This window comes from Anoxybacteroides voinovskiense, from assembly GCF_014196205.1.
Classification (GTDB): domain Bacteria; phylum Bacillota; class Bacilli; order Bacillales; family Anoxybacillaceae; genus Anoxybacteroides; species Anoxybacteroides voinovskiense.
The window spans coordinates 1-54,453 of sequence record NZ_JACIDE010000020.1; the positions used below are offsets into that span (position 1 = coordinate 1).

General features: G+C 42.7%; 69 protein-coding genes, 1 pseudogene and 1 riboswitch (1 of these 71 only partly in view). Of the genes and pseudogenes, 57 read left to right on the plus strand and 13 right to left on the minus strand.

Annotation, left to right across the window (positions count from 1 at the left end; all coding sequences use genetic code 11):
- The 5 genes from GGR02_RS12445 to GGR02_RS12465 all read left to right on the plus strand — a co-directional run.
- The coding region (locus GGR02_RS12445) for an RNA-guided endonuclease InsQ/TnpB family protein (protein WP_183185344.1) at positions 1 to 851 on the plus strand (851 nt) is incomplete at its 5' end.
- 177 nt (positions 852 to 1,028) lie between these two features.
- A complete protein-coding gene (locus tag GGR02_RS12450) occupies positions 1,029 to 2,141 on the plus strand; it encodes a GAF domain-containing sensor histidine kinase (RefSeq protein ID WP_183185346.1) in 1,113 nt (370 codons plus the stop codon).
- Complete coding sequence (locus GGR02_RS12455) at positions 2,138 to 2,773, plus strand: response regulator (RefSeq protein ID WP_306415782.1); 636 nt, start codon at positions 2,138 to 2,140, stop codon at positions 2,771 to 2,773. Before GGR02_RS12450 ends, GGR02_RS12455 begins: the two co-directional genes overlap by 4 nt.
- Before the next feature lie 108 nt (positions 2,774 to 2,881).
- Entirely contained in the window at positions 2,882 to 3,412 is a 531-nt protein-coding gene (locus GGR02_RS12460) for an NADPH-dependent FMN reductase (RefSeq protein ID WP_183185348.1), read from the plus strand.
- Positions 3,405 to 4,622, plus strand: a complete 1,218-nt coding sequence (locus tag GGR02_RS12465) for an MFS transporter (RefSeq protein WP_183185350.1) — start codon at positions 3,405 to 3,407, stop codon at positions 4,620 to 4,622. Before GGR02_RS12460 ends, GGR02_RS12465 begins: the two co-directional genes overlap by 8 nt.
- A gap of 26 nt (positions 4,623 to 4,648) precedes the next feature.
- Here GGR02_RS12465 and GGR02_RS12470 read toward each other — a convergent pair whose 3' ends face one another.
- The gene (locus tag GGR02_RS12470) at positions 4,649 to 4,900 is read right to left on the minus strand and encodes a YhdB family protein (protein ID WP_183185352.1); all 252 of its coding nucleotides are present in this window, start codon (positions 4,898 to 4,900) and stop codon (positions 4,649 to 4,651) included.
- A 183-nt stretch (positions 4,901 to 5,083) separates the two neighbouring features.
- On the opposite strand from GGR02_RS12470, the gene GGR02_RS12475 reads away from it, so the two are divergent.
- A complete protein-coding gene (locus GGR02_RS12475; protein ID WP_373286632.1) occupies positions 5,084 to 5,317 on the plus strand; it encodes an MFS transporter in 234 nt (77 codons plus the stop codon).
- 33 nt (positions 5,318 to 5,350) lie between these two features.
- Here the strand turns inward: GGR02_RS12475 and GGR02_RS12480 are convergent, their stop codons facing one another.
- Both GGR02_RS12480 and GGR02_RS17310 read right to left on the minus strand, forming a co-directional pair.
- Positions 5,351 to 5,956, minus strand: coding sequence for a DedA family protein (locus GGR02_RS12480; protein ID WP_183185356.1), 606 nt, complete (start codon positions 5,954 to 5,956; stop codon positions 5,351 to 5,353).
- Between the two features lie 113 nt (positions 5,957 to 6,069).
- Positions 6,070 to 6,183, minus strand: a complete 114-nt coding sequence (locus GGR02_RS17310) for a DUF6254 family protein (protein ID WP_221210846.1) — start codon at positions 6,181 to 6,183, stop codon at positions 6,070 to 6,072.
- A gap of 111 nt (positions 6,184 to 6,294) precedes the next feature.
- Between GGR02_RS17310 and GGR02_RS12485 the strand changes: the two genes are divergently transcribed.
- Both GGR02_RS12485 and GGR02_RS12490 read left to right on the plus strand, forming a co-directional pair.
- Entirely contained in the window at positions 6,295 to 6,474 is a 180-nt protein-coding gene (locus GGR02_RS12485) for a small acid-soluble spore protein H (RefSeq protein WP_183185422.1), read from the plus strand.
- A gap of 78 nt (positions 6,475 to 6,552) precedes the next feature.
- Entirely contained in the window at positions 6,553 to 7,971 is a 1,419-nt protein-coding gene (locus tag GGR02_RS12490) for a SpoVR family protein (protein ID WP_183185359.1), read from the plus strand.
- A 26-nt stretch (positions 7,972 to 7,997) separates the two neighbouring features.
- On the opposite strand, the gene GGR02_RS12495 is transcribed toward GGR02_RS12490, so the two are convergent.
- A complete protein-coding gene (locus GGR02_RS12495) occupies positions 7,998 to 9,299 on the minus strand; it encodes an ammonium transporter (protein WP_183185361.1) in 1,302 nt (433 codons plus the stop codon).
- The gene (locus tag GGR02_RS12500; RefSeq protein WP_183185363.1) at positions 9,296 to 9,664 is read right to left on the minus strand and encodes a P-II family nitrogen regulator; all 369 of its coding nucleotides are present in this window, start codon (positions 9,662 to 9,664) and stop codon (positions 9,296 to 9,298) included. Before GGR02_RS12500 ends, GGR02_RS12495 begins: the two co-directional genes overlap by 4 nt.
- Before the next feature lie 147 nt (positions 9,665 to 9,811).
- Here GGR02_RS12500 and GGR02_RS12505 point away from each other — a divergent pair, with 147 nt between their 5' ends.
- The 25 genes from GGR02_RS12505 (at position 9,812) to GGR02_RS12620 (ending at position 28,072) form a co-directional block, all read left to right on the plus strand.
- A complete protein-coding gene (locus GGR02_RS12505; protein ID WP_183185364.1) occupies positions 9,812 to 10,180 on the plus strand; it encodes a YidH family protein in 369 nt (122 codons plus the stop codon).
- Between the two features lie 115 nt (positions 10,181 to 10,295).
- Positions 10,296 to 11,492 (plus strand): NAD(P)/FAD-dependent oxidoreductase, encoded by a 1,197-nt coding sequence (locus tag GGR02_RS12510; protein ID WP_183185365.1) that lies wholly within the window; start codon positions 10,296 to 10,298, stop codon positions 11,490 to 11,492.
- Positions 11,493 to 11,507: 15 nt separating this feature from the next.
- A complete protein-coding gene (locus GGR02_RS12515) occupies positions 11,508 to 12,074 on the plus strand; it encodes a hypothetical protein (RefSeq protein ID WP_229706214.1) in 567 nt (188 codons plus the stop codon).
- 3 nt (positions 12,075 to 12,077) lie between these two features.
- Complete coding sequence (locus GGR02_RS12520; protein ID WP_183185366.1) at positions 12,078 to 13,481, plus strand: MBL fold metallo-hydrolase; 1,404 nt, start codon at positions 12,078 to 12,080, stop codon at positions 13,479 to 13,481.
- A gap of 105 nt (positions 13,482 to 13,586) precedes the next feature.
- Complete coding sequence (locus GGR02_RS12525; protein WP_183185367.1) at positions 13,587 to 14,627, plus strand: PAS domain-containing sensor histidine kinase; 1,041 nt, start codon at positions 13,587 to 13,589, stop codon at positions 14,625 to 14,627.
- Complete coding sequence (locus GGR02_RS12530) at positions 14,605 to 15,234, plus strand: response regulator (RefSeq protein WP_183185368.1); 630 nt, start codon at positions 14,605 to 14,607, stop codon at positions 15,232 to 15,234. Before GGR02_RS12525 ends, GGR02_RS12530 begins: the two co-directional genes overlap by 23 nt.
- Before the next feature lie 369 nt (positions 15,235 to 15,603).
- Positions 15,604 to 16,947 (plus strand): cytochrome ubiquinol oxidase subunit I, encoded by a 1,344-nt coding sequence (locus GGR02_RS12535; RefSeq protein WP_183185369.1) that lies wholly within the window; start codon positions 15,604 to 15,606, stop codon positions 16,945 to 16,947.
- Complete coding sequence (locus GGR02_RS12540) at positions 16,944 to 17,957, plus strand: cytochrome d ubiquinol oxidase subunit II (protein ID WP_183185370.1); 1,014 nt, start codon at positions 16,944 to 16,946, stop codon at positions 17,955 to 17,957. Before GGR02_RS12535 ends, GGR02_RS12540 begins: the two co-directional genes overlap by 4 nt.
- A gap of 13 nt (positions 17,958 to 17,970) precedes the next feature.
- Positions 17,971 to 18,069 (plus strand): cytochrome bd oxidase small subunit CydS, encoded by a 99-nt coding sequence (gene cydS / locus GGR02_RS17860; protein ID WP_373286633.1) that lies wholly within the window; start codon positions 17,971 to 17,973, stop codon positions 18,067 to 18,069.
- Positions 18,070 to 18,224: 155 nt separating this feature from the next.
- Positions 18,225 to 18,794: a class I SAM-dependent methyltransferase gene (locus GGR02_RS12545; RefSeq protein WP_183185371.1), complete on the plus strand. Its 570-nt coding sequence runs from the start codon at positions 18,225 to 18,227 to the stop codon at positions 18,792 to 18,794.
- Between the two features lie 28 nt (positions 18,795 to 18,822).
- Positions 18,823 to 20,058: an MFS transporter gene (locus GGR02_RS12550; protein WP_183185372.1), complete on the plus strand. Its 1,236-nt coding sequence runs from the start codon at positions 18,823 to 18,825 to the stop codon at positions 20,056 to 20,058.
- Positions 20,059 to 20,311: 253 nt separating this feature from the next.
- Positions 20,312 to 20,701 carry a DsrE/DsrF/DrsH-like family protein gene (locus GGR02_RS12555; protein ID WP_183185373.1) on the plus strand — a complete coding sequence of 130 codons (390 nt, stop codon included), beginning with the start codon at positions 20,312 to 20,314 and terminating at the stop codon, positions 20,699 to 20,701.
- Positions 20,702 to 20,713: 12 nt separating this feature from the next.
- Entirely contained in the window at positions 20,714 to 20,944 is a 231-nt protein-coding gene (locus GGR02_RS12560; RefSeq protein ID WP_183185374.1) for a glutaredoxin family protein, read from the plus strand.
- Positions 20,945 to 21,104: 160 nt separating this feature from the next.
- Positions 21,105 to 21,365, plus strand: a complete 261-nt coding sequence (locus GGR02_RS12565; RefSeq protein ID WP_066323130.1) for a metal-sensitive transcriptional regulator — start codon at positions 21,105 to 21,107, stop codon at positions 21,363 to 21,365.
- Positions 21,366 to 21,472: 107 nt separating this feature from the next.
- Entirely contained in the window at positions 21,473 to 21,700 is a 228-nt protein-coding gene (locus GGR02_RS12570) for a sulfurtransferase TusA family protein (RefSeq protein WP_183185375.1), read from the plus strand.
- 51 nt (positions 21,701 to 21,751) lie between these two features.
- A complete protein-coding gene (locus tag GGR02_RS12575) occupies positions 21,752 to 22,231 on the plus strand; it encodes a DsrE/DsrF/DrsH-like family protein (RefSeq protein WP_183185376.1) in 480 nt (159 codons plus the stop codon).
- A gap of 10 nt (positions 22,232 to 22,241) precedes the next feature.
- Positions 22,242 to 22,607, plus strand: coding sequence for a rhodanese-like domain-containing protein (locus GGR02_RS12580; RefSeq protein ID WP_183185377.1), 366 nt, complete (start codon positions 22,242 to 22,244; stop codon positions 22,605 to 22,607).
- An 11-nt stretch (positions 22,608 to 22,618) separates the two neighbouring features.
- Entirely contained in the window at positions 22,619 to 22,915 is a 297-nt protein-coding gene (locus GGR02_RS12585) for a rhodanese-like domain-containing protein (RefSeq protein ID WP_183185378.1), read from the plus strand.
- 19 nt (positions 22,916 to 22,934) lie between these two features.
- Positions 22,935 to 23,507 carry a sulfurtransferase TusA family protein gene (locus GGR02_RS12590; protein ID WP_183185379.1) on the plus strand — a complete coding sequence of 191 codons (573 nt, stop codon included), beginning with the start codon at positions 22,935 to 22,937 and terminating at the stop codon, positions 23,505 to 23,507.
- A gap of 46 nt (positions 23,508 to 23,553) precedes the next feature.
- Entirely contained in the window at positions 23,554 to 24,684 is a 1,131-nt protein-coding gene (locus GGR02_RS12595) for an MBL fold metallo-hydrolase (RefSeq protein ID WP_183185380.1), read from the plus strand.
- Positions 24,685 to 24,735: 51 nt separating this feature from the next.
- Positions 24,736 to 25,518, plus strand: a complete 783-nt coding sequence (locus tag GGR02_RS12600) for a sulfite exporter TauE/SafE family protein (RefSeq protein ID WP_183185381.1) — start codon at positions 24,736 to 24,738, stop codon at positions 25,516 to 25,518.
- A 71-nt stretch (positions 25,519 to 25,589) separates the two neighbouring features.
- The gene (locus GGR02_RS12605; RefSeq protein ID WP_183185382.1) at positions 25,590 to 25,952 is read left to right on the plus strand and encodes a VOC family protein; all 363 of its coding nucleotides are present in this window, start codon (positions 25,590 to 25,592) and stop codon (positions 25,950 to 25,952) included.
- Positions 25,953 to 26,042: 90 nt separating this feature from the next.
- Complete coding sequence (locus GGR02_RS12610) at positions 26,043 to 26,483, plus strand: Rrf2 family transcriptional regulator (protein ID WP_183185383.1); 441 nt, start codon at positions 26,043 to 26,045, stop codon at positions 26,481 to 26,483.
- 82 nt (positions 26,484 to 26,565) lie between these two features.
- Complete coding sequence (locus GGR02_RS12615) at positions 26,566 to 27,201, plus strand: NAD(P)-dependent oxidoreductase (protein WP_183185384.1); 636 nt, start codon at positions 26,566 to 26,568, stop codon at positions 27,199 to 27,201.
- A gap of 13 nt (positions 27,202 to 27,214) precedes the next feature.
- Positions 27,215 to 28,072 carry a VOC family protein gene (locus tag GGR02_RS12620; RefSeq protein WP_373286634.1) on the plus strand — a complete coding sequence of 286 codons (858 nt, stop codon included), beginning with the start codon at positions 27,215 to 27,217 and terminating at the stop codon, positions 28,070 to 28,072.
- A 48-nt stretch (positions 28,073 to 28,120) separates the two neighbouring features.
- On the opposite strand, the gene GGR02_RS12625 is transcribed toward GGR02_RS12620, so the two are convergent.
- Complete coding sequence (locus GGR02_RS12625; RefSeq protein ID WP_183185386.1) at positions 28,121 to 28,429, minus strand: antibiotic biosynthesis monooxygenase family protein; 309 nt, start codon at positions 28,427 to 28,429, stop codon at positions 28,121 to 28,123.
- A 137-nt stretch (positions 28,430 to 28,566) separates the two neighbouring features.
- On the opposite strand from GGR02_RS12625, the gene GGR02_RS12630 reads away from it, so the two are divergent.
- Together GGR02_RS12630 and GGR02_RS12635 are read left to right on the plus strand one after the other, a co-directional pair.
- On the plus strand, positions 28,567 to 29,022 hold the full coding sequence (locus GGR02_RS12630; protein ID WP_183185387.1) for a flavodoxin: 456 nt from the start codon (positions 28,567 to 28,569) through the stop codon (positions 29,020 to 29,022).
- A 244-nt stretch (positions 29,023 to 29,266) separates the two neighbouring features.
- Positions 29,267 to 29,941, plus strand: coding sequence for a TerC family protein (locus GGR02_RS12635; RefSeq protein WP_183185388.1), 675 nt, complete (start codon positions 29,267 to 29,269; stop codon positions 29,939 to 29,941).
- A 12-nt stretch (positions 29,942 to 29,953) separates the two neighbouring features.
- Here GGR02_RS12635 and GGR02_RS12640 read toward each other — a convergent pair whose 3' ends face one another.
- Positions 29,954 to 30,400: a hypothetical protein gene (locus GGR02_RS12640; RefSeq protein WP_183185389.1), complete on the minus strand. Its 447-nt coding sequence runs from the start codon at positions 30,398 to 30,400 to the stop codon at positions 29,954 to 29,956.
- Between the two features lie 286 nt (positions 30,401 to 30,686).
- Here GGR02_RS12640 and GGR02_RS12645 point away from each other — a divergent pair, with 286 nt between their 5' ends.
- The 4 genes from GGR02_RS12645 to GGR02_RS12660 all read left to right on the plus strand — a co-directional run bounded on the left by GGR02_RS12645 (position 30,687) and on the right by GGR02_RS12660 (position 35,825).
- On the plus strand, positions 30,687 to 32,765 hold the full coding sequence (locus tag GGR02_RS12645) for a carbon starvation CstA family protein (RefSeq protein WP_183185390.1): 2,079 nt from the start codon (positions 30,687 to 30,689) through the stop codon (positions 32,763 to 32,765).
- The gene (locus GGR02_RS12650) at positions 32,758 to 32,961 is read left to right on the plus strand and encodes a YbdD/YjiX family protein (protein WP_183185391.1); all 204 of its coding nucleotides are present in this window, start codon (positions 32,758 to 32,760) and stop codon (positions 32,959 to 32,961) included. Before GGR02_RS12645 ends, GGR02_RS12650 begins: the two co-directional genes overlap by 8 nt.
- Before the next feature lie 155 nt (positions 32,962 to 33,116).
- A complete protein-coding gene (locus tag GGR02_RS12655) occupies positions 33,117 to 34,031 on the plus strand; it encodes a ketopantoate reductase family protein (protein ID WP_183185392.1) in 915 nt (304 codons plus the stop codon).
- Between the two features lie 126 nt (positions 34,032 to 34,157).
- The gene (locus GGR02_RS12660; protein ID WP_183185393.1) at positions 34,158 to 35,825 is read left to right on the plus strand and encodes a glycoside hydrolase family 13 protein; all 1,668 of its coding nucleotides are present in this window, start codon (positions 34,158 to 34,160) and stop codon (positions 35,823 to 35,825) included.
- Positions 35,826 to 35,864: 39 nt separating this feature from the next.
- Here GGR02_RS12660 and GGR02_RS12665 read toward each other — a convergent pair whose 3' ends face one another.
- Entirely contained in the window at positions 35,865 to 37,049 is a 1,185-nt protein-coding gene (locus GGR02_RS12665) for a class I SAM-dependent rRNA methyltransferase (protein WP_183185394.1), read from the minus strand.
- Positions 37,050 to 37,233: 184 nt separating this feature from the next.
- Positions 37,234 to 37,341, plus strand: a riboswitch (TPP riboswitch).
- Positions 37,342 to 37,470: 129 nt separating this feature from the next.
- Between GGR02_RS12665 and GGR02_RS12670 the strand changes: the two genes are divergently transcribed.
- From GGR02_RS12670 to GGR02_RS12715, 10 genes and pseudogenes are all read left to right on the plus strand, one after another.
- On the plus strand, positions 37,471 to 38,052 hold the full coding sequence (locus tag GGR02_RS12670; protein WP_183185395.1) for an ECF transporter S component: 582 nt from the start codon (positions 37,471 to 37,473) through the stop codon (positions 38,050 to 38,052).
- Positions 38,053 to 38,068: 16 nt separating this feature from the next.
- Positions 38,069 to 39,517, plus strand: a complete 1,449-nt coding sequence (locus GGR02_RS12675) for an ABC transporter ATP-binding protein (RefSeq protein WP_183185396.1) — start codon at positions 38,069 to 38,071, stop codon at positions 39,515 to 39,517.
- Complete coding sequence (locus GGR02_RS12680; protein WP_229706216.1) at positions 39,468 to 40,283, plus strand: energy-coupling factor transporter transmembrane component T family protein; 816 nt, start codon at positions 39,468 to 39,470, stop codon at positions 40,281 to 40,283. The genes GGR02_RS12675 and GGR02_RS12680 overlap by 50 nt, the downstream gene beginning before the upstream one ends.
- Positions 40,284 to 40,296: 13 nt before the next feature.
- Entirely contained in the window at positions 40,297 to 40,890 is a 594-nt protein-coding gene (gene tenI, locus GGR02_RS12685) for a thiazole tautomerase TenI (RefSeq protein ID WP_183185398.1), read from the plus strand.
- Between the two features lie 20 nt (positions 40,891 to 40,910).
- Entirely contained in the window at positions 40,911 to 42,095 is a 1,185-nt protein-coding gene (gene thiO, locus GGR02_RS12690; RefSeq protein WP_183185399.1) for a glycine oxidase ThiO, read from the plus strand.
- A gap of 13 nt (positions 42,096 to 42,108) precedes the next feature.
- Positions 42,109 to 42,312 carry a sulfur carrier protein ThiS gene (gene thiS / locus GGR02_RS12695; RefSeq protein WP_183185400.1) on the plus strand — a complete coding sequence of 68 codons (204 nt, stop codon included), beginning with the start codon at positions 42,109 to 42,111 and terminating at the stop codon, positions 42,310 to 42,312.
- Positions 42,313 to 42,314: 2 nt separating this feature from the next.
- Entirely contained in the window at positions 42,315 to 43,082 is a 768-nt protein-coding gene (locus GGR02_RS12700) for a thiazole synthase (protein WP_183185401.1), read from the plus strand.
- The gene (locus tag GGR02_RS12705; protein WP_183185402.1) at positions 43,079 to 44,104 is read left to right on the plus strand and encodes a thiazole biosynthesis adenylyltransferase ThiF; all 1,026 of its coding nucleotides are present in this window, start codon (positions 43,079 to 43,081) and stop codon (positions 44,102 to 44,104) included. Before GGR02_RS12700 ends, GGR02_RS12705 begins: the two co-directional genes overlap by 4 nt.
- A gap of 295 nt (positions 44,105 to 44,399) precedes the next feature.
- Positions 44,400 to 45,662, plus strand: a complete 1,263-nt coding sequence (locus GGR02_RS12710) for a hemolysin family protein (RefSeq protein ID WP_183185403.1) — start codon at positions 44,400 to 44,402, stop codon at positions 45,660 to 45,662.
- A gap of 18 nt (positions 45,663 to 45,680) precedes the next feature.
- Positions 45,681 to 45,911 (plus strand): annotated as a pseudogene (locus tag GGR02_RS12715) (ectoine/hydroxyectoine ABC transporter ATP-binding protein EhuA); the annotation flags it as partial.
- A 48-nt stretch (positions 45,912 to 45,959) separates the two neighbouring features.
- Here the strand turns inward: GGR02_RS12715 and GGR02_RS12720 are convergent.
- Positions 45,960 to 46,166: an alpha/beta-type small acid-soluble spore protein gene (locus GGR02_RS12720; RefSeq protein WP_066323157.1), complete on the minus strand. Its 207-nt coding sequence runs from the start codon at positions 46,164 to 46,166 to the stop codon at positions 45,960 to 45,962.
- A 246-nt stretch (positions 46,167 to 46,412) separates the two neighbouring features.
- Here GGR02_RS12720 and GGR02_RS12725 point away from each other — a divergent pair, with 246 nt between their 5' ends.
- On the plus strand, positions 46,413 to 46,655 hold the full coding sequence (locus GGR02_RS12725) for a hypothetical protein (RefSeq protein ID WP_183185404.1): 243 nt from the start codon (positions 46,413 to 46,415) through the stop codon (positions 46,653 to 46,655).
- A gap of 44 nt (positions 46,656 to 46,699) precedes the next feature.
- On the opposite strand, the gene GGR02_RS12730 is transcribed toward GGR02_RS12725, so the two are convergent.
- From GGR02_RS12730 to GGR02_RS12740, 3 genes are all read right to left on the minus strand, one after another.
- Positions 46,700 to 47,812 carry an ABC transporter ATP-binding protein gene (locus GGR02_RS12730; protein ID WP_183185405.1) on the minus strand — a complete coding sequence of 371 codons (1,113 nt, stop codon included), beginning with the start codon at positions 47,810 to 47,812 and terminating at the stop codon, positions 46,700 to 46,702.
- Between the two features lie 114 nt (positions 47,813 to 47,926).
- The gene (locus tag GGR02_RS12735) at positions 47,927 to 48,835 is read right to left on the minus strand and encodes a PucR family transcriptional regulator (protein WP_183185406.1); all 909 of its coding nucleotides are present in this window, start codon (positions 48,833 to 48,835) and stop codon (positions 47,927 to 47,929) included.
- A gap of 78 nt (positions 48,836 to 48,913) precedes the next feature.
- Positions 48,914 to 49,096 (minus strand): hypothetical protein, encoded by a 183-nt coding sequence (locus GGR02_RS12740; RefSeq protein WP_183185407.1) that lies wholly within the window; start codon positions 49,094 to 49,096, stop codon positions 48,914 to 48,916.
- An 80-nt stretch (positions 49,097 to 49,176) separates the two neighbouring features.
- Here GGR02_RS12740 and GGR02_RS12745 point away from each other — a divergent pair, with 80 nt between their 5' ends.
- From GGR02_RS12745 to GGR02_RS12765, 6 genes are all read left to right on the plus strand, one after another.
- Positions 49,177 to 49,548, plus strand: a complete 372-nt coding sequence (locus GGR02_RS12745; protein WP_183185408.1) for a hypothetical protein — start codon at positions 49,177 to 49,179, stop codon at positions 49,546 to 49,548.
- 85 nt (positions 49,549 to 49,633) lie between these two features.
- Positions 49,634 to 50,767, plus strand: a complete 1,134-nt coding sequence (locus GGR02_RS12750) for a DUF445 domain-containing protein (protein ID WP_183185409.1) — start codon at positions 49,634 to 49,636, stop codon at positions 50,765 to 50,767.
- Between the two features lie 74 nt (positions 50,768 to 50,841).
- Positions 50,842 to 51,192 (plus strand): YlbF family regulator, encoded by a 351-nt coding sequence (locus tag GGR02_RS12755; RefSeq protein ID WP_183185410.1) that lies wholly within the window; start codon positions 50,842 to 50,844, stop codon positions 51,190 to 51,192.
- An 81-nt stretch (positions 51,193 to 51,273) separates the two neighbouring features.
- Entirely contained in the window at positions 51,274 to 52,140 is an 867-nt protein-coding gene (locus GGR02_RS12760) for a Cof-type HAD-IIB family hydrolase (RefSeq protein ID WP_183185411.1), read from the plus strand.
- A 118-nt stretch (positions 52,141 to 52,258) separates the two neighbouring features.
- Positions 52,259 to 52,393 (plus strand): hypothetical protein, encoded by a 135-nt coding sequence (locus tag GGR02_RS17625; RefSeq protein WP_260175108.1) that lies wholly within the window; start codon positions 52,259 to 52,261, stop codon positions 52,391 to 52,393.
- A gap of 107 nt (positions 52,394 to 52,500) precedes the next feature.
- Entirely contained in the window at positions 52,501 to 54,000 is a 1,500-nt protein-coding gene (locus GGR02_RS12765) for a coproporphyrinogen III oxidase (RefSeq protein WP_183185412.1), read from the plus strand.
- 40 nt (positions 54,001 to 54,040) lie between these two features.
- Here GGR02_RS12765 and GGR02_RS12770 read toward each other — a convergent pair whose 3' ends face one another.
- Positions 54,041 to 54,226, minus strand: coding sequence for a YhzD family protein (locus tag GGR02_RS12770; RefSeq protein WP_183185413.1), 186 nt, complete (start codon positions 54,224 to 54,226; stop codon positions 54,041 to 54,043).
- A gap of 151 nt (positions 54,227 to 54,377) precedes the next feature.
- Here GGR02_RS12770 and GGR02_RS12775 point away from each other — a divergent pair, with 151 nt between their 5' ends.
- Positions 54,378 to 54,453 carry the 5' portion of an ABC transporter ATP-binding protein gene (locus GGR02_RS12775; protein ID WP_183185414.1) on the plus strand. It continues 824 nt past the right edge of the window, so the window shows 76 of its 900 coding nt (coding positions 1-76); it begins with the start codon at positions 54,378 to 54,380; the stop codon falls past the right edge of the window.

The following is a 54,453-nucleotide window of genomic DNA, read 5'->3' on the forward strand; positions in this document are numbered from 1 at the left end:
ATCAAGATACCACAAAAATCAAAATCACACATACCCATGTGAAACTAGAAAAACTGACGATATCCAGAAAGAAAAACAAACAAAAGCTGAATTGGATTCGTCTCGCAGAACGAGGAAAAATTCCTTATGGAAAGCATGTGAAATATACGAACCCAAGAGTCGTATTTGACGGACTCCATTGGTTTTTAACGATCGGTGTAGAAGAAGGAGAAGGGAAGCATGAAGCCTACACTGAAGGCATGGGTGTCGATTTAGGCATAAAAAACTTAGCAACGGTAAGCAATGGAAGGACGTTCAAAAACATCAACCAAACGCCCAAAGTGAAAAAGTTGGAAAAAAGCATCAAGCAACTGCAAAGAAAGCTGTCGCGAAAGTATGAAATGAATAAAATCCAAACCAAAGGAGGGGAATACCGTTACAGAAAAACAAAAAACATCAAGAAGCTAGAACTCCTTGTTCTGAAAAAGCGAAGAAGGCTGAAAAATATACGATTAAATTATACCCACCAAATCACGGCAACATTGGTGAAAGCCAAACCAGCGTATGTTGTGATGGAACATTTAAATACAAGTGGAATGCTTAAAAACAATAAGCTATCGAAAGCGATTCAAGAACAAACATTCCATGAGTTCAAAAGACAAATGACGTACAAATGTGCATGGCGTGGAATCAAGTTTGTTGTTGCCGATCGTTTCTATCCTTCAAGCAAAATGTGTAGCAATTGCGGTCATGTGAAGGAGAAGCTGCCTTTATCTGAACGAACATATCGCTGCGAAGCATGTGGAATGGAAATGGATCGCGACTTGAACGCAAGCATCAACTTGAAAAACTACGCTAAGTCCATGGTTTAGCACGACACGCGATCATGGATATGTACCCATCCGTTAGTGGGGAGTTTAAGCCTTCGGAGCGCCGCAAGAAACGAGAGTAGCTTCGGCGAAATCGGGTGCGATGAACAAGGAAGGAAACGTAGATCTTTATAAGTTTCTTATAAAGTCTTATAAGTTTTCTGTAACGGGAATGGGCAGATGGAAGAGCTACAAACATTAAAAACGATAGCGGAAACGCTAAATGAAGCAAATGATTTACAAACAATGCTTCATACGGTATTAAAGCAACTAGTGAACTTGACCAAATTGCAATGCGGCTGGATTTTTTTCGTCGAAAACGGGCGCTATTCGCTTATTGCTGACTATGAACTTCCGCCTGCTTTGCTAAAAGATGAGAAAAGAGTGATGTGTGAAGGAGATTGTTGGTGTTTAAGCCGCTATAATGATGGGAGATTAAAACGCGCGGTGAATATTATCGAATGTAAGCGGTTAGAAGAGGCGATTGCAGGGAATTGGGGGGAAACGAACGGAATTACCCATCATGCGACAGTGCCGCTTCGAGCAGGTGAAGAAACGTTCGGGTTATTAAACGTCGCTTCGCCACATAAACATACATTTTCGGATAAAGAATTAGCGCTGTTAGAATCGGTAGCTTATCAAATTGGTACTGCGATTAAGCGAATAAAACTAGCAGAAAACGAGAAAAAGCACGCTTTGTTGGCCGAGCGCAACCGACTTGCCCGTGATTTACACGATTCGGTCAGTCAATTGCTTTTTTCCTTATCGCTCACTGCCCGTGGGGCAAAAGAAATAGCTGTGGATGAGGCGTTACAAGTAGCATTAAATGACATCCAGCAACTAGCACAAGAAGCGCTCCAGCAAATGCGAGCGCTCATTTGGCAACTACGTCCGCAAGGATTGGAAAATGGGGTGGCAAGCGCTCTCATTAATTATGGCAAAATGTTAGGGCTTTGTGTAAATGTCCAACTTCATGGGGTGCTTCATTTACCAAGCGAAATAGAGGAATGTTTATGGCGCATTGGACAAGAAGCGTTAAATAATTGCAAAAAACATGCCGGTGTTTCCGACGTTTTGATTTTGCTTTTCGTCGAGCGAGAGCAAGTACGTATGGAAATGATTGATAAAGGTTGTGGGTTTCATTATACAGGGGAAGAAACGCTCTCCTTTGGGTTAAAAAGTATGAAGGAGCGAGCAGAAGCAGTAAACGGTACGTTTTTGCTACAAAGTGAAATCGGGAAAGGAACGAGAATAACGATACGTATCCCATTGGAAAAGGGGAGAAATGAGTGATTAAAGTGTTAATTGTTGATGATCATCATATCGTGCGTCGGGGACTATTGTTTTTTTTAAAAACGCAAAAAGACATTATCGTTGTCGGGGAAGCAGCAAATGGAGAAGAAGCTGTCCGGCTTGTAGCAGAACATTGTCCGGACGTAGTGATGATGGATCTTGTCATGCCGGGGATGGATGGAATAGAGGCAACGAGAAAAATTAAAGAACTATCGCCGCAGACGAAAGTACTTATTTTAACGAGTTTTTCCGATGAAGATTATGTCATCCCAGCGATTCGTGCTGGCGCATCCGGCTACCAGCTTAAGGATATTGAGCCAGATCAACTCGTAGAAGTGCTCCGCTCTATCTATCAAGGCGAACACCGTCTTCATCCGAAAGCGACTGCGCATATGATTACGCACGTATCGCACGTGGAGCAAAAAGAAGGGCGACTTGTTGAAGAACTAACGAAACGAGAAAAAGAAGTATTGGCAGAGATTGCGAAAGGAAAAAGCAATAAAGAAATTGCAGCAACGTTAATGATTACAGAAAAAACGGTGAAAACGCACGTGTCGAATATTTTAGCAAAGCTGAACGTGACAGACCGAACACAAGCTGCATTATATGCGGTTAAGCATCTCGGACTTTAGTCGTACGTTTTGTTGCGACGATCGATGGAGCGGAAAATCCGTTTTCTTGCCGATGAATTTGACGTTTGCGCGGGTTACATTGTTAGTAGAAACGGAGGAGAGCAAACGATGAATTTAGTTGTTGTAAACGGAAGTCCGCGCAAATATGGACGAACAAGGATTGTTGCGAAGTATATTGCAGAACGATATGGGGCAGTGTTATTTGACATCAGTGAAGACATCTTACCGCTTTATAACGGAGAAGAAGGACAAATGGAGTTGCCGCTTGTCAAAAAGATATGTCAGCTAATGAAGGAGGCAGACGGGATCATCCTTTGTTCCCCAGAGTATCATAACGCGATGAGTGGAGCGTTAAAAAATGCACTCGATTTTTTAGGAAGCGACGAGTGTGCTGATAAACCAGTGGCGTTAATCGCGGTAGCAGGGGGAGGAAAAGGTGGGATCAATGCTTTAAATAATATGCGCACCGTGATGCGTGGATTGTATGCCAATGCCATTCCGCGTCAGCTCGTGTTAGATCCATCCGCTTTTCAGGAAGGGAGATTAACAATGGCAGCAGCTGAACAAGTAGCTGTTCTTCTTTTCGAGTTACGCCGGTACATGAAGGCCACGCGATATTTGGAGTTGGCAGATGAATAGTCTGTTTCGTGATCGTCGCTTACATTATTTACTGGCGGCGAATACGTTATCGTCTATCGGAACAGGCATGACGATGATTGCCATTCCTTGGTTATTCGTGCAAAAACATGGCGGAGAAACGACGTTTGGCATAATTACAACGACATTGACCGTCATTATGTTTTTGCTTACACCAACTGTCGGAATGTGGATTGATCGGGTGTCGCGCAAAACGCTACTGCTTGTTGGTGAAGCATCGGGGGGCATCATTGTCAGTTTGTTTGCACTCATTGGAACGAGCGGAAACGAATACTACCCGTGGCAGTTGGCAGTATTATTTGCGAGTGGTTCTTTGTATTATTTTCTTTTTTATCCGACGATGTTTGCCTTTACACAAGAAATATTTGAACGAGAGCAATACGAAGCGGTGAACGGCATGACGGAAATCCAAGGACAATTAGCCACTGTTGTTTCTGGTGGCTTGGCTAGTGTGATGATAGGAAAGGTGCCGTTTCATTGGCTACTATGGCTAGATGCCTCCACATATTTAGTGGCGTTTTTCTGTTTATCGCTCATCTCGTATCGTCGTACGCGGCAAGTGACGACAACCGCTTCCTTTTGGAACAAATTAACGGAAGGATATCGCTACATGCAAAAACATCCGGCATTATTTTGGTTTTTTCTCGCTTCGTTTATGCCCTTCATTGGGGTGATGATGACGAATTATTTGCATCCAATTTATATTGCCGATATATTGCAAAAAGATAGCTCGGTTTACGGAATCCAAAGTATGGTATACGGAATCGGAGCAGCCTTAGCAGGGGCAATTGTACCGTTTTTCGTAAAGCGAATGGGAGCAACGGCTACCATTGTGCTGAATGTTGGAATTTATGCGTTTGGGGTAACGATGTTTTTGGTGTTGGATGAACCGTTTCTCTTTTATATGTTTGTCATCTTTACCGCCTTTGGAAACGCTGGGGCGAGAGTTGCGCGTAGTTCGCTTATGATGGCGGTTGTTCCAAACGATAAAATAGGAAGAGTGGACAGCTTGTTTCGTGCAATAGGGTTTATGATTCGCTTTTTATTACTAAGTGCATTTACGGGTTTGGTGTCGACAGGACATATTCTTATTCCGTATTCGATATTGAGCGGGTTGTTATTTTTGGCGTTATGGATCGTATTAAAACTTGCCGCCGTTGTAAACAAGTCAAACATATCCGAAGCATCGTAAAAGGAAGGGAGCTCCCTTCCTTTTTGTTAATAATAGGCATATTGTGTTGTTGCTTCGTTTTGTTCGTTTGTTTCTAATGCATGGTCGATGTAGCGCAAAAGTGCGGTCAGACGTTTTTGAATGACAGAATAGTCGTGTTCAAAGTTATAGGCGTGCAGAAAATGTTCGATTTTTTTCGAAAGCAAATCATCTTTCGTGCGCACCATTAAAATGAGCAGATTGTCCCATTCTGAGCGGTGCGTGTAATATAATGCTTTATCATAATCGATTGTATTCATGTGCTTGCCTCCTTCGTTGAGGAGCTACTGTTAGTGTGTGACGAGAACTTTATTTTTTTGCCCTGTAAATGTTTCGTAATGAGCCAAAAAATAAATTATAACTGAAAATAAAGAAAATGTGCGGATGAAAATATTGCAATTTTGTGACAAAAATATTATCTTTAAAGAAAGGGGATGATAACGATGAGAAATGATGGAAAAGAAATTACACAAATGTGTAAAATGATTGCCTCTGTTGGATTGATTGTCGGGTTTTCGTTATTTTTGTTAAGTTTTATCGCAAGCGCTTACAATCGGGACTTTTTCTTAACGATTGTTAGCTTAGGAATTATGGGGGCTTCTATGGTTATGTTCGGTTTTGGTACGTTTATGGGCATTTTGACGGAAACGTATCAAAAAACAGAACTGCCTTCTTAAATAAATAAGCACCGTTTTTCATAAAAACGGTGCTTATTTATTAGGAAGGGCTTTTTTATTTTTTAAATAAAAAAAGAAACTGATGATAGCGACGACGACAAGTAATGGGATTAGGTAACTGCTGTAATGCTCTGCGTATTGTTTCACCATTTTCCAATCTCTCCCTAATGTCCTTCCTAATGTGATGAACGTAAAAACCCAAAAAAAGGCGCCGGTGTAGGCAAATATAGCAAATTTTTTAAAGCGGTATTCGTTAATTCCCGCAAGAAAAGCGGAGACGTGGCGGATACCTGGAATAAAGTAGCCAATAAATAAGACAAACGGTCCCATTTTTGTAAAAAGCACTTTTGCTTGTTCGATTCGTTTTTCGGTAATATGCAGTTTTGGGCCGAATTTATGCAAAAAAGGTGAGCCTAGCCGGATACCTAAATAGTAGCTAATCGTAATGCCTAGTAACGCTCCCGCGAAACTACATGTTAAGGTGAGGGGGTAGGACATCATGCCAGTTGACACATTATATCCAACATATGTTAATAGCACTTCATCGGGCACCGGGAGGCCGATAATTCCTCCAGCTAAAGCAATCATAATACCGATATAGCCAAAGTGTTCAATAAAATGATGCAAATGTTGTTCCATTCAATCACCGCACTTTATTGTTCATCGTTATTTATTATAAACGACGGAGCGAAGTAAAGGAAGCGGTGCTGTAAAAAACCCGCTCCGACGAACGGTAAGCGGGATAATAACAGTTATTTTTCTTCTTTGCCTAGCTGTTCAAATGACTTTGCTTTTTCGTGCGGTGGGTTTTGTGCCTGTTTGCGTACTGTCCATTGCCGTTCTTTTTGCCGTTTTGATTGTGTCAAAATATCACCTCCCTTTTTAGGATGGCATGTTCATTGATTCGCCATGCGTATATTTTAGTGAAGCATGACAAATATTATGAACGTCATCATCAAAAAAAGGCAGGTGTACTCATGAACACTCAACGAGCACAAGAAATTGCTGCTTCTCCGATTATGGCAAATGTGACGTACAACGGGGAGCGCATTTATATTGAACAAGTAGATGAACAAAGCGGCACTGCTTTAATTCATCCGTTACACGCACCAAATAACAAACAACGAGTAGCGGTTTCGAGCTTGCAAGAACATTAAGCACCACATTTTTGTGGTGTTTTTTTTCGTATCAATTCCCCATCTTGTTCATACATTGAGGTAAAGGGGGGAATGCGAATGAAACAGGAGGAGTTGAAGGCGTTAGAGCGGGCGATTGCAGAAATTACGGAAATTGCGGAAGGGTTTGGGCTAGATTTTTATCCGATGCGTTATGAAATTTGTCCGGCCGATATTATTTATACATTTGGAGCGTACGGAATGCCGACGCGCTTTTCTCATTGGAGTTTCGGCAAACAGTTTTATAAAATGAAGCTTCATTACGATTTAGGACTAAGCAAAATTTATGAACTAGTGATTAACTCCGACCCGTGCTATGCCTTTTTGTTAGACTCCAATTCGCTTATTCAAAATAAATTAATTGTCGCTCACGTATTGGCGCATAGTGATTTTTTCAAAAACAACGTTCGCTTCAGTAATACAAAGCGCGATATGGTCGAAAGTATGGCAGCGACAGCGGAACGGATTAAGCAGTACGAGCATCAATACGGAAAATTGGAAGTGGAAAAATTTTTAGATGCCGTTTTAGCGATTCAAGAACATATTGACCCGTCGCTTTTACGACCGAAGCTATCGTGGACGCTTGAGGATACGGAAGTGTATGAGGAAGAAGAACAAGCGAAACCAAGTCCGTATGACGATTTATGGTTACTGGATAAAAAGAACAAACAGCAAAAGCAACAGCGCAAAAAACGCAGGAAGTTTCCGCCGCAGCCGGAAAAAGATGTTCTTTTGTTTATTGAGGAATATAGCCGTGAACTCGATGATTGGCAGCGGGATATTATGACGATGATGCGCGAAGAAATGCTGTATTTTTGGCCGCAGCTTGAAACAAAAATTATGAACGAAGGCTGGGCGTCGTATTGGCATCAGCGCATTTTGCGAGAGATGGATTTAACGAGCGATGAGGCGATTGAGTTCGCCAAATTGAATGCAGGGGTTGTGCAGCCGTCACGAACGAGCATTAATCCATATTATCTAGGGCTAAAAATTTTTGAAGACATTGAAGAACGGTGGAACAATCCGACAGAAGAGATGAAACGAAGAGGAGTGAAGCCTGGATCGGGAAGAGAAAAAATTTTTGAAGTGCGTGAATTAGATTCGGATATTTCTTTCCTTCGCAATTATTTAACGAAAGAGCTTGTGATGCGCGAAGATATGTATTTGTTTCAAAAGCAAGGAAAAGACTATAAAATTGTCGATAAAAATTGGGAAAATGTGCGCGATCAGCTAGTAAGCATGCGTGTCAACGGTGGATTCCCATATATTACAGTAAACGACGGCGATTATATGCGAAACGGGGAGCTTTATTTAAAACATTGGTATGAAGGGATTGAACTCGACATTAAATATTTAGAAAAAGTGCTTCCGTATATTTATCAGCTATGGGGGCGTACGGTGCATATGGAAACAATGATGGAAAATAAACCGGTGTTGTTTACGTATGACGGAAAAACGGTGCACCGGAAGTATATATAAAGGGGCCTTTTAAATGGCCCCTTCTTTTAGCCGAGCGCTTTTTTATTTCCTGCCGGAGCGACGACGATACCAGTCGTTTCTTCAAAGTCATATAAGCCGGTAGGAAGATCGGTAAAACGCTCTAGTTCATTGTAGGCTGGAATCCCATGATAAGCCATGTCCAACCCTTCTTCTTCCTCGCGTTCTGTTGCTCGCAATCCAACTGTTTTTTCGCAAACTTTCGCCATCAATGTCCCCCCGAGCACTCCCCAAACGATGACAACCGCTGCTCCTAATAACTGAACAAGGAAGAGCGAAACATGGCCGGTGGTCAAAAGGCCTTCCGTTGTATCAAATAATCCGACTGCAATTGTACCAAATATGCCATTAAACCCATGCACGGCTACCGCCCCAACCGGATCGTCCACCTTGACCGAATCAACGAGTAGCGTCGCGTAAATGACGATGATTCCGCTCATCGCTCCAATGACAATAGCGCTCCATTGCGAAACGAACGCGCAGCCCGCTGTAATGGCGACGAGCCCTGACAACACACCGTTAATCGTCATACTTGGGTCGGCTTTGCCGAATTTTTTCATCGTTAAAAAGAGTGCGGTTGTTCCCCCGCTTGCTCCAGCTAACATTGTATTAAGTGCAATGGAAGCAAGCGACGTATTTGCGGCGTCTAACGTACTCCCAGCGTTAAAGGCGAACCAGCCGAACCATAAAATAAATGCCCCGGCAGATGCAAGCGGAATGTTGCTTGGCGCAAAGACGTTGACACTGCCGTCAGAATTGAACCGACCTTTGCGGGGACCTAGCAACTTAGCCATCGCGAAAGCAGCGAAGCCACCGACCGCGTGAATGGCTGCAGAGCCAGCAAAATCTTTCATGCCTAATTTCGCTAACCATCCATCGCTATTCCAAATCCAGTGGCCGGACAACGGATAGACGATGGTGCAGATGAGCGCAGCGGTCACGATATATGCTTTAAAACTCATGCGTTCTGCCACAGCGCCAGAAATAATCGAAATGCAGGCGACCGCAAATCCGATTTGGAATAAAACAAAAGCAGCGCTCGGCAATTTGAGGGAAAGAGAAATATGTTCTGGCGCCCCAAACAAATTAGTGCCGATAAAGCCAAAGGCATCTTTTCCGAACATCATACCAAAACCGATGAGCCAAAATGCAAGGGCTCCAATCGTTAAGTCAACAAAAATTTTCATCGTCACGTTTACCGCATTTTTTGTCCGAACGAGCCCTGCTTCCAATAAGCTAAACCCGCCTTCCATAAATAACACCATCGCTGCTGCGAGAACAACCCAGATTGTGTTGACATATGTGATCATGAACGTCCCTCCTGTTGATTGGCTAAATCGTCAATATCGTAATCAAGTGTTCCGGTGCGAATGTTGTAAGCTTCTAAGATCGGATAAACAAAAATTTTCCCATCGCCTTCTTCACCTGTTTGCGCGGCAATGACAATCGTTTGAATCGTTCGCTCTACCATGTAATCCGAAAGGATGATTTCGAGCTTGACTTTTGGATGCAAGGTGACTTTATAGTTTTTGCCGCGATACACTCCTTGCGTATCTTTTTGTTTTCCTCTACCGACGACTTGCGAAACGGTAAAACCAGTGACGCCAATTTGCTTTAGTCCTTTAATCGTCTCCGTTAATTTCTCTGGCCGGATAATCGCCTCGATTTTTTTCATTTTTCCTTCACCCGCTCGTTTGTTAGATTTTCTAACATTATATGTTAAACATTATAACAATCAAAAATATTCTGTCAATAGGAAGTGATAAATTTTTACGCTTTGAAAAGGAAAAGTGATATGATGTTGATGGAAGGAGGAAGTGTAATGGAGAAGCAAAAGCAGGTGACGGAAGACTCGAAATATATTCAGCAACATCTCGCAAACGAGCGGACGTATTTGGCGTGGATTCGGACAGCGATTGCGATTACAGGTATTGGTTTTTTAATCATTAATTTACATATCAAATCATCGGTTCATTCTTTGTCTAATGCTACGGTAAGAGAGATTGGAGCGCTTTCCGTCCTAGCGGGGATAAGCACGATTGTATTTTCCACCATAGGCTATTTTCAAAAAGCAAAACAAATTAACGAACAAACATTTCGCACTTCTCGACCGCTTATTTTATTTCTATCCGCTCTTATGCTAGTTGTCCTTTGTATGTTTGGCGTTTACTTTTTCGCTGTCCTTTTATAGGGCAGTTTTTTTAATATAAGGGGATTCCCCTATAGGTATGTTATTAATGATTGAAATATAATAAAGATAAGCTTTCGACTTAAAAATGTAAGCGAATACAAAAGGGGGTATTTCGATGTTTAGTGATAAAACAACCGTAGCGATTGTCGGGGCTGGATCAGCAGGCCTTTCTATTGCGGCTCGATTAGTTCGAAAAGCACCTTTTTTGAAAAATAATGTCGTCATTATCGATCCATCCGATAAACACTACTATCAGCCGCTATGGACATTAGTAGGTGGTGGCGCTGCTGAGGTAGAAGATTCCGTTAGAGAGCAGAAATCGTTAATCCCAGAAGGAGTACGATGGCTGAAAGAAGCGGTTCAAACGTTCGTTCCGGAAGAAAATAAGCTGTTGACAAAAGAAGGGACGGAAATTCAATACGATTATTTAGTCGTAGCAACAGGTGTCCAAATTTACTGGGATAAAATCAAAGGACTAAAAGAAACAATCGGCAAAAACGGGGTGTGTAGCAACTATTCGTATGATTATGTGCAAAGTACGTGGGAGAACATCCGAAAATTTAATGGCGGGACGGCTATTTTTACACAGCCAAGTACACCAGTGAAGTGTGGGGGAGCGCCGCAAAAAATTATGTATTTAGCAGATGACTATTTTAGACAATCAGGCGTTCGCGACAAAACGAACATCATTTTTGCATCTGGTCTTCCGAATATTTTTGCCGTAAAACGGTATGCGGATACATTAGAAAAAGTCATTGAGCGAAAAGGAATTGAAACGAAATATCGTGTAGAATTAATCGGGATTGATGGAGAGCGTAAACAGGCGATATTCCAACATTTAGATACGAATGAAACGTTTCCCCTTCACTATGATATGATTCACGTGACCCCACCAATGGGACCGCATGAATTTGTAGCAAAAAGCCCAATTGCAGACCAAGATGGGTGGGTAGATGTAGATAAATATACGTTAAGACATAAAAAATACGGTAATATTTTTGGCGCGGGAGATTGCACGAATTTACCAACCTCAAAAACAGGAGCGGCAATTCGCAAACAGGCACCAGTAGTAGCAGAAAACTTGCTTTCCTTAATGAATGGAAAAGAAATGAAAGCGAAATATGATGGATATACATCATGTCCATTAGTGACAGGGTATAACAAACTTGTGCTTGCGGAATTTGACTACGACAAAAATCCGAAAGAATCTTTCCCGATTGATCAATCTAAAGAAAGAACGAGCATGTACATTATGAAAAAGCATTTGTTGCCTATTATGTATTGGAATGGGATGTTAAAAGGTCTTATGTAGGAAGGAGGGAGAGGGATGGCTTCACTCAAAAATTCACGAATAGAAATGGTATTAGAACAGCTCGAACAACAAGAACAGCTGGAGTCACTTCACTATCTTGTGCAAAGATTACCGGAACTTGTGGCTGTCATTCAGTCGCTGGAAAATCAAATGGCGTTTGTGGCAAGTGTTGCTCAAGATCGTGAATCTTTACAGCGCATGGTAAATGAAGCAGAAAGAAAATTAGAACAACTATCTATCACGAAGGAGCATATAGAATCATTAATAACTATAGTACAAATGTTGCCGACTATTACTCGGTTGTTACAAAAAATAGAAGATGTTGTTATGTTTATTGAGAATGTAGTGACAGATAGTGATTCGATAGCATATACGTGGAAAGGAATTAACGATCTTCTCCCAATTGAGAAAGGAATAACTATTTTAAAAGAAACAAACGAGCGCTTTCAACAAGGAAAACAAGATAGCCATTTTTCGTTATTACGGATGTATCGGCTGTTGAAAAACCCACTTGTTCAACAAGGGATTAAGTATATAGAAACATTATTAGAAGTAGCTAATAAAAAAATGAAAGGAGAATGAATGATGTTATTTCGTTCTTTCTTTGATGAGCAACTTGCTCATATGTCTTATTTAGTTGGTTGCCAACGTACAGGTGAAGCAATTGTGATTGACCCGGCTAGAGATATCGAACCGTATATTCGTACAGCAGAAAAGGAAGGATTGACAATTACTGCCGCAACCGAAACACACATTCATGCTGATTTCGTTTCTGGGGCGAAAGAATTAGCAAAACGATGTGGGGCAACTCTTTATTTATCAGATGAAGGGGACGAAAATTGGAAATATCAATATTTAGATGAAGTAAACTACGTCCTTGTAAAAGAAGGTAGCGTCTTTTCGGTTGGAAATGTCGAATTTAAGGTTATTCATACACCTGGTCATACTCCAGAGAGTATATCGTTCATTTTAACGGATAAAGGAGGAGGGGCGACAAAGCCAATGGGCATTTTTACAGGGGACTTTGTATTTGTTGGGGATATCGGTCGCCCAGATTTATTGGAAAAAGCCGCAGGGGTTGTAGGAACAGCAGATAGTGGCGCCAGACAAATGTTTCAATCATTGAAAAAATTCAAAGAACTTCCAGATTATTTACAAGTATGGCCTGCTCACGGGGCAGGAAGCGCATGCGGGAAAGCACTTGGAGCCGTTCCGGTTTCCACGATTGGGTATGAAAAAATGACAAACTGGGCGTTACAAATAGAAAATGAAGAGGAGTTTGTCAGTGCGTTACTTGCTGGTCAGCCTGAACCACCAAAATATTTTGCGATGATGAAAAAAATAAATAAAATTGGCCCTGCGTATGTAAATAATGAGCCGGTTCCAGTGTTAGCGAGTGTCAGGACGTTAGAGCAGTACAAAGGAGCCGTATTATTGGATGTGCGTCCGTCTGCGCAATTTGCAAAAGGCCATTATAAAGGCTCGATTAACATACCGTTTAACAAGTCGTTTACTACATGGGCAGGCTGGCTTCTCCGTTATGACCAAGATATTGTTCTTATTGCAGAAGAAAAAGAAATAGAAAGTATTCGTAAATCGTTAGCATCCATTGGATTTGATCGTGTGGTTGCGGTGATTGAGCCATCCGTTCTGTTGGCAGGTGAAGCAATGGACGAGCGATACGAAGAAATCGATGTTCACCAACTGAAACAACTACTAAGCGAGGACGACTACTACCTTATTGATGTGCGCAATCAAGCAGAATGGGAAGAAGGAAGAATCGAATCAGCTCATCATATCATGCTAGGGACGTTATTAGACCGACTTCATGAACTTCCAAAAGGGAAAACATATGTTGTGCAATGTCGTTCAGGAGCTCGCTCTGCTATAGCTGCTAGCTTGCTACAAGCGAACGGGTACACGGAGGTTCTAAACGTTAAAGGTGGATATTTAGCTTGGACAAAAGAAAAGCTACCTGTAGTGAAATAATGATTTTCATTTCGATGAATCGGCTGAACAACAGCCGATTTATTTTTGTATAAATCACACTTTTTTAGTTATAATATACCTATACAGGTATAGAAGAGGTGGAATATGAAAAAAAGTAAACAAGAGTTTTTAGATAAAATTTTTCATTATATACAAGATGGCATTATTGTGATGAATCAAAGAAGAGAGATTATTGAAATGAATCCTGCGGCGCGTAGGCTAACAGGATGGAATATTGGTGGAAAAGTACCTTATTGCTCTTTTTGTGAACAACGAGAAGTAAAAGAGGGGGAGGAACGGTGCTACTTAATCGCAACAGAAGAAGTACCTTATTTTTTATCGGAAATGCCGACGTATCATGGAACGATGATTGATGTAGAGATGAGCACAGCACTTATTTTAGAAGATGAAGTGACACAAGAAAAATATTATTTGCTCGTGCTGCGTGACCAAACGATTAAAAAGAAAGAGGAAGAGGCAAGAATTTCAAAATTAATGGTAAAACAACTAACAGAAGCAAAGGAGATGGAGCATAAACGGCTTGCTCAAGAGCTTCATGACGGTGTAGGACAATCTTTATATAGTATTGCGATTGCATTGGATAACATTATTCAACGAGTTCATGACCAAAAACTACATGAATATATTAATGAAGTTCGAAAAGAATTAGGGAAAGTAATGGAGGATGTGAAATCTTATTCACAGCAGCTTCGTCCCAAAAGTATAGATGAATTAGGACTTGTGCCGACAATTGAATCGCTTGTGCAGTCGGTTCAAACGAAAATGCCAACTACGACTTTTGTGTTTTCTGCAAACTTCGAAATGCGTCTATCACCCACGTTAGAAATTAATTTATACCGTGTTGTACAAGAAGCGTTGCACAACATAATGAAATATTCGAAGGCGACACATGTCGTTATTCGAGTCGAAAAACGCACGCAATGGCTATATATTTATATCGCAGATAACGGAGTTGGTTTTTCTGTAGAGGAGAAGAAGGAAGGGTTAGGCCTAAAACATATACGAGAGCGGATTTCGCAACTAAACGGCATGATTAATATTCAGTCGACGATTGGGGAAGGAACGATTATTGAAATTCACGTGCCGATAGAGGAGGAGGAAGATGAACGTTATCATCGTGGATGACCATGTTCTTATTCGAAAAGGAATACGGTTGTTGTTGGAAGAATTTCCGGAAGTTAATGTTGTTGCTGAGGCGAGTGATGGGGCGGAAGCTATTACGTTAGCGATTAAACACATTCCTGACATTATTTTGATGGATTTATCGATGCCGGATGGATTAGACGGATTTACAGCTTCGAAAACAATTTTGGAAGAAGTGAAACAAACGAAAATTATTTTGCTTACTATGCACGACGAAGAAATATATGTAAAAAGAGCGTGGGAATGTGGAATACATGGATACTTATTAAAAAATAGTCAGGCGAACGAATTGTATGAAACGATGAAGCGTGTTGCTAAAGGTGAACGAGTATATCAAACGAAAATACCGATGGAACAATTAAAACGAGTTTCAAAAGAACGAGGGGCTTCTATTTTAACAAAAAGGGAGCAAGAAATTGTACGACTCACATCGCTAGGATACACAAATATGCAAATTGCTCAACAATTAAAAATTAGCCCGAAAACGGTTGAAAATCATAAAGCAAATATTATGCAAAAACTTGCTTTACGAGATAAACACGATTTGGTGACGTATGCTATTAAAAATGGATTGATTGGCTTGTTGTAAAAGTGGCGATTTAGCCACTTTTGTCATAAAACCGACAAAAAAACGTCACGGTTTTGTCATTGTGTCGCGCTACGGTTTTCGGTATGTTTAAGAAGTATAATAATTGAATGTGAAGTTTATCACAATCGGAGTTTCGTCACAAAAAGTTCAACGTTTCTCGGGATATAGGGGAGATTCCTTATATAATGCTAGCTGCAGTATTTTTACAATATAAATACAGGGATAATAATAATAACGTGCGCGATGGAGAAGGGAGAAGTGTCATGTGGAAAACGCACGAAAAACGATTAGTTGTGCTTAGTTTTGTCGTTGCCTCAATTATGTTGTTATCAATAATAGGAAGATTGTTTTCGTGAAGGAGGAAGTTATATGTATAATCCGGTGTTATTTAGCCGAATATTGACAGAGTTGACGCTGACGTTTCACATTATTTACGCAACGATCGGCGTTGGCGTTCCGCTTATGATTGCGATTGCGCAATGGGTAGGAATTCGTAAAAACGACGAGCATTACATTTTATTAGCGCGACGGTGGACACGCGGATTCGTCATTACGGTAGCGGTCGGAGTAGTGACCGGGACAGCCATTGGATTGCAGTTATCGTTATTGTGGCCGAATTTTATGAATTTAGCTGGGCAAGTCATTAGCCTTCCATTATTTATGGAAACGTTCGCGTTCTTTTTCGAGGCGATTTTTTTAGGGATTTACTTATATACGTGGGATCGGTTTAACGATCAGAAGAAGCACTTTTTATTGTTGATTCCGGTAGCGATCGGTTCATCCGCTTCTGCACTCTTTATTACCATCGTCAACGCATTTATGAATACACCGCAAGGGTTTGAATGGAAAAATGGCGTGATTACGAATATTCAGCCGCTTGTCGCGATGTTTACACCAGCGATGCCGACAAAAGTGGCGCACGTCTTAACGACAGCATACATGACTTCAGCGTTTGTATTGGCGTCGATTGCTGCTTTTCATTTATTGAAAGGAAATCGCCATCCATACCATAAAAAGGCGCTTCATTTGACAGTAAAAGCAGCGCTTATTTTCTCGCTTGCGACGATTGTTGTCGGAGATTTATCGGGGAAATTTTTAGCGAAATATCAACCAGAAAAACTAGCTGCTGCCGAATGGCATTTTGAAACGAGCACACATGCCCCTCTTGTCTTGTTCGGGACATTAGACGAAAAAAAGGAAGTAAAAAACGCGATTAAAATACCGTCTGCCCTTAGTATTTTGGCGCATAATCTACCAAGCGCCGAAGTCACAGGGTTAAATGATATTCCGAAAGAGGAGCAGCCGCCATTATATATTCACTATTTGTTTGACTTAATGGTACTTATCGGTGTTTGGTTGACAGTAATGGCTACTTTATATTGGGCAGGAATGAAAAAGGGGCTCGCATTTCCGCTGAAAAAACCATTTTTGTGGCAACTAGTGTTGTCGGGTCCGCTAGCAATGCTTGCGATTGAAATTGGTTGGTATTTTACAGAAGTAGGAAGACAGCCGTGGATTTTGCGCGGATATATGAAAACGGCGGAAGCGGCAACGAAATCAGCCCATGTCGATACGTTGCTCGTTATATTCTCGCTCCTTTATCTCGTGTTGGGGGTTGCTAGCGTCGTTGTATTAACGAAAATGTTCCGCAACAATCCAGTGGAGCGAGAACTAGAAGAACGTGCGCTCAATCAAGGAGGGGTTTCCTCATGACATTAGAAATAGTAGGGATTTCGGTACTATGGCTATTTTTATTCGGCTACATTATCGTTGCGTCGATTGATTTTGGTGCGGGATTTTTTAGTGCTTATAGTGAACTTGCGAACAAAAAACATGTCATTCATCAAATTATTCAGCGATATTTGTCGCCGGTATGGGAAGTGACGAACGTCTTTCTCGTCTTCTTTTTCGTCGGCATGGTCGGGTTTTTCCCGAAAACGGCGTATTATTATGGAACGATTTTGTTAGTTCCAGCGAGCATTTCGATTATTTTATTGGCCATTCGCGGTTCGTATTATGCATTTAGTACGTATGGGATAAAGGATAATAAATGGTACATGTTTTTATACGGAATGACAGGGGTGTTCATTCCAGCATCGCTTTCGATTGTTTTCACGATTTCAGAAGGTGGATTTGTACGGATAAACGATGGAGAGCCGACGCTATTATATAAGCAGCTATTCGTCAGCCCGTTCACATGGAGCGTTGTGCTGCTTAGCTTGACGAGCGTGTTATATATTTCGGCGAACTTTTTAACGTATTATGCCAATGCTGCTGGGGATGAACGTGCGCGTGAGTTGCTGCGAAAATATGCGCTCGTTTGGAGTGGGCCGACCATTTTATCAGCATTAGTTATTACTTATCAATTAAACCATCATAATGTGGAACATTATACGAAAATGATGGATGTATCATGGATGTTTGTTGTTTCGTTTTTCTTTTTCCTTGTTTCGCTTTACTTGCTTGTCAAAAAGCGTTATTTCGGGTGGTCGTTTATTAGCTTAGTGTTGCAATATGCATTTGCGTTTTATGCATACGGTATTTCACATTATCCGTATTTGTTGTACCCGTATTTAACGATTTATGACAGCTTTACAAATAAAACGATGGCAACTGCATTAGTCATTGCGTTTATTGCTGGATTGTTCTTACTTATTCCATCGCTTGTTTTGCTGTTGAAATTGTTTTTATTTGATAAAAAATATGTCAAAGGACAAATATAAGGAGGATTTCGCCATGCAAACATTTTTAATCATGTATGCCCCGCTTCTTGTTGTTGCTTTATCAGTCGTAGCCGCTTTTTGGGCAGGATTAAAAGACGAGCAAGTAGAATAAAGTTATTCTCTCACCGCCTGTATATTGGGCGGTGAATTTTTTTGCATAAGCTGTGATGTATGTAGTAAAATACATACACAGGTATATAAAGATGATGTGAAGTAGTCGTAAAAACAGCTCACGTTAGAAATAGATGAAGAAAGGTGAGGATAGAAATGGCAGGACATCGATTTAATCCAGAAAAAGCAGGAAGGCTGTTAGATCCAAAAAGGAAAGAACTAATTTCCCCTCAGCAAGTTCTTTCTTTATTGCAAATGGACGAGCGTGATATTGTTGCAGATTTAGGTGCAGGTAATGGTTACTTCACTGTACCATTAGCCAAAACGACGAAGGAAATTGTCTATGCAATCGACGTGCAACCTGAAATGCTTGAACTGTTGAAGGGGCATGCGGAAAAAGAAAAAGTTGCAAACATTGAATATATCGTTAGTGATGTGACGGCAACCCCTCTACCTCCTCATTTCATTGATAAAGGAATAATGGCGTTTGTTTTTCACGAAATTGCCGAGTGGGACGCAGCATTTGATGAAATAAAGCGAATCATGAAGCCAAATGGAAAATTTCTTTTGATTGACTGGGAAGCTGCCGAAAGCGAGATGGGACCACCGCTCCATGAACGTATTCCATCTGAGGAGTTGCTTGCGTATGCGAACACAAAACGTATAGACACGCAGCTTATTCATTTTCATCCCGCGGTGTATGGCTTATTGCTGACGCATTTATAAATGTGGATAAGGAGGGTTATGGATAACGATGGTTTTTTTAAAACTTGGGATAAAAGAGAACTGGTTGCAATTTTTGTTATTAGCCGTTATTAATGTGTTTGTTGGCTCGATGGTGGGGATTGAACGAACCGTTTTGCCGTTATTGGGAGAAAAACAATTTGGGCTCACTTCTATGAGTGCAGCTCTTTCTTTTATTATTAGTTTCGGGTTTTCGAAAGCAATTGTGAACTATTTTGCTGGGCAAATTGCTGATTATATTGGTCGAAAACGAGTGTTATTATTAGGCTGGATCATTGGTGTATTCGTTCCGCTTCTTATTATTGTTGCACACAAATGGTGGGTCGTTGTATTAGCAAACGTTTTATTAGGAATGAATCAAGGATTGACATGGTCAATGACGGTCAACATGAAAATTGATATCTCGAAACAAAATGAAAGGGGAATGGCAGTAGGGTTAAACGAATTTGCAGGCTATTCTGGTGTTGCCGTTATGGCAGCTGTATCAGGGTATATTGCTTCTTCGTATTCATTTAGGCCGGAACCGTTTTATTTAGGAATTGCGGTTGCTCTTGTGGGCATTGTTTTATCTACAGTTGTTCGGGATACTCGCCAACACTTGCAATTGCAAATGGGTGATGCCCAGAAAGGAAAACGTGTGGAGCAGCAGTTATCAGCAAAAGAAGTGTTTCAGCTAGTAACTTGGAAACATAAAACACTTTCTAGCCTTAGCTTTGCAGGACTAGCCACCAACTTAAAAGATGGAATGGCATGGGGACTTTTCCCTTTATATTTTACTGTTTCTGGATTAAGTGTTCGTCAAATCGGAGTGATTGTCGCCATATATCCAGCGGCGTGGGGGCTTTTTCAACTAGTTACAGGTGCTTTAAGTGATAAAATCGGGCGAAAATGGATGATCACATATGGAATGTTGTTGCAATCATTCGCCATTTGGTTCATTCTCGTTGTTAACCATTTTTTTTTCTGGGTTGTTGGTGCGGTCTTTTTAGGACTTGGAACAGCTATGGTGTATCCGACATTACAAGCAGCTACTAGTGATGTTGCTGCCCCATGCTGGCGCGCTTCTGCCATGGGAGTATATCGGTTTTGGCGAGATAGTGGGTACGCATTAGGGGCGCTTATAGCAGGGATGGTTGCAGATGTACTAGGGGTCACATGGGCAATGGGGTTAGTTGCTCTGCTACCGTTTAGTGCGGGAGTGTTGGTGTACGCTCGAATGGATGAAACGATCGAGGAAACAGTCTAAACATATAAACGAATGTTGGCGATGCTATATTCTTCCGCATACTTCATCATTTTCTTAGCTAATTCCTCGTTACGCCAATTCGCGTAGCGTGCTAAAAACTTTTAACAGAAGCGTGATGTTTTTAGTGGAGGTAAAAAAGTAAGGCTATTGGGAAAAAATAATCCAGAACGTTGACATTTAGTAAAATCTATTTTAATATATACCTATAGGGGTAATATACCTATATATGTATTTTGGTGAGGAGGAATGAAAAATGAAAGTAGCGATTATTGCAGCAAACGGCGGATTGTTTGATGCGTATAAAGTATTTAACATTGCAACGGCAGCAGCGGCAACAGAAGGTGAGGTAGCGATTTTCTTTACGTTTGAGGGATTGAACCTCATTCATAAAGAAGCGTATAAGCAGTTGCCAATGCCAGCGGGAAAAGAACACTTCCAAGAAGGATTTGAAAAAGCGAACGTCCCATCAATTCCGGAGCTTGTAGCGATGGCGCAAGAGCTTGGCGTGAAAATGATCGCTTGCCAAATGACGATGGACGTCATGGGACTAGAAAAAGACCAATTTGTTGATGGGGTAGACGTTGCTGGAGCAGCAACTTTCTTAAGCTTTGCGAAAGATGCAGATATTACGCTCACATTCTAATGGGGGATTGGTATGAATAAAGTAACCGTATATACGACAACTACTTGTCCATATTGTGTGATGTTAAAAAACTTTTTGCAGGCACAAGGCATCCCGTTTACAGAAGTAAACGTTCAACGCGATCCAATTGCTGCGAGAAAATTAGTGGCTACTACAGGACATATGGGAGTACCACAAACTGAAATTAACGGGCAATGGGTGCTTGGGTTTGACCCAGAAGCGATTATGGCGCTTATTAAATAATCGAAAAGCGAGACCGACTAGTCTCGCTTTTTCCATTTCTACATAAGCCCGATAGAAACAATCGGAAAAATGCTTGATTAAATACAGACAGGGGTATATAATTATTATATAAATGCTATAATAAACGTATAATGTTTTACGTTTGAAAAGAGGTGGAGGCATGGAATATAGCAAAGAAATCAAAAACCGGCTGAAGCGAATTGAAGGGCAAGTGAAAGGTGTTTTAGGAATGATGGAGCAAGGAAAAGATTGCAAAAGCGTCGTTGCGCAACTATCCGCTGCACGTAATGCAATCGATAGAGCGATGGCTGTCATTGTTAGTTCCAACCTCGAGCATTGTATTCGAGAAAATATCGAAAAAGGGGAGCAGACGGAACACCTTGTCAAAGAAGCGGTGGAACTACTCGTGAAAAGCCGATGAACAAAATCGTCAACTCTTGAAAAGAAGGGTTGACAAATTTTTTGATGCATAATAATATACGTATAGGGGTAATGGTAAAAAACAAAAATACAAGGAGGAGACAATAGATGAACATTGTAAAGACAGTAGATGCGAAAGGATTATCTTGCCCAATGCCACTTGTAAAAACAAAAAAAGCAATTGATGAGTTAACTTCTGGGCAAGTGTTAGAAGTGCACACAACTGATAAAGGGGCAAAAAACGATTTAGCTGCTTGGGCGAAAGTGAGCGGACATAAATTAATTGAAATGAAAGAAGAAAATGGTGTGCTTATATTTTTGATTGAAAAAGCATAACTTTTTCGTTTATTATATACCTATACACGTATAAGTTGAGGAGGCGAAGGAATGACAGAAAAGAAGAGGACAACGATTATTTTATTCAGCGGTGATTACGATAAAGCAATGGCTGCTTATATTATCGCAAACGGTGCGGCAGCATACGATCACGAAGTAACAATTTTCCATACATTTTGGGGGCTTAATGCGCTTAGAAAAGAAGAACAAGTACGTGTACAAAAAGGTTTTTTAGAAAAAATGTTTGCAAAAATGATGCCGCGCGGCGCAGATAAACTCGGATTATCGCGCATGCATTTTGCAGGTATCGGCCCAAAACTCATTAAACAAGTGATGAAAAAGCATAACGCAATGCCGCTTCCGCAATTGATCGATATGGCGAAAGAACAAGGAGTCAAGTTAGTTGCTTGCCAAATGACAGTGGACCTTTTAGGACTAAAGCAGGAAGAACTTATTGATGGTATTGAATTTGCTGGGGTTGCCGCTTATTTAGCAGACGCCTCCGAGGGAAATGTAAATCTCTTTATTTAAGGTGAGCGATATGACACAAACGATCATTAATATACTGTTATTCGTATTGGTTGCATGGTTTCTTGCTGGCCGTCTTCTTCCCGCTAAAGGGGTGCGAACGATTACGACGGCACAGTTAAAAAAAGAGCTAGGGAAAAAAGATGTCCAATACATTGATGTTCGCACACCAATGGAATTTCGCGCCCATCATATTCGTGGGTTTCGAAATATTCCGTTGCACGAATTAAAGCAACGGGCGCATGAGTTAACGAAAGAAAAAGAAGTCATTGTGATTTGTCAAAGTGGAATGCGCAGTACGAAAGCGAGTAAATTATTGAAAAAGTTAGGGTTCCAGCACGTCACGAACGTGTCTGGTGGCATGAATACATGGACATAGGAGGAAGAAACATGAAAGAAATTACAGCGAAAGAAGTAGAACAACTTTTACAAAACGGCACACCATTAAACATCATCGATGTACGGGAAGTCGAAGAAGTAGCGGCTGGAAAAATTCCAGGTGCTGTCAACATTCCGTTAGGATTGATTGAGTTTCGCATGAACGAACTTTCTAAGGAAAAAGAATATATCATCGTCTGTCGTTCCGGTGGACGAAGCGCACGTGCCACTCAATTTTTAGAAAGCTATGGCTATAACGTGACCAATATGCTTGGTGGCATGCTAGCATGGGAAGGACCTGTCGAGTAAACGAAAAGGGGGAATGAGAATGATTCAAGTCAACATGACTGTCGATGCGAAAGGGTTATCGTGCCCGATGCCAATCGTTAAAACGAAAAAAGCAATGAATGAGCTTGCACCAGGGCAAGTGCTTGAAGTGCAAGCGACCGATAAAGGGTCAAAAGCAGACATTAAGGCGTGGGCAGAAAGCACCGGTCATCAATACCTTGGCACAGTAGAAGAAGGGAATGTGTTAAAACATTATATTCGCAAAGCAAGCGAGAACGAAGCAAAAGAGGAAGCAAAATTTCCACATGTCATTTCCAACGAAGAGTTGCTGACAAAGCTAAGCGACCCATCTGTAACGATTTTAGACGTTCGCGAACCAGCAGAATACGCATTTGGTCATATTCCAGGAGCAGTTTCCATTCCGCTTGGCGAATTGGAAGTTCGCGTGAATGAATTAGAAAAAGAAAAAACGATTTATGTTATTTGCCGTACAGGCAGCCGTAGTGATTTAGCAGCGCAAAAATTAGCGGAAAAAGGATTTGTAAATGTTTGGAATGTTGTTCCAGGTATGTCACAATGGAATGGAGCGGTAGAATCAGAGCCGCTCGAATAAAGGGGATTTTTATTGAATATATTATACTATAGGGGGTATTTAAGCTATGAAAGAAATGACAGTACAGCAATTAACGAGCAAAGTGTTAAACAAAGAAAGCGTGTTTATTTTCGACGTGCGAAACGAAAGCGATTTTAACGATTGGAAAATTGAAGGGGAAAACTTTCAATATTTAAACGTTCCGTACTTTGAATTGTTAGATGGGGTAGACGCGGTAAAAGACCGTCTCCCACATGATAAAGAAATTGTCGTCGTTTGCGCCAAAGGTGGGTCATCTGCATTTGTAGCAGAGCAGCTAGAAGAAGCAGGCTTTGACAATGTATATACGCTTGTGGACGGAATGAAAGCGTGGAGCGAACATCTTCATAAAGCTAAAGTGTATGAAGATGATAACGTGAAAGTATACCAGTTCATTCGCGTCGGTAAAGGGTGTTTATCGTACATGGTCATCTCTGGAGAAGAAGCGCTTATTGTCGACCCTTCTCGATTTATTGACGTGTATGAGAGCGTGGCGAAAGAAGAAGGGGTGCGTATTACGCATATTGTCGACTCTCACTTGCATGCTGACCATATTTCAGGAGGTAGAACGTTAGCAGAGCGGACAGGTGCGAAATATTACTTAATGAAAAGTGAAGGAGCCGTCTTTTCGTTTGAACCGCTAGAAGCACATGACAAAATCGAATTTGCACAAGTTCAGCTGGAAGTGCTTGCGGTAAAAACACCGGGGCATACCCCAGGAAGTGTATCGTTCTTCGTCAACCAAAAATTGCTTTTCTCCGGTGATACTATTTTCGTTGGCGGATTAGGTCGTCCGGACTTAGGGGGGAAAGCAGCTGAGTGGGCAGCAGATTTATACGACACAGTATACGAGAAAGTAGCAGCAATTGCAGATGATGTCATCGTATTGCCAGGGCATTATGCAAACTTAGACGAAGAAATGAACGACGCTGGTTATATCGGCGATACGTTAGGCAATATTCGTTCGCGCAATGATATGATGCAAAATAAACAAAAAGAAGAATTTATTGACATCGTTGTGCAAAACGCCAATACGGAAACACCGCCAAACTTTGAAGATATTGTTGCCATCAACCGTGGACAAAAAGTGGTCGATGCGGAGCAACAACAAGAACTTGAAATCGGTCCAAACCGTTGTGCGTTGCACCATACACATTAAGAAAATATAGGGGGCGAAAGTTGCCCCCTGCTTTTATAAGGGGGATTTTTAATGGATGTGACATTAAATTATATTATTGTCATTTTTCTCATTGGTTTTATCGGTTCGTTTATTTCCGGAATGGTCGGAATCGGTGGTTCGATTATTAAATATCCGATGTTGCTTTACCTCCCGCCGCTATTTGGACTTGCGGCGTTTAGCGCCCACGAAGTAGCCGGCGTCAGCGCCGTACAAGTGTTTTTTGCAACGATTGGTGGCGTATGGGCGTATCGGAAAGGCGGCTATCTTAATAAAAAACTCATTCTTTACATGGGGATTAGCATTTTGATTGGAAGTTTTATTGGTGGGTATGGTTCAAAACTAATGTCAGAAAATAGTATTAATATCGTCTATGGCGTGTTAGCGGCAATCGCAGCCATTATGATGTTTGTCCCGAAAAAGGGAATTGATGATGTTCCATTAGACAAAGTGACGTTCAATCAATGGCTCGCGGCAACGCTTGCTTTTGTTGTCGGAATCGGTTCTGGAATCGTCGGAGCAGCTGGTGCGTTTTTATTGGTACCGATTATGCTCGTTGTGCTTAAAATTCCGACGCGCATGACGATTGCTTCTTCTTTAGCAATTACGTTTATTTCTTCCATCGGTTCAACGTTCGGGAAAATTGTCACAGGGCAAGTCGAATTTATTCCAGCGCTTATTATGGTCATTGCAAGCATTATCGCTTCGCCGCTCGGGGCAAAAACAGGACAAAAAATGAATACAAAAGTGCTGCAAGTCATTTTGGCAGTACTTATTTTCGCAACCGCGGTAAAAATTTGGCTCGGACTTTTATAGAAGGTGTACACACCTTCTTTTTTTATGGTAAAATAAGAATGTATGTTCTTATTTTATAGGGAGGAACGAGAATGATTAAACGAATTGCGACAGTGGCTTTGTATGTCGAAGACCAGCAAAAAGCGAAACAGTTTTGGACAGAAAAGGTAGGATTTGATGTGGTAGCAGAGCATCCGATGGGACCGAACGCGTTTTGGCTTGAGGTCGCTCCAAAAGGCGCGCAAACAGCGCTTGTTCTTTATCCGAAGGCGATGATGAAAGATGCAGATGAAAAAAAGCCATCGATTGTGTTTGAATGTGACGACGTTTTTACTGCATATGAAGCGATGAAAGCAAACGGCGTGGAGTTTTTAAGCGAGCCGCAACAAATGCAGTGGGGAACGTTCGTTCAATTTAAAGACGAAGACGGAAATGAGTTTGTGTTAAAAGGATAGGTTGCCATGTACGGCAACCTTTTTTCATCATAAATGACTTGACTTTTTCAGTTGTTGTAACTATAATGATTACAACAAAGGAGGAAACATATGAAAATTAGTAGCCGTTTTACGGTGGCCGTGCATATTTTAGCGTTATTGTCCATCGAAAATGAAGCACATTGTACGTCGGAATGGATTGCTGGAAGTGTCAATACGAATCCGGTCGTCGTCCGGAGAGTGATCGGTCAGTTGAAAAAAGCAGGACTCGTGCAAGTGCGGCCAGGAACGGGAGGAGCATTTTTAACAAAAGATATAAAAGAAATTACGTTGCTCGACATTTACCACGCGGTTGACGTTGTGGAAGAGGGAGAGTTGTTTCAAATGCATGAACACCCAAACCCACAATGCCCTGTCGGTGCCAATATTCAAGCCGTCCTTGAAGTAATTTTGCGACGTGCGCAGGCAGCGATGGAACACGTATTGAAAGAAGTTCGTCTATACGACGTTGTTCACATATTGGCCGAAAAAATCGAGTCGTCCCGTTCTTAATTTTTTTTCTTTTTGTTGTAACTAATATGGTTACATCGTTGTTTCCTCCAAATATTTATTAACCGGAAAGGGGAAGATGGAGATGAAAATTGCTTTATTCGGTGCTACTGGCATGATTGGTCAACGAATTTTAAACGAAGCGTTAGGACGAGGGCATGAGGTGACCGCCATTGTTCGCGACCGTGCTCGTCTTGGCGTTCAGCACGAACGGTTAACGGTTGTAACGGGGGATATTTTGAATACGGAACAGGTAACAGACACTGTTCTTGGGCATGAAGTAGTGATTAGTGCATTCGGACCAAAAATGGGGGAAGAGCAGACATTATTGGATGCAACGCGGTCGCTGATTGCTGGGGTGAAAAAAGCAGGCGTAAGCCGCCTTATTGCTGTCGGTGGCGCTGGCAGTTTAGAGGTAGCACCGGGTGTGCAGCTTGTGGATACGCCTGAATTTCCAGATTTTATAAAACCGATTGCGCTTGCTCATCGTGAGGCGTTAGAAATATATCGACAAGAAAAAGAGCTCCACTGGACGAACGTAAGCCCGGCCGCCGTAATTGAACCAGGAGAACGGACGGGAACGTACCGCACCGGAACAGACGAACTTGTCGTAAACGAACAAGGGGAAAGCCGCATTTCTGCAGAAGATTACGCAGTTGCCATTTTGGATGAAGTCGAGAATCCTCGGTTTAGCCGAATGAGATTTACAGTCGGCTATTGAAAGGATGGATGAGATGAGAACCATTCACCCCGAAACAGCCATTGGACACGTTCATTTAGTAGTCACGAATTTAGAGCAGTCGCTTCGTTTTTATCATGAGATGATTGGCTTTCAAGTGCTGAATGTAGCGAACAAAAAAGCAGCGTTAACAGCAGACGGAAAAACCGTGCTCGTTGTCCTAGAAGAACGATCGGATGCTATCCGAAAACCACGGCGAACAACAGGATTGTACCACTTCGCCATTTTAGTGCCGGAGCGAAAACATTTGGCGCAAGTGCTGCTTCATTTATTAAAAAGCGGATATCCGCTGCAAGGAGCGTCTGATCATTTGTTTAGCGAAGCGGTTTATTTAGCCGATCCAGACGGAAATGGCATAGAACTATATGCTGACCGTCCAAGAGAAAAATGGGAAAAAACTGAAACCGGCGAATATAAAGGGGTTTCAAAGCCGCTTGATATCCAGCATTTACTTGCAGAAGCAGAGGATGAACCGTGGAAAGGGCTTCCGCCAGCAACGAAAATCGGCCATGTTCACCTCCATGTCGCAAACATGGAAGAAACGTATCGGTTTTATGTAGAAGGCCTTGGATTTGAGCCAGTCATTCGCATGGGCGATCACGCCTTATTTGTTTCCGCAGGTGGTTATCATCACCATATCGGTTTAAATACGTGGGCGGGAGTCGGTGCTCCAAAGCCGCCAGAAAATGCGGTTGGCTTGCAGGTATTTTCCATCGTCCTTCCAAACGAAGAAGAACGAAACAAAGTCATCGCGCAACTTCAACAAATAGGGGCAACAATCTGTGAAGAAACATCTGTTGTGACAGTCGTTGATCCAGCAGGCAATCAACTCGAGTTGCGGACTATAGGATAGCTATTCGTTTTTAGTGGAGGCAAGATGTCTTGCCTCCATCGTTTGTTTTTATGCTTCAAAAAAAGATTCCCGTTCCACTTGACAGACCCGTAGTGAAAAGCGGCGGTACCATTCTTTTCTTCCTCTTTCTTGCGCAACTTTGTGCGCGGCGTGTTCTTTCCATTGTTGAATCGCTTCTAACGAATCCCAATATGACACCGTAATGCCGAAACCGGAAGCATCGCGAGCGCTTTCAACGCCGAGAAATCCAGGTTGTTGTTTTGCTAGTTCGACCATTTGTTGCGCCATCTCGGCATACCCATTGTCTCCATCGGTGCGTTCCGAACTAAAAATGACGGCATAGTATGGTTGCTTCATTTTCTTTCCCCCAAGCTTTTTTGCTTAGTATAGCATAAGAAAAAGACTTTTGAAAAAAGATATTGACAATGATAATCTTTATCAAATAAAATTTAAAACGATAATGATTATCATTTTTATTCGAAAGGGAGAGTCAAATGGCTAAATTGCTAATGATTTATACAAGCATGACGGGGAATACGGAGGAAATTGCGAATGCGATTTCCGAAGGAGTGGAAGAAGAAGGAGTCAAGTTAGAAGTAAAAGAAGTATTGGATGCAGACGCAAGCGAGCTAGAAGCATATGACGGTATTTTGCTTGGGGCGTATACGTGGGGAGATGGAGAGTTGCCAGATGATTTTCTTGATTTTTATGACGATATGGACGGGCTTGATTTAACAGGGAAAAAAGCAGCCGTATTTGGCTCTTGCGATTCTAGCTATGAAAAATATGGGGCAGCGGTGGACATTTTAATCGAGAAACTGCAACAATTAGGGGCAGACGTCGTGCTTGAAGGGTTAAAAATCGAATTGTCGCCGAGCGCTGAAGAAAAAGAAGTGTGCAAACAGTTCGGCAAACAATTTGTGCAGGCGGTAATGAATAGAAATGATTGACAGGCAGAAACAGATTGGTTAATATGAGAGTAGCGATATGTATGAGATGTGTGTAAAAGGGGAGTAGCTTTTACAGCAAAGTCGTCAGTTCAGGGTTTACGCCCTCGGCTTTGTTGGCAACATTAACGTTGTTAGCGAGACCTTTACCGATGTGGTAAAGGTCTGTACGAATAGAGAAGACCTTTACCGAGACGGTAAAGGTCTTTTTAATTTTAATTCTTTTATTTTAAAGGAGGAACGATTGATGTCTATTGAATTTTTATCAGCGCTATTATCTATCGTAATTATTGACCTTGTGTTAGCTGGGGATAATGCGATTGTTATTGGGCTAGCTGCACGAAATTTACCGAAGCATCAGCAAAAGCAAACGATTATTTGGGGAACTGTCGGTGCGATTGTCATTCGGGCATTAGCGACAATGGCGGTCGTTTGGCTGTTGAAAATCCCAGGACTACTGCTTGTCGGTGGCGTATTGCTCGTTTGGATTGCGTATAAATTGCTTATTGAAGAAAAAGGGCATGAAGTAGAGGCTGGTAAAAACATGTGGGAGGCGATTCGCACCATTATTATCGCTGATGCGCTAATGGGGCTTGATAACGTCTTGGCGGTAGCAGGCGCTGCCCACGGCAGCTTTTTGCTTGTCATTTTAGGACTGTTGATTTCTGTTCCGATTGTAGTGTGGGGAAGTACGCTCATTTTAAAATGGGTCGAACAGTTTCCAATTATTATTACGATTGGAGCTGGTGTATTAGCATGGACCGCTGCCAAAATGATTGTTGGTGAGCCGTTTTTAGCAACGTACTTCACCAATCCAACCATAAAATATGGGTTTGAGCTTTTCGTGATTGTTGGGGTGCTAGCAGCAGGAAGGTGGAAAAAAGAAAAAACGCATAAAAAAGTGAAAGCCGCCAACGGATAATTGGCGGCTTTTTCACGAGCGATTGAGAAGGGCTTGAATGGCCAGCCCGATGAATACACCAGGAATGACGGATAGCATAGGAAGCCAAATCGGGCCAAAAAATATTCCAAAAAATGTTAGATGGGTAGAGTAAATAAGCCCAACTGTGACAAAATAAGCAGAAAACACAAATGGAAGAAACGCGTAAGGAGACTTCCCACCGCCCGCATCTTTATACGCGTCCCACATCGCAAAAAAATAGAGGCACGGATAGAACATTAGCCATTGCATATCAATAATTTTTGCTGCCTTTATATTTTCCCCTAAAAAACTTAACTGAATCGCTTCGTTAAACCGGGACTGAACGTTAATTAAAAACTCCAATAAAATAAAAACGGTTCCTTTGAAATATTTTTTATTCAAAAATTGTCCAAACCCTGGTAACGCAATACTCCACAATAATTGTTCTAACGCTTTCAATTGTCATTAACCCTTTACTTCATAAATTTTTATTTCCGCCATTTTTGCGACAGATGTTAGTATCGTTATCATCCCCTTTCGTGCGGTTGTATAATTCTATTTTTAGCGTATATGTAAATTTTATACTTTTTTGCGATAACAAGTGCAAAAAAAGCGGATTCATTGCATGTTATTCGTGTATTTTGACATGTTAGTTGCGATTTTTGGCATGTTAAGATGTAGTTTATCTAACTTTTCAGAATAATTAGTATAATAACGTTGAACAACTGAAAAGGGGGAGAGAATGGTGAAAGGACTAAAGTCGATGTTGCTTTGGGGACTTATTTCTGCTCTTGGGGCAGCTGCATTCGGCATTTTAGCGTTGCACCGCGGGGAAACGATTAACGCCGTTTGGCTCGTTGTTGCCGCTGTGTGCGTATACGCGGTTGCGTATCGTTTTTATAGTAAATTTATCGCCCAAAAAGTATTTCAATTAGATGACAACCGTAAAACACCAGCGGAAGTGTTTAACGATGGAAAAGATTATGTCCCGACGAATAAATGGGTATTGTTTGGGCATCATTTTGCAGCTATCGCTGGCGCAGGTCCGCTAGTCGGTCCGATTTTAGCGTCGCAAATGGGTTATTTGCCAGGGACGATTTGGATTGTTGTTGGTGTTGTGTTAGCGGGAGCAGTACAAGATTTTGTCATTTTGTTTGCGTCAATGCGCCGCAACGGCAAATCGCTTGGGGAAATGATTAAAGAAGAAATCGGTTCGTTTACTGGACTTATAGCAATGTTAGGTATTTTAGGCATTATGATTATTTTATTGGCAGTTTTAGCGTTAGTTGTTGTGAAAGCGCTTGTAGGAAGCCCATGGGGCATGTTTACGATCGCTGCGACAATTCCGATTGCGATTTTAATGGGAGTATACATGCGCTATATCCGTCCAGGACGGGTTGGGGAAGCGTCGATTATTGGTTTTGTACTGTTAATGGCTTCGCTTGTATTTGGACAAAATGTTGCCGAAAACCCGACATTGGCGAGCATGTTTACATTTAAAGGCGAAACGATTGCTCTCTTAATGATTGGTTACGGTTTTGTGGCATCCGCGTTGCCGGTATGGTTGTTGCTTGCGCCGCGCGACTATTTAAGTACGTTTTTAAAAATCGGAACGATTGTTGGGTTGGCGTTAGGCATTTTAGTCGTTGCACCAGATTTGCAAATGCCGGCGATTACAAAATTCGTCGACGGCACTGGTCCGGTGTTTGCTGGTAACTTGTTCCCGTTCTTGTTTATCACAATCGCGTGCGGAGCGGTTTCTGGGTTCCACTCGCTCGTTTCTTCTGGCACAACGCCAAAAATGATTGAAGTAGAAAGCCACGCTCGCCCGATTGGGTACGGAGCGATGTTGATGGAATCGTTCGTTGCTGTTATGGCGCTTGTAGCAGCGTGCGTGCTTACACCAGGGGCTTATTTTGCGATTAACAGCCCAGCGGCTGTCATTGGTCAAGACGCCGTGCAAGCGGCGAAAACCGTTTCGTCATGGGGCTTTACAATTACTCCAGACGTGTTAACGCAATTGGCGAAAGATGTCGGTGAACAAACGATTTTATCGCGTACAGGCGGAGCACCGACATTAGCGATTGGGATGGCCTTTATTCTTTCAAAAGTAATCGGTGGAAAAGCGTTTATGGCGTTTTGGTACCACTTTGCGATTTTGTTTGAAGCGCTATTCATTTTAACGACCATTGATGCAGGAACACGTGTCGGTCGATTTATGATTCAAGATATTCTCGGGCATTTTTATAAGCCGTTTGCAAGAACAGATTGGATCCCAGCAAATATTGTTGCGACGACGTTGTGCGTCTTTGGCTGGGGATACTTCTTATACCAAGGGGTTATTGACCCGTTAGGCGGTATTAACACGTTATGGCCGCTATTCGGAATTGCTAACCAAATGTTGGCGGGAATTGCGTTATTGCTAGGAACAACCGTTTTATTCAAAATGGGCAAAAAAGCGTACGTATGGGTTACATTAGTGCCGACAACGTGGATTTTAGTAGTAACAATGACTGCAGGATTCCAAAAATTGTTCCATGAAAATCCAAAAATCGGCTTTTTAGCCCATGCCAAAGTATTTAACGATGCGCTAAACCAAGGAAAGATTTTGCCACCGGCAACGACGGAGGCACAAATGCGGCAAATTATTACAAACGACTATGTCGACGCGACATTGTGCGCGATTTTCATGGCGGTTGTTTTAATCATGCTCATTTCGTCTATCAATATGTGGATAAAAGTGTTGAACAACAAAGGAACGCCGCTGCAAGAAGCACCTTACATCCCACGTGATACGAACAGTGAGGTTAAGCATTATGCGTAAGCTAATGAATGAACTGATGAAATATCGCCGACAGTTTGTCGATTTACTTGTCGGTGTTCCAAATTATGAGCGGTATGTAGAGCACATGAAAACGCACCATTCTGGGGCACCTATTAAATCGCGAAAAGAGTTTTTTTGCGAGGCGCAAGAAGCGCGGTATAACGGCAAAGGCGGGAAAGTTTCCCGCTGTTGCTAGCGAGAAAAGGGAGAGGAATTCTCCCTTTTCTTAATGAGACGGAGATTTTTTCACGCCCCCTGCACGGGCTTTCTCCGATAAGGGGCGAGTTACCCTCCGGTTTATTTTCCATTCAAGTATAGAAATGCAGATTTTAATAAAGAGGGGGAAGAAAAATGCGGGTATTAGTCGTTGGAGCAGGTGCAGTTGGTGGGTATTTTGGCGGGCGGTTAGTGGAAAAAGGAAGGGATGTTACGTTTCTTGTGCGTGAGCGGCGGAGAAAACAGCTAAAGGAAAACGGGCTTGTTATTCGCAGCATTCATGGAGATGCGGTTGTAACACCGAAAACGCTCGTCGCTGGAGAACAAGCAGCGCCGTTTGATGTCGTCGTGTTTTCGAATAAAGCGTATCATTTGCAAGAAGCGATTCGCGATGCTAAGCCATATATCGGAGAGAAAACGATCGTGTTGCCGTTATTAAATGGCATGGCGCATATGGAATGGCTTTGGAAGGAGTTTGGCAAAGAGCGCGTGTTAGGGGGGCTTTGTTTTATCGAAACGACGATGGAGCCAGATGGGACAATCGTTCAGTCAAGCCCGTCTCACGATGTGAAATTCGGGGAATGGTCTGGAGAAGTGACAGAGCGGGTACGAGCGTTGGAAGAATTGTTTTTTGGTTGCAACGCCCGCTTCCGTTTAAGCAAACAAATCGTTACCGATATGTGGCATAAATATTTGTTCATTGCTACCATGTCTGGGGTCACTACATTATTTCACGCACCGATGGGGCCTGTTCGTTCTGGAGAATATGGACAGGAGCTTTTGTTGACGTTGTTGAAAGAGATTGCATCGATTATGCGGGCGCACGGTGCACCGATTGCTGATGATATTGAAGAAACACAGTTGGCACAAATGAACGACATGTCGCCGCACATGAAATCGTCGATGCAGCGCGATATGGAAAAAGGGAACTTAGTAGAAGCAGACCACTTACAGGGGTATTTGCTAACACTGGCTAAGCAATACGGAATTACTGCGCCGTTATTAAAAGCGGTGTACCACCATTTAAAATTGTATGAACAACGGGGCTAAGTTGCTAGTCCCGTTTTCTTTTTAAAATTTTGTGACGAGAAAACTTTTTCTTTCCTGAACGGTTATTGTATATTAAAATGAAGAATAGCATTGAAAGCGTATACGAAAAAAGAGGAGGAAACAGCCGTGAAAAAAACATGGTGGAAAGAAGGCGTCGCCTATCAAATTTATCCGCGAAGCTTTATGGATTCGAATGGAGACGGGATCGGAGACTTGCGCGGCGTTATTTCGAAATTAGATTATTTGCGTGACCTTGGAATCGATATCATATGGATTTGTCCGATTTATAAATCGCCAAACGCAGATAACGGTTATGATATTAGCGACTATCATGCGATTATGGAAGAATTCGGAACGATGGCAGATTTCGATGAGTTGTTAGAAGAAGCCCATGCGCGTGGCATGAAAGTGATTTTAGATCTTGTCATTAATCATACGAGCGATGAACATCCTTGGTTTATTGAATCGCGCTCGTCGAAAGATAATCCGAAGCGCGATTGGTATATTTGGCGTGACGGAAAAAATGGACGCGAGCCGAACAATTGGGAAAGTATTTTTGGTGGGTCGGCTTGGGAATATGATCCGACGACCGATCAATATTATTTACATTTGTTTGCTGTCAAGCAGCCAGATTTAAACTGGGAGAATGACGACGTGCGCCGTGAGCTGTATAAGATGATTAATTGGTGGCTCGATAAAGGAATTGACGGTTTCCGCGTCGATGCGATTTCCCATATTAAGAAAAAGCCAGGGTTGCCGGATTTACCAAATCCAAAAGGATTGCCTTATGTGCCGTCATTTGCTGCCCATATGAACCAAGAAGGGATTATGGATTATTTAAAAGAACTGAAAATGCAAACGTTTGCGCGATACGACATTATGACAGTCGGTGAAGCAAACGGTGTGACGGCAGAAGAAGCAGAAGCATGGGTTGGCGAGGAAGATGGTATTTTTAATATGATTTTTCAATTTGAGCATTTAGGATTGTGGGAAAAAGGAATAGATGGCGGAGTGAATGTGCGGCAGTTAAAGCGCACGCTCACCAAATGGCAAAAAGCGTTAGAAAATAAAGGATGGAACGCACTATTTCTTGAAAATCACGACCAGCCTCGTTCCGTTTCGACGTGGGGGAATGATAAAGAATATTGGAAAGAGAGTGCAAAAGCGTTAGGGTCTCTTTATTTTCTCATGCAAGGAACGCCGTTTATTTATCAAGGGCAAGAAATCGGGATGACGAACGTCCGCTTTGCGACAATTGAAGAATATGACGATGTAGCGATGAAAACTTTTTATCGGCTAGAGCGGGAGAAAGGACGTCCACACGAAGAGATTATGGAAGTTATTTGGAAAAAGGGGCGGGATAACTCGCGCACACCGATGCAATGGTCAAGTGCAGCCAATGCGGGATTTACGACAGGAACGCCTTGGATGGGAGTGAACGAGAACTTTAAAGAAATTAACGTCGAACAACAATTAAATGACGATGACTCTGTGCTTCACTTTTATAAAAAAATGATTCGGCTTCGAAAAGAAAAGGACGTGTTTATTTACGGAACGTATGACTTAATTTTAGAGAAAGATAAGGCGATTTATGCTTATACAAGAACGCTAGGAGCGGACAAAGCGGTCATTATTGTCAATATGACAGCCCAACCGGCGTTTTATCGCTACGACGATCTCAAATTATCGTCTGAACAGTTAGTGCTACAAAACTATGAGGTAAAACCGCATAAAAACGCTACTCGTTTCAAACTAAAGCCGTACGAGGCGCGGGTGTATTTGTTAGAAGGATAAATAAGCGAAAGGATGTCCTGACGAGGGACATCCTTTTTGCTATTTCCGTGAATGCACTTCAAAAATGGCGAATTTTAAATAGTCTCCCTCATCGGCAGCGAGCAGTTTTGGGTGGTCGTAGCCGGCGCCGCTCCAGTGGACGAGGCGTAAAATCTTTTTCGCGTCAAACGCTGCTTCTTCAATCATCGCACGGAATAAATCGGCATGGACGTGGTAGGAGCAGCTGGCGGTGACGAAAAACCCGCCGTCTTTGACAAGTTTTAGCCCATGTAAGTTAATGTCTTTATAACCGCCAAGCGCCTTAGGTACAGCATTTGCCGATTTGGCGAATGCTGGAGGGTCGACAATGACGACGTCCCATTTCTTCCCAGCATGAACCGCTTCACGCAAATAATCAAACGCATTGGCCACGACAAATTCAACGTTCGTAAATCCGTTCAATGCCGCGTTTCGTTTCGCTGTTTCAATCGCATGCTCGGAAATATCAACCGCTGTGACATGTTTGGCTCCATACAAACACGCATTTAACATGAACGAACCGGTATGGGTAAAGCAGTCTAGCACCGTTGTGTCACGGTCAATAAGCGGCTGAATGGCCGCGCGATTTTGCCGCTGATCAAAGAAAAAGCCCGTTTTTTGTCCGTTTTCGATATCGACGATGTAACGAACCCCATTTTCCTCGATCAGTATCTCTGTCTCACATTCCCCGTACCAAAACCCTTTTTCTTGAGGCAGCCCTTCTAGTTCTCGGACATATACATCATTTCGTAAATAGATTGCTTTTGGCTGAAAAACGTCAAGCAATCCTTTTAAAATCCAATCTTTCCGTCTTTCCATTCCGAGCGAAAGAATTTGTACGACGAGCACATCTTCGTATTTATCGACAATTAACCCTGGCAAAAAGTCCGCTTCTCCATAAATCGCGCGGCAAGAACGGACACCTGGAATCATGCGCTCGCGGTACGCCCATGCTTTTCGAATGCGTTCAACGAAAAACGATTCGTTTAATTCGTCTTCTGGATGATGCGTCAAGACGCGCACAATCATTTGCGATTTTGGATTAATATATCCTTTCGCAAGAAAATGCCGCTGATGATTATAAACATTGACAAAGTCGCCCGGTGCAAATTCTCCTTCAATATAATCGACTTCGCTTTGAAAAATCCAAGGATGCCCTTGTTCGAGTCGTTTTTTTCGCTTTCGCTTTAAAAATACGTTTGCCACGTTCTCCACTCCATTACGTATGTATTTGCTTTTTTATCATACATAATTGACCGTCAAGACGCAACGTGAAGGGAAACCGGAATAATCATAGCGGAAAACGAATAGAAATGGAGGAGAAGCAAATGCCTTGACAATAAGAAGGGGCGTGATATGATAAATGTAAACAACCGAATATTTTTTGTTTTGCATCCACTAGGGGGGCCTTTAGATAGGCTGAGACCAAAGTGTGCCTTTGAGACCCTTAGAACCTGATCTGGGTGATACCAGCGTAGGGAAGTGGAATAATACATTCGCTTACTCACGTTTGTAACCACTTTCTTTACGCTCGTAAAGAAGGTGGTTTTTATTTTAGAGGGGGTATTTTATGTAGATGCTTGCGATGATAGAAAGGAAATTTTAACAAAAGGAAGGGAGAAAAACGATGCAAAAAGGACTAAAATTAACCGATATTTTAACAACCGTTGTTATTTCGATTGTATTTGGGATTGTGTATAAGCTGTGGGGACCGTTTTATTATTTTGTGAAACCGTTTGGCCTTCATATCGATCAATTGATTTATGGAATGTGGTTTATCGCCGCAACAGTAGCATTTCTTATCATTCGTAAACCAGGCGTTGCGTTGTTAGCGGAAATTGCTGCTTCTTCTGGCGAGTTTATTATGGGCTCGGAGTGGGGATTAGAAGTATTGCTTTACGGTGTTGTTCAAGGGTTATTTGCCGAAGTGGCGTTTGCAGCATTTCGCTATAAGCGATTCGATGTATTTGTCGTTTCGTTAGCTGCTATCGGCTCTACCATTGGTTCGTTAATTATGGACTTTTATAAAGGATACATTGAAGCGTTAGCGCCGTGGAACTTAGCGTTATTCTTGCTTGCGCGCTTCGTTGGGGCGATTCTCATTTCCGGTGTATTTGCTTCTTCGTTAGTGAAGGCGCTTGAAGCAACGGGGGTAACGCAGCTCGTTCGTTCGGCGTCAAAAGAAGATTTTGATCAGTTAAACCGTTAAAAGGTGGCTTTTTCGTATGTATGTAGCATCGGTTGATGAGTTGCGTCTGAAATTTCCTGGAACGGATACGTTGTTATTTGAAGATGTATCCGTTTCTTTTACAAAGGGCGAAAAAGTGTTGTTGCTCGGTCCGTCGGGATGCGGGAAATCGACGTTATTGCAAGTACTATCTGGAATCATTCCGCATTCGTTAGACGTTCCGATGAAAGTAAACCATATCCGTATCCCCGACAATTGGGGATACGTCTTTCAAGATCCAGATTCGCAATTTTGCATGCCGTTCGTCGACGAGGAAATTGCGTTTGCGTTAGAAAATATCGGTGTGCCGCGCGAGCAAATGAAAGAGAGAATCGAGCAACTGTTGCAAGCGGTTGATTTGCCTGTACCGCCGCATACGAATATTCATACGCTATCAGGCGGGATGAAGCAACGGCTTGCGCTTGCTTCCGTTTTGGCGCTCGAGCCGGATGTCTTATTTCTCGATGAGCCGACAGCGATGCTCGATGACGAAGGAACCGAATTAATTTGGCAAACAATGAAACGAATTGCCCATGATAAGACGGTCATTATCGTCGAGCATAAAATTGAGCGCGTTTTGGATTTTGTTGATCGGATTATTTTGTTTAATGATGCGGGGGAAATTGTGGCAGACGGCGAAGCGTCTATTATTTTTCGCCTTCATAAAGAATTCATTGCCTCCCAAGGTATTTGGTACCCTGGAGTATGGGAAGATTATTTGCAACAAAAGAAGAAACGGGCAACGAACGAGGAACGACAAGCAATCATTCGTTTACATGAATTTCGCGGCTATCGAAAAAAAGAAGTGAAAATTCATGTTCCAAAGGCGCAAGTGCAAAAAGGAGAATGGATTGCGGTTACCGGCAAAAACGGCGCGGGAAAAAGTACGTTTTTGCACGCGCTCATGAAGCTCATTCCAACGAATGGGGAGTATGAAGTGGATGACGAACGGCTAGCGCAGACGAAACAGCTTGCTCGAAAAATCGCGTTCGTCTTTCAAAACCCAGAGTTTCAGTTTGTGACGAATTCGGTATGGGATGAGTTGGCGTATTCGCTTCGACTAGCTAAAAGAGACGAACAAGAAATTACGGAAAAAGTAGAAGAAATGCTAAAGCGGTTTCATTTAGAAGCTCAACGTGCGCAGCACCCGTATCAATTATCGATGGGGCAAAAGCGCCGATTAAGCGTAGCTGCAGCAATCATTGGCGGACAAAAGTTATTGCTACTAGACGAGCCAACGTTTGGACAAGACGCGAAAAATACGTTTGCTTTACTAGAGCTGCTCGAATCGTATCGGGAGCAAGGGACAACGATCATTATGGTTACCCATGACGAACAAATTGTCAAACATTTTGCGACGCGCAGATGGGTTATTGAAAACGGGCAACTCGTTCGCGATGAGCCGGTCATACAGGAAGAAAGGGGAAGGCGCTGTGAGATTGGATAGTTATCGGGAAACGTGGCTGCATCGAACGAATCCGAGCGTAAAGCTTTTAGTTATGATCGGCGTTTTTTTCGTTGTGTTGTTTTTGCACAATCCAAATGTGCTCATCAATTTATCGGTCGGGTTGCTTCTTTTATTTTTCCTTTATACGGGCTATCCAATGAAATATTTAGTGCTTTTCTTCTTGCCGTTTTTCGTTATTTTCGTTTCAACCGCTTCGTCGATGACGTTCTTCGGGCAAGGAACGACGACGTGGGTGCGATGGGGGCTTGTTCATATCACAAAAGAAAGCTTTTTCCGCGGCATGCATCTTGGGTTTCGCGCCTTATCGTTTGCGCTCCTCGGCTTAATTTTTTCGTTAACGACAAGACCAGTGTATTTATTTTACTCGTTAATGCAGCAGTTAAAGGTAAAGCCGAAATATGCGTATAGCTTTTTGGCAGGCGTTCGATTAATCCCGATGATGATTGAGGAATTTCAAACGGTACAAAATGCCCTTAAAGTGCGTGGAGCAGATGGTGGTGGAATCGTAAACAAAATGAAACGGTATGCGGTGCCGCTTTTATCTCAAAGCATTCGTCGAGCGCAGCGCATTGCCGTAGCAATGGAAGCGAAACGGTTCTCGGATGCTAAAAACCGGACGTTTTACTATCAGATCGGGGTTAGCCGCTATGACGTTATTTTTTTCGTGTGGATGATTGGACTTATTGGGCTGTCGTATTATATGGCAACGGTTTTTCCGTATTTTCCGGTAACCGATGTCCGCTAGCGGGGGAAGCAAAATGAAAAAACAGTTTCACGTGATTTCGACAGGGAGGCAGTCAACGGAGCAAGTGGTGGCGATTGCTTCACAGATCCATCCATATGTGGATGCCATTCATCTTCGCGAGAAAACGAAAACGGCAAAAGAGCTTGCAGAAATGATGGAAGAACTTCTTTTCCATGGCGTGCCAAAAGAAAAACTTGTCGTAAACGATCGCGTCGATGTCGCTATTGTCTATGGGGTGAAAGTACAGCTTGCGTTTCATAGTTTGTCTGTTCGGCAAGTAAAGGAATGCTTCCCGTCGCTTTCTGTTGGCTGTTCCGTTCATTCGCAGGATGAAGCAAAAGAAGCGGAAGATGGCGGTGCAGATTACTGTATATATGGGCACGTGTTTCCGACAGCATCGAAACGAGGAGTTCCGCCAAGAGGGATAGAAGCATTGGCGCAAATCGTGGGTGCAGTGCGCATTCCTGTTATTGCGATTGGTGGCATTCAGCCGCATCACGTGCCGAGCGTATGGGAAGCAGGTGCAGCTGGCATTGCTGTAATGTCAGGGGTATTTTGCGCAGAAGATCCGCTTCGAGAAGTGAAACGCTACAGACAAATGTTTTAGAAAAGGGAGAGGGATGAAAGATGATTGGCAGTCATTACGATGTCGCCATTATTGGCGGTGGGATTATTGGGGGATCCATCGCCTTTCAATTGGCGAAGCGAAACGCGCGAGTTATTGTATTAGAAAAAGGACGAATCGCAAATGAAGCTTCTAGCGCAGCAGCGGGCATGTTAGGTGCACAGTCGGAATTTTCCAACGACCATCCACTCCTTTCGAACGAGTCATATCCGTGCCAAAAATGTCCTTCGACTCCTTGTTTTCTGCCGTTTGCGCTAAAAGGTCGGGAGATGATTGTTTCGCTTGCAGAAGAATTAAAAGAATTGACCGGCATTGATATCGGTCTTGTGCAAAAAGGGATTTTGAAAATTGCGTTGACAGAAGAAGAGCGTGAAGCGCTACAGCGAAATGATGAGTTTTGGAAGCGAATGGAACAACCTGCACAATGGCTATCAAGCGATGAAGTAGCGGATGTTGAGCCGAATGTCACAAAAAACTTGCGCGGCGCACTATATTTGCCGAACGACGGGCAAGTAGGCGCACCAGATTTGTCGCATGCGTTTGCAAATGCATCGCTCGTGTATGGAGCAGAATGGCGCGAGTTCACAGAAGTATTCGATATCACAAAAGACGGAACAAGCTATCGGTTGCATACAAATAACGGAGTCGTTCATGCAGGTGCGGTCGTTGTTGCTGCAGGTGCATGGTCAGCACGCTTGTTAGAAAAAACCGGAATCTCACTTTCGATGTATCCGGTAAAAGGTGAATGCGTGCTTGTCAAAATCGAAAAACCGCTGATTCAAGCAACGATTTTTGCGAAAAATGGCTGTTATATTGTGCCAAAACGAGGGAATCGTTTATTAATTGGGGCGACGTCGACGCCACATACGTTTGACAAAAAAGTAACCGTCGAAGGAATGATGAGTTTATTAGAGCGGGCGCAACAGTTGCTTCCGGACATTCGCACAGCTGAATGGGAACGAGCGTGGGCAGGCATTCGTCCGCAAACTGGGGACGGAGTACCGTACATTGGCGAGCATCCACATTATCCAAACATTTGGATTGCGACCGGCCATTACCGCAACGGTATTTTGCTAAGCCCGATTACTGGGGGAATCGTCGCTGATTTAGTAGAAGGAAAGGGAAGTGGTGAATTTGACCTCGCCCCGTTTTCGCTGACACGACATCAGGCGACATATACGACGTAAAGGTGGGAAAGCGATGAAGTTAATTATCAATGGCGAAGCAATCGACGTACCGGAGCGTATTCGAACGGTTGCTGATTTGCTTGAGCATTTTCAGTTAAATAAAAAAATTGCCATTGTGGAAGTGAATGCATGTATTCTGCAAAAAGAGCAATATGCCACAGCAACATTAAATAGCGGCGATCGCGTCGAAATCGTTCATTTTGTAGGAGGCGGATAATAATGTTAAAAATTGGACCTTACGAATTTCACTCTCGATTGTTATTAGGAACAGGAAAATATCCGAATTTTGCGATTCAAAAAGAAGCGGTGGAAGTATCGGGGGCGGAAATTTTAACGTTTGCGGTGCGCCGGATGAATATTTTTTCCCCCGAGCAACCGAACTTTTTAGAACAGCTTGATGTAACAAAATATAAACTCCTTCCGAATACAGCTGGGGCGAAAACAGCGGAAGAGGCAGTACGCATCGCGCGGCTCGCCAAAGCATCGGGATTATGTGATATGATTAAAGTAGAAGTAATCGGTTGCGATAAAACGTTGCTTCCAGACCCAGTAGAAACGTTGAAGGCGACGGAAATGTTATTAGAGGAAGGATTCATTGTCTTGCCGTATACGTCCGATGATGTGGTTCTTGCGAAACGATTACAAGACTTAGGATGCCACGCGATTATGCCAGGAGCTTCCCCGATCGGCACTGGCCAAGGAATTATTAACCCGTTAAATTTAAGTTTTATTATCGAGCAAGCGACTGTACCGGTCATTGTCGATGCGGGAATTGGCAGCCCAGCCGATGCGGCGTTGGCAATGGAATTAGGAGCAGACGGCGTGTTATTAAATACAGCAGTCGCCGGCGCTTCGGATCCGGTGAAAATGGCAAAAGCGATGAAGCTAGCCATTGAAGCAGGTCGTCTCGGATATGAGGCAGGAAGAATTCCGAAAAAACGATACGCAACCGCAAGCAGCCCAATGGAAGGAATGAGTACTGTTTGAACGAACGTTATTCACGGCAAGAGCTGTTTCGACCGATTGGAAAAGAAGGACAAGCAACTATTTCTGCTAAACATGTGTTAATTGTCGGCGCTGGGGCGCTCGGCACCGGAAATGCGGAGGCGCTTGTTCGTGCCGGAATTGGGAAACTAACAATCATTGACCGCGACTATGTCGAATGGAGCAACTTGCAGCGCCAACAGCTATATAGCGAAGAAGACGCGAAAGCGCGGCTGCCGAAAGCGGTTGCCGCGAAGCAGCGGCTAGTACAAGTTAATTCTGAAGTTGAGATGGAAGCGGTTGTTGGCGATGCAAATGTGGAGGAATTGGAGCGGTTAGCGACAGAAGCAAGACCAGATGTGATTATCGATGCGACAGACAATTTTGAAACGCGCATGATAATCAATGATATTTCGTGCAAATACGGCATTCCGTGGATTTACGGTGCTTGCGTAGGAAGTTACGGCATTAGTTATGCTTTTCTCCCAGGGAAAACGCCGTGCTTACATTGTTTGCTCGAAACGGTGCCAATCGGCGGATTAACGTGTGATACAGCAGGGATTATTAGTCCGGCAGTACAAATGGTGGTCGCTTATCAAGTGACGGAAGCGTTAAAACTGCTCGTTGGCGATGAAGCATCATTGCGGGGCAAGCTCGTTTCGTTTGATTTATGGAACAATCAATATGCGTCTATTCGCGTCGATCAAGTGAAAAAAGACGATTGCCCGTCTTGTGGGGGAAACCCGACGTATCCATACTTATCGTATGAGATGCAAACGAAAACTGCGGTATTGTGCGGACGAAATTCGGTGCAAATACGTCCTGCAGGGAAGCGGGAATACGACTTAGCGAAGCTTGCGGAATTGTTTTCTGACCAAGGATTTTCTGTAGATAGCAATCCATATCTCGTTTCTGTTTCACTTCCTTCGCATCGTCTCGTCATATTTCGCGATGGACGGGCGCTCGTTCATGGAACGAAAGATATACAGGAAGCGAAGGCGATTTACCATCGGTATTTAGGATAGATTGTCAAAAAATTGTACGATTTACACAGTGGGTTGCGCGATGTTTTATGCTAAGGTATTGATGGGGGAATTCTTTCTACATAATGGGAGGCTAAAAAATGGAAGATCTATCAATTACCTTAAATATCGCATCATTGTTAACGCTCGTGTTTGTGATTGGCGCAACATTGTTCGATTCGTGAAAACTGCGGCGAGATGTCCGCAGTTTTTTGCATTTATTGTTTAGGTGATAGGAATTTTGTGAAAAATTTGATATGATAATACAAAAGTAGCGGTTTAGGAGTGTGACGATTCATTGGGAGAATTGCCTCTGATTTTCAGTTTGCTTCTTTTTTTCATTGCGTTGTCGGCGTTTTTTTCTTCGGCAGAAGCAGCTTTTTCTGCAGTGAACAAAATGCGGCTAAAGCACGATGCAGGCGAACAAGTAGACGATAGCAGGCGAACATTTTATATTGCGGATCATTTAGAAGAAGTGATGCTAACAGCAGTTGTGGCAAATCATTTTGCCAAAATGGTGGCGGTAGTGCTTTCCGTGAAAATAGCTGGCACTTTGTTCGGTGAAGCGGTTAGTCTATGGATTGGTGCGCTCGTCATAACGGTGCTACTCCTTATTTTTAGTGAGATTGTGCCGAAAACGATTGCCGAAGAGCATGCAGAATCCGTAGCGCTAAAATATGCTGGCATCATGTATGTACTAATGAAAGCAATGTTTCCGCTGACTTGGTTGTTTGCTCGATTGAAAGGGAAGCTAGTGAGGCGGTTGACAGATGGGATGATAAGCCCTTCGATGACGGAAGAAGAAATTAAAGAAATGATTGACTTAAGTGAAGAAGAAGGCGTGATTGATAATAAAGAGAAGGAGTTAGTGCATCGGTCGCTTGATTTTAATGATATTTTAGTCGGGGAGATTTTTACCCCGCGCATTGACATGATTGCTGTGGAAGTGAATGATTCCGTCGAAAAAATTCGCGACGTTTTTTTACAGGAGCGCTATTCGCGTGTGCCGGTGTATGAAGACGATATTGACCATGTTATTGGCATTTTATCCGAGAGCGATTTTTTAAGTCAACTTGTGCAGCAAAAAGAAGTGAATATTCGCGCGCTATTGCGCAAGCCGCTGTTTGTCGTTGAATCGATGAAAATCGCGGATTTGTTGCCGGCTTTGCAAAAGAGCAAAGTACATATGGCGATTGTTGTCGATGAGTTTGGTGGGACGGCAGGGCTAATTACTCTTGAAGACATTATCGAGCAAATTGTTGGGGAAATATGGGATGAGCATGATGATGCTATTAAAGTCATTCAACAGATTGATGACTATAGCTATGAAATGAACGCAGAATTGCCGCTTGATGAGTTTTGTGAGTTTATGAAAATTGACGAGCCAGAAAGTTCTTCTCATACGTTAGGGGGATGGGTGTTTGAGATGTTAGAGCGCATCCCGACCGGCGGGGAGACGGTGCAATACGGACCGCTGACGTTAACGGTTCGGCAAGTCGAAAACCGAAGAATTCGCAAAGTGCTCGTTTCATTGAATGAACCGATTGCGGAGGAAGTGTAAAGATGTCCGATGAGGGCATCCGCGCTTGATCCGGAACTGGTGGGCGAAGTATTAAAGGTAATGAAAGATGTAGCAAATGAAGGAATGACGATGGTTGTCGTCACACATGAAATGCGGTTTGCCAAAGAAGTAGCAGATGAAGTGATTTTTATGGACAAAGGGATTGTCGTAGAACGAGGAACTCCTAGCCAGCTGTTTGAACGTCCACAACATGAACGAACAAAGCAGTTTTTGCAGCTGATTCAATAACGCCCTAGGCGATTGCCTAGGGCGTTTTTTGCCATGTATATGCAATTGTTAGCGTGCGCTATATTGGCCGCCGAGTTGTTGTTGCGCCATTGACACTAGACGTTTCGTAATTTCTCCGCCAACAGAACCGTTTGCGCGAGAAGTAGTGTCTGCGCCAAGGCTTACGCCAAATTCTTGAGCAATTTCGTATTTCATTTGGTCAATCGCTTGTTGAGCACCAGCAACTAATACTTGATTGTTCGTTGTTCTTGCCATGTGGAATCATCTCCTTATTTTTCGTTTTAAAGCTTTAATGGCTGGGTTGGCTGGATTTGCACCAGCGCACACGCCCTTTTCAGGCATGCTGCCAAACTTGGCTGAACCCAATGGCTATTTTTGTAGTAGTAGTTTGAAACATTTTTGTTTTCTTATACTTTTTCACTCATAGTAATTTTTGGTATTTTATACTCGCGGAAGTTTGGGAATAGTAAAAATAAGGCAGTTTTCAACAGGAGGATGACAATGACAATTTGCCCGCTTTGTAACGGTCTTCGAGCATTTTACTTTTTTTGTCCCCGTTGTCAAACGGAGATGGAGGATCAAGGAAAGGTGACGGATTACTTTGACGACTATAGCCCGTATATGGAAATCGATGTAATGAAACAAGTGGACGGATATCCAATGACGCGGCGAAATCATGAATGTGTGCACTTATTTTATTGTCCATATTGCCAAAATGAAGAGGTTCGATTTATAAAAGAGTAGCCCATGCTAAGTGGCATGGGCTATTTATATAAAATTAGGGGGACTCACTTTTCCGTATTGGCGCGAATGCGTTTCTCCGTTTCGATATCAAAGAAATGCGCCTTATTCATATCTAATGCAAGGTCAAGTTGGTATCCTGGTTTAATTTCTGTGCGGGCATCGATGCGCGCAACAATTTCTTGACCAGCAATTTGCGAATAGATCATTGTTTCTGCACCAAGCAATTCAGCAACATCGACATTTGCTGTGATTTTTGTGTTTTGGGACGCTTCGATAAATACTGGCTCATCATGGAAATCTTCTGGACGAATGCCTAAAATGACTTCTTTGCCGACATAGCCTTGTTCGCGAAGCACTTTCATTTTGCCTTCTGGAACGCCAATGGAGACATTGTCAATGATGAATTTTCCATCTTCTAGACGTCCTTTTAAGAAGTTCATTGCTGGTGAACCGATGAATCCACCGACAAAAATGTTTTCTGGCTTTTCATATACTTCTTTTGGCGTACCGACTTGTTGGATGACGCCGTCTTTCATGACGACAAGGCGAGTAGCCATTGTCATCGCTTCTGTTTGGTCATGGGTGACGTAAATGGTCGTTGTGCCCAATCTTTGATGCAATTTCGCAATTTCTGAGCGCATTTGGACGCGAAGTTTCGCATCAAGGTTAGAAAGCGGCTCGTCCATTAAAAACACTTTCGCATCGCGGACGATGGCGCGACCTAATGCTACCCGCTGGCGCTGACCACCAGACAACGCTTTCGGTTTGCGGTCTAAATATTGTTCGAGCCCAAGAATGCGTGCAGCTTCTCGCACGCGGCGGTCGATTTCATCTTTCGGGAATTTCCGAAGTTTTAAACCAAACGCCATATTGTCATAGACGCTCATATGCGGATAAAGTGCATAGTTTTGGAATACCATGGCGATATCGCGATCTTTTGGGGCGACATCGTTCATTCGTTTCCCGTCGATGTATAAATCACCTTTAGAAATTTCTTCAAGACCTGCAATCATTCGCAATGTCGTTGATTTTCCACAGCCAGACGGGCCAACGAAAACGATAAATTCTTTGTCTTGAATATGTAAATTAAAATCTTTTACAGCAGTGACGTTATTGTCATAAATTTTGTAAATGTGCTCTAAGCGAAGTTCCGCCATTACAATTCCCTCCATGAAATCGGTTTCAGTTAACTGTTTCCATCGTATAAAAAACAAAGAAAAACGTAAATGGACAGTGTGCACAAAAAACAAAACAAGTTTTAGGCAAGCTGCCTAAGAATGTTTTTGGTTTATATAATCGTTGAGCAAAATTGCTAAATACATGGCGGTTGCTCCTTGAAAATGGCGAATATCTATGCCCGTTTTTTCAATAAATTTTTCAATGCGATATTGCAAGCTATTGCGATGCATATAAAGTTTTTTCGCCGCAAGCGAGGCGTTTAAGTTGCATTCGAGAAATACTTTTACCGTCTCTAGCAGCTCGGCGTCTACTTTTGTTAAAAAGGAAAGCGATTGTTGAATCGTTCGTGCGTTTGGATGGCCGTTAATAAGAGTGAGCGGCAATACATCGGCAATTGTATACACTGTTTTCGTGCGAATGGATGTATTGGCCAGTTCAAAAAAATATTTTTCCATTCGAAAACGTTCAAGCAAATGTTCATCATACGGATGTGTCTGCCCGATGAAAACACGCCATGTCATGTAAAAATCGCTCGCTAACGTGTCAATTAAATCAGTAAATGGAAGGGGAGATGATGCTTCGGTTTGTTTTTTCTCGATAATGACACCGCTCGTTGCTTGTTCCCAAATAAGCAGGACGTTTTCTTGGAATAGTCCTTCCACCGCTTCATAAAAATGTTCATGGTCAATGGAAGTTTGGTTCATTTGAAATTGGATAAAGCGGTAGTACGGAGAGTGATTGGACAGTAAACGAAGCTCGCTATCGTCCGCTTGGCTCACAAACCGCTGCCAAGCACTTTCCGTTTTGGTGAGCGGACGCGTTGGCAGAGAAAGCGGCGTGAGGAAAATGGACAATAGCTGTTTTTCTTTTTCCGTGAGCGCACTTTTTAAAATACCGATTTTCTCGCCTTCTTTTGTAGAAAACCATTCATAATCATTCGCGTTGGTTGGTTGTTCATGAACCACCGCTTCTTTAAAAAGCTGTTTTAATCGTTCCAACATAACGAATAATTCCTTTCGTAGTAGTTGTATCTTTATTATAGCATAAACCCGACTCCCTCTCGAGAGAGGAAGTCGGGTTTATGCTTCGTAAGGCGGTTCTTCTTCGATTAAATCGCGCGCTTCTTCAATGTTTGTTGCGTCGTTTCTCGCATGAACATAGCCGCCTGCCATTCCTTCATTAATCATGCGGTCGATATCCATAAAGTATTTATCGCGTCCTTCATGGCATGAGTCTTTGCATCGTTCGTTATCCATTGTCATCCCCTCCTATTGTTAGTTTGTCATATGTTTTTTTGTTCATTCATATATATAAATCGTGGACAAGCCAAAGGAGGGGGAGCATGCTTCATATATTAGAACAAATTCTTCACATCATTTCCATGAATCAATCTTATATTCGTTTGCGCCTAGAAAACAGAAATGACGAAGCTGAATATGAAAAATTAGTGAATTACGCGGAACATGAGCAAAAACAATATCATCTCTGGCAATATGTATATTTTTTAGTAAAAGGGGCATCTTTCTCCCCTAAGAAACACGTTCAACCGCCAGACAATGTAGATGCACTTCTTCTTTTCCATGAAATGAAAAAAGCGCTCCTTTATTACGAGTTAGTACCACATCTTTCCGGTGCGCAAAAACGGGCGGCGGAACAGGCGCTAACAAAAGCGCTTGAACATGGGTTGTTTTTTTCTAATCTCTCCCATCGCTAAATGGCACCTCTTTCATTGCTCTTTTGCTAAACAAACGATATAATGAAAAACTAGGCAAACGAGTAATGAAAGGAGCGGGGAAGAGATGGAAACCGTTTTCTACTTTCTATTTATGATAGCAGTAGGAGCGATTATTGGCGGAGTGACGAACGCGCTAGCGATTAAAATGTTATTTCGCCCGTATCAACCGATCTATATATACGGGAAACGCCTTCCATTCACTCCAGGACTTATCCCGAAACGACGCGAAGAGCTTGCACACCAACTTGGAAAAATGGTCGTCGAACATTTACTCACCCCAGACGGCATTCGTCGGAAATTGATGGAACCTGAATTGAAAAACTATACCGTTCGTACGGTACAGCAATGGGTGGAACGGTGGTTTGCCTGTGAACGTACGGTGGCAGAACAGTTGCAGCTATTCGGAATAAACGACCCTGAGAAGATGGTGCATACGAAAGCTAGCGAGTGGGCGGACAAGCTGTATAAGCAATGGATGAACGAGCACCAAGAAAAGAAAATTCGTGAACTGCTTCCGCCGGAAATACAAGAAAAAATGGAGAAATGGATTCATGAGGTGGCGAACTATATTGCCGAACGCGCGCTTCATTATTTTCAAAGTGACGCAGGAAAACAGCGTATCGCCAAAATGATCGACGAATTTTTTATCGGTCGTGGGATGTTTGGGAATATGTTACAAATGTTTCTTGGCAACGTCAACTTAGCAGATAAAGTGCAACCAGAAATTATAAAGTTTTTGCACCATCGCGGAACGCGCGAAATGCTTGCGCAACTTCTGCTAGTAGAATGGCAAAAATGGACGGATTCGTCCGTTGCTTCTGTAGAAGCGCTAATCGGGGAAGAAAACGTTCGCCAATCGCTTCATGAACTGGTAGCGAAAGCAGTGGTAGCAAGCGGTATGTTAGAAAAAAAAGTAGCCAATGTACTGGCACCATATCGACAACGGGCGATTGATGAGTGGGTTCCGATCATGGTAGAGAAAGGAATGCAATGGGTGAGCGACCGAGTAGAAACGCTTGTGGAAGGGCTACAACTCGCGGACATTGTGCGGACGGAAGTTGAAACATTTTCGGTAGAGCGTCTCGAAGAAATGATTTTATCGATTTCGCGGCGCGAATTTAAAATGATTACGTATTTAGGCGCGTTGCTCGGTGGAATCATCGGCGTTTTCCAAGCGCTCGTCGGGTTATGGGTATAGTTTTAGCATATCGTCTGTTTGCCTGCATATCGTAATAACAACGGCACGTTATTTTTTCACAAGGAGGCTTTTTTATGTCCCAATTATATACAATCGCCCAGCAGCTAGAGCAGGCGATTCGCACGAGCGACGAGTTTCAACAATTAAAGCAAGCGTACGAAACGGTGCGCCGCGATGAAGCCGCGTATCGCATGTTTACACAATTCCGTGATATACAAATGCAGCTTCATGAAAAACAAATGATGGGTGCGGACATTTCGCCAGAGGAAGTTCAACAAGCACAAGCGATGGTGGCGCTTGCGCAACAAAACGAAAAACTAGTGGCGTTAATGATGCTAGAACAACGAATGAGCACGGTGATTTCGGACATTAATCAAATCGCAATGAAGCCGCTAGAGGAGTTATATCGCTCCTTTACTGAATAATGGAACACTCGTTTGAGTGTTCTTTTTTTTGTTATGTTGTCATAGCTATTAAAGTGACAACACGACAAAGGGGGACTAACATTGGCGTATAAATTGCTTGCGTTAAATATTGACGGTACGATTTTAAAACCAAATGGACGGCTGCAAAAAGAAACGAAAGAAGCAGTCGAGTTTGTGAAACAAAAAGGTGTATACGTGACACTACTGACGAGTCGCGATTTGCTGTCCGCAAGAAAAATCGCTAAATCGTTAAAACTCGATACAGCTATCATTGCCTTTCAAGGCGCGATGATTGGAAAATCAGTCGATGAAAAAATATATGAAGCGCTCATTCCAGAAGAGCGGACGTTTAATATCATTCACGTACTTGAAAATTATGCATGCAATATTCGGTTAATGCATGAACGGTATTCGCTCGCGAATCGCAAAAAAGTGAAAAAACAGCTCGTGGCGAAAACAGTGCTTTCTTCGGGAGATCCGTTTTTTTACCCGACGCAGTTTGTTGATTCGTTAAGCGACGTATTGCGTGATGAGCCGCTTGCCGTTCCGAAAATCGATGTGTATTTTGCAAACGAAGAAGAACAAAAGGAAGCACTAGCGGTTTTACACGAAGCGTTTCCGACCGTTGACATCATTACACAACCGAACGGAAAAATCGAGATTGTCGCTAAAGGAGTTTCTAAATTAGCTGGATTAAAACGTCTTGGACAATCATTGAACATTTCGTTAAAAGAAATGGTCGTCATTGGCGATGGGATTGATGATATTCCGGCGATTGAAGCAGCAGGGTTAGGAGTGGCGATGGGAAATGCGCCAAACGAAGTGAAAAAAGCAGCGGACTGGGTAACGCGCTCAAATGAACAGCTTGGGGTTGCATATATGGTAAAAGAACATTTTCGCAAACAGCAACGCCCAGAGTTTTTGCATAAGCTGAAAACGAAGCAATAAACCGGAGAAATTGCTCCACGAGTGTTGATTATCCATTATTTTACTAAAAAATACAGAATCATATGACTGAACACAAACTTTTCTGCCTCTTCCCTCGAACAAGAACGCCGGCGGGCAAATGTCATTTGCCCGCAAAGCGTTCGTTGTTCGAGGAGGGCATGCGTACAGCATGCCCAGTCAGCAAGCGAACCGCTTGTCGACTACGGCAGAAAAGCTAGGAATAGAGCGATGTCAACTGGTTTTTAATGGTTAATCAACACGCCTGAAATTGCTCCGGTTTTTGTATGAGGTCACCGCTTGACGATTATAAACCGCCTTCTGTACACTTAAATAAGCTTGACAGAAGAAAGGTGGTTTCCGTTGCGTATTCAAGTGTACGGATTATATAATGCAGAACCATTTCAACGTCCACTAGAAGTAATTACTGGACTGTTTTTTGAGGAATATGAACTACTATTTGAACCTGTTGCTGCGGCAGATCTTGTCGTGACTTTTTCGCTTCATGGAGAAGAAACAGGCATTGTCACCGGTATGCTGATTGAAACAGCAAGCAGCCGGGAATGGAAAGGGGAATATCGGGTTGACTTGCGGCCGTACTTAAGCGAAAAAGAACGGCTGAAGCAATGGAAAAATGCGGTTTCTCACGTATATTTAACTCTTTTTCAACAATATACGGGGCTTGTTCAGCCGTGGGGAATTTTAACAGGGGTGCGTCCCGTGAAGCTTTTGCATCAACACTTACGTTCGGGTCTTACGAAAGTGGAGGCGCATCGAACGCTTCGTGAAGACTATTTAGTCGCCGAAGAAAAAATTCAGCTGATGCAAGACATTGTTGACCGGCAGTTAACGGTTGTTCCTGATTTATATGATCTTGCCCACGAAGTGAGCATTTATATCGGCATTCCGTTTTGTCCGACGAAGTGCGCCTACTGCACGTTCCCAGCTTACGCGATTAACGGCCGCCAAGGGTCGGTAGACTCGTTTTTGTCCCGGCTTCATTATGAAATGCAAGCGGTCGGGCAGTTTTTAAAGGAGCGAGGCGTTAACATTACGACCATTTATTACGGCGGTGGTACTCCAACGAGCATTACAGCGGAAGAGATGGACGCATTGTACGAAACGATGTACGAATCGTTCCCGAACATGGAGCGCGTTCGCGAAATAACGGTCGAAGCAGGAAGGCCAGATACGATTACACCTGAGAAGTTGAACGTACTAAAAAAATGGAAGATTGACCGCATTAGCATTAATCCGCAGTCGTACATTCAAGAAACGTTACAAGCGATTGGCCGCCATCATACGGTCGATGAAACGATGGAAAAGTTTCATTTGGCGCGGCAAATGGGCATGAACAATATTAACATGGATTTAATCATCGGGCTTCCGGGGGAAGGCATCGAGGAATTTAACTATACGTTAGCGGAGACGGAAAAATTAATGCCGGAGTCGCTCACCGTTCATACCCTTTCGTTTAAGCGAGCGTCGGAAATGACAAAAAATAAGGAAAAATATAAAGTCGCTGACCGCGAGGAAATTAGCGAAATGATGAAAAGCGCGCAAAACTGGACGAAACGAAATGGCTACGTCCCGTATTATTTGTACCGGCAAAAAAATATTCTCGGTAATTTAGAAAACGTCGGGTACGCGCTCCCAGGGAAAGAAAGCATTTATAATATAATGATTATGGAAGAACAGCAGTCGATTATCGGGCTTGGCTGCGGCGCCTCCAGTAAATTCGTTCACCCGAAAACACGGGCAATCACCCGCTTCGCCAACCCAAAAGAGCCGAAAGTGTATAATGAAAACTTTGTGCATTATACCGAAGAAAAACTAAAAATGATGGATCAATTATTTCAATAAGAAAACTCCCCGATTGATTGTGCAATCGGGGAGTGATTTTTTACCGATGAAACAAAATCAATTTTCCGCTTGATGTTGTGCAGCGGTGGGTTTTGTCTAAGCAATTGTGCTCGCGCAATTTTTGTTCGCCGATTTTTTTCGCTTCTTCTTCGTTTACCGCCTCAAACGTTTCGTCTAACAGTTTCTCCCCTGTATGTTCAAAAGCAGTTAATGTAAACAGTGGCATGGTGTTTCCCCCTTTGCTGAATGATCGTTCATTATTTTTTATTCTTTTACTTTTAAAAAAATCCTTCTATCGGATGAAACTTTTCGATAAGATAAAACGTGTAATAAGATGTGGAAAATTTATCTTTTATTTGTAAAATGGGGGAGTGAGTATGAGTTTACGTCTTGAGCAAGTGACAAAGCGTTTTGGTTCGATAACAGCGGTCGATGGCGTCACGCTCCATATTC

What these genes read in the sequence shown, in the direction of transcription:
- GGR02_RS12450 (WP_183185346.1), top strand. Translation starts at nt 1,029, where the DNA reads ATGGAAGAGCTACAAACATTAAAAACGATAGCGGAAACGCTAAATGAA.
- GGR02_RS12460 (WP_183185348.1), top strand. Translation starts at nt 2,882, where the DNA reads ATGAATTTAGTTGTTGTAAACGGAAGTCCGCGCAAATATGGACGAACA.
- GGR02_RS12465 (WP_183185350.1), top strand. Translation starts at nt 3,405, where the DNA reads ATGAATAGTCTGTTTCGTGATCGTCGCTTACATTATTTACTGGCGGCG.
- GGR02_RS12470 (WP_183185352.1), bottom strand. Translation starts at nt 4,900, where the DNA reads ATGAATACAATCGATTATGATAAAGCATTATATTACACGCACCGCTCA.
- GGR02_RS12475 (WP_373286632.1), top strand. Translation starts at nt 5,084, where the DNA reads ATGAGAAATGATGGAAAAGAAATTACACAAATGTGTAAAATGATTGCC.
- GGR02_RS12480 (WP_183185356.1), bottom strand. Translation starts at nt 5,956, where the DNA reads ATGGAACAACATTTGCATCATTTTATTGAACACTTTGGCTATATCGGT.
- GGR02_RS12485 (WP_183185422.1), top strand. Translation starts at nt 6,295, where the DNA reads ATGAACACTCAACGAGCACAAGAAATTGCTGCTTCTCCGATTATGGCA.
- GGR02_RS12490 (WP_183185359.1), top strand. Translation starts at nt 6,553, where the DNA reads ATGAAACAGGAGGAGTTGAAGGCGTTAGAGCGGGCGATTGCAGAAATT.
- GGR02_RS12495 (WP_183185361.1), bottom strand. Translation starts at nt 9,299, where the DNA reads ATGATCACATATGTCAACACAATCTGGGTTGTTCTCGCAGCAGCGATG.
- GGR02_RS12500 (WP_183185363.1), bottom strand. Translation starts at nt 9,664, where the DNA reads ATGAAAAAAATCGAGGCGATTATCCGGCCAGAGAAATTAACGGAGACG.
- GGR02_RS12505 (WP_183185364.1), top strand. Translation starts at nt 9,812, where the DNA reads ATGGAGAAGCAAAAGCAGGTGACGGAAGACTCGAAATATATTCAGCAA.
- GGR02_RS12510 (WP_183185365.1), top strand. Translation starts at nt 10,296, where the DNA reads ATGTTTAGTGATAAAACAACCGTAGCGATTGTCGGGGCTGGATCAGCA.
- GGR02_RS12515 (WP_229706214.1), top strand. Translation starts at nt 11,508, where the DNA reads ATGGCTTCACTCAAAAATTCACGAATAGAAATGGTATTAGAACAGCTC.
- GGR02_RS12520 (WP_183185366.1), top strand. Translation starts at nt 12,078, where the DNA reads ATGTTATTTCGTTCTTTCTTTGATGAGCAACTTGCTCATATGTCTTAT.
- GGR02_RS12525 (WP_183185367.1), top strand. Translation starts at nt 13,587, where the DNA reads ATGAAAAAAAGTAAACAAGAGTTTTTAGATAAAATTTTTCATTATATA.
- GGR02_RS12530 (WP_183185368.1), top strand. Translation starts at nt 14,605, where the DNA reads ATGAACGTTATCATCGTGGATGACCATGTTCTTATTCGAAAAGGAATA.
- GGR02_RS12535 (WP_183185369.1), top strand. Translation starts at nt 15,604, where the DNA reads ATGTATAATCCGGTGTTATTTAGCCGAATATTGACAGAGTTGACGCTG.
- GGR02_RS12540 (WP_183185370.1), top strand. Translation starts at nt 16,944, where the DNA reads ATGACATTAGAAATAGTAGGGATTTCGGTACTATGGCTATTTTTATTC.
- cydS (WP_373286633.1), top strand. Translation starts at nt 17,971, where the DNA reads ATGCAAACATTTTTAATCATGTATGCCCCGCTTCTTGTTGTTGCTTTA.
- GGR02_RS12545 (WP_183185371.1), top strand. Translation starts at nt 18,225, where the DNA reads ATGGCAGGACATCGATTTAATCCAGAAAAAGCAGGAAGGCTGTTAGAT.
- GGR02_RS12550 (WP_183185372.1), top strand. Translation starts at nt 18,823, where the DNA reads ATGGTTTTTTTAAAACTTGGGATAAAAGAGAACTGGTTGCAATTTTTG.
- GGR02_RS12555 (WP_183185373.1), top strand. Translation starts at nt 20,312, where the DNA reads ATGAAAGTAGCGATTATTGCAGCAAACGGCGGATTGTTTGATGCGTAT.
- GGR02_RS12560 (WP_183185374.1), top strand. Translation starts at nt 20,714, where the DNA reads ATGAATAAAGTAACCGTATATACGACAACTACTTGTCCATATTGTGTG.
- GGR02_RS12565 (WP_066323130.1), top strand. Translation starts at nt 21,105, where the DNA reads ATGGAATATAGCAAAGAAATCAAAAACCGGCTGAAGCGAATTGAAGGG.
- GGR02_RS12570 (WP_183185375.1), top strand. Translation starts at nt 21,473, where the DNA reads ATGAACATTGTAAAGACAGTAGATGCGAAAGGATTATCTTGCCCAATG.
- GGR02_RS12575 (WP_183185376.1), top strand. Translation starts at nt 21,752, where the DNA reads ATGACAGAAAAGAAGAGGACAACGATTATTTTATTCAGCGGTGATTAC.
- GGR02_RS12580 (WP_183185377.1), top strand. Translation starts at nt 22,242, where the DNA reads ATGACACAAACGATCATTAATATACTGTTATTCGTATTGGTTGCATGG.
- GGR02_RS12585 (WP_183185378.1), top strand. Translation starts at nt 22,619, where the DNA reads ATGAAAGAAATTACAGCGAAAGAAGTAGAACAACTTTTACAAAACGGC.
- GGR02_RS12590 (WP_183185379.1), top strand. Translation starts at nt 22,935, where the DNA reads ATGATTCAAGTCAACATGACTGTCGATGCGAAAGGGTTATCGTGCCCG.
- GGR02_RS12595 (WP_183185380.1), top strand. Translation starts at nt 23,554, where the DNA reads ATGAAAGAAATGACAGTACAGCAATTAACGAGCAAAGTGTTAAACAAA.
- GGR02_RS12600 (WP_183185381.1), top strand. Translation starts at nt 24,736, where the DNA reads ATGGATGTGACATTAAATTATATTATTGTCATTTTTCTCATTGGTTTT.
- GGR02_RS12605 (WP_183185382.1), top strand. Translation starts at nt 25,590, where the DNA reads ATGATTAAACGAATTGCGACAGTGGCTTTGTATGTCGAAGACCAGCAA.
- GGR02_RS12610 (WP_183185383.1), top strand. Translation starts at nt 26,043, where the DNA reads ATGAAAATTAGTAGCCGTTTTACGGTGGCCGTGCATATTTTAGCGTTA.
- GGR02_RS12615 (WP_183185384.1), top strand. Translation starts at nt 26,566, where the DNA reads ATGAAAATTGCTTTATTCGGTGCTACTGGCATGATTGGTCAACGAATT.
- GGR02_RS12620 (WP_373286634.1), top strand. Translation starts at nt 27,215, where the DNA reads ATGAGAACCATTCACCCCGAAACAGCCATTGGACACGTTCATTTAGTA.
- GGR02_RS12625 (WP_183185386.1), bottom strand. Translation starts at nt 28,429, where the DNA reads ATGAAGCAACCATACTATGCCGTCATTTTTAGTTCGGAACGCACCGAT.
- GGR02_RS12630 (WP_183185387.1), top strand. Translation starts at nt 28,567, where the DNA reads ATGGCTAAATTGCTAATGATTTATACAAGCATGACGGGGAATACGGAG.
- GGR02_RS12635 (WP_183185388.1), top strand. Translation starts at nt 29,267, where the DNA reads ATGTCTATTGAATTTTTATCAGCGCTATTATCTATCGTAATTATTGAC.
- GGR02_RS12650 (WP_183185391.1), top strand. Translation starts at nt 32,758, where the DNA reads ATGCGTAAGCTAATGAATGAACTGATGAAATATCGCCGACAGTTTGTC.
- GGR02_RS12655 (WP_183185392.1), top strand. Translation starts at nt 33,117, where the DNA reads ATGCGGGTATTAGTCGTTGGAGCAGGTGCAGTTGGTGGGTATTTTGGC.
- GGR02_RS12670 (WP_183185395.1), top strand. Translation starts at nt 37,471, where the DNA reads ATGCAAAAAGGACTAAAATTAACCGATATTTTAACAACCGTTGTTATT.
- GGR02_RS12675 (WP_183185396.1), top strand. Translation starts at nt 38,069, where the DNA reads ATGTATGTAGCATCGGTTGATGAGTTGCGTCTGAAATTTCCTGGAACG.
- GGR02_RS12680 (WP_229706216.1), top strand. Translation starts at nt 39,468, where the DNA reads ATGAGCCGGTCATACAGGAAGAAAGGGGAAGGCGCTGTGAGATTGGAT.
- tenI (WP_183185398.1), top strand. Translation starts at nt 40,297, where the DNA reads ATGAAAAAACAGTTTCACGTGATTTCGACAGGGAGGCAGTCAACGGAG.
- thiO (WP_183185399.1), top strand. Translation starts at nt 40,911, where the DNA reads ATGATTGGCAGTCATTACGATGTCGCCATTATTGGCGGTGGGATTATT.
- thiS (WP_183185400.1), top strand. Translation starts at nt 42,109, where the DNA reads ATGAAGTTAATTATCAATGGCGAAGCAATCGACGTACCGGAGCGTATT.
- GGR02_RS12700 (WP_183185401.1), top strand. Translation starts at nt 42,315, where the DNA reads ATGTTAAAAATTGGACCTTACGAATTTCACTCTCGATTGTTATTAGGA.
- GGR02_RS12720 (WP_066323157.1), bottom strand. Translation starts at nt 46,166, where the DNA reads ATGGCAAGAACAACGAACAATCAAGTATTAGTTGCTGGTGCTCAACAA.
- GGR02_RS12725 (WP_183185404.1), top strand. Translation starts at nt 46,413, where the DNA reads ATGACAATTTGCCCGCTTTGTAACGGTCTTCGAGCATTTTACTTTTTT.
- GGR02_RS12730 (WP_183185405.1), bottom strand. Translation starts at nt 47,812, where the DNA reads ATGGCGGAACTTCGCTTAGAGCACATTTACAAAATTTATGACAATAAC.
- GGR02_RS12735 (WP_183185406.1), bottom strand. Translation starts at nt 48,835, where the DNA reads ATGTTGGAACGATTAAAACAGCTTTTTAAAGAAGCGGTGGTTCATGAA.
- GGR02_RS12740 (WP_183185407.1), bottom strand. Translation starts at nt 49,096, where the DNA reads ATGACAATGGATAACGAACGATGCAAAGACTCATGCCATGAAGGACGC.
- GGR02_RS12745 (WP_183185408.1), top strand. Translation starts at nt 49,177, where the DNA reads ATGCTTCATATATTAGAACAAATTCTTCACATCATTTCCATGAATCAA.
- GGR02_RS12750 (WP_183185409.1), top strand. Translation starts at nt 49,634, where the DNA reads ATGGAAACCGTTTTCTACTTTCTATTTATGATAGCAGTAGGAGCGATT.
- GGR02_RS12755 (WP_183185410.1), top strand. Translation starts at nt 50,842, where the DNA reads ATGTCCCAATTATATACAATCGCCCAGCAGCTAGAGCAGGCGATTCGC.
- GGR02_RS17625 (WP_260175108.1), top strand. Translation starts at nt 52,259, where the DNA reads ATGTCATTTGCCCGCAAAGCGTTCGTTGTTCGAGGAGGGCATGCGTAC.
- GGR02_RS12770 (WP_183185413.1), bottom strand. Translation starts at nt 54,226, where the DNA reads ATGCCACTGTTTACATTAACTGCTTTTGAACATACAGGGGAGAAACTG.